Source organism: Bradyrhizobium sp. (genome assembly GCF_030654605.1).
GTDB lineage: Bacteria > Pseudomonadota > Alphaproteobacteria > Rhizobiales > Xanthobacteraceae > Bradyrhizobium.
The window spans coordinates 1-46,722 of the sequence record NZ_JAURXB010000200.1 but is presented as its reverse complement, the minus strand read 5'-3'; the positions used below and the strand labels follow the sequence as shown (position 1 = coordinate 46,722).

Annotated in this window: 45 protein-coding genes and 1 pseudogene; 24 read left to right on the top strand and 22 right to left on the bottom strand. The window is 64.1% G+C overall.

Annotation, left to right across the window (positions count from 1 at the left end; translation table 11 throughout):
* Nucleotides 1-440, top strand: a 440-nt coding sequence (locus Q7U29_RS18520) for a nitroreductase family protein (RefSeq protein ID WP_304743812.1), incomplete at its 5' end; no start/stop codon positions are given.
* A 67-nt stretch (nt 441-507) separates the two neighbouring features.
* On the opposite strand, the gene Q7U29_RS18515 is transcribed toward Q7U29_RS18520, so the two are convergent.
* Nucleotides 508-729, bottom strand: coding sequence for a hypothetical protein (locus tag Q7U29_RS18515; protein ID WP_304743811.1), 222 nt, complete (start codon nt 727-729; stop codon nt 508-510).
* A gap of 154 nt (nt 730-883) precedes the next feature.
* Between Q7U29_RS18515 and Q7U29_RS18510 the strand changes: the two genes are divergently transcribed.
* Together Q7U29_RS18510 and Q7U29_RS18505 are read left to right on the top strand one after the other, a co-directional pair.
* The gene (locus Q7U29_RS18510; protein WP_304743810.1) at nt 884-1,075 is read left to right on the top strand and encodes a hypothetical protein; all 192 of its coding nucleotides are present in this window, start codon (nt 884-886) and stop codon (nt 1,073-1,075) included.
* A gap of 185 nt (nt 1,076-1,260) precedes the next feature.
* A complete protein-coding gene (locus tag Q7U29_RS18505; RefSeq protein WP_304743809.1) occupies nt 1,261-2,244 on the top strand; it encodes a tripartite tricarboxylate transporter substrate binding protein in 984 nt (327 codons plus the stop codon).
* Nucleotides 2,245-2,444: 200 nt separating this feature from the next.
* On the opposite strand, the gene Q7U29_RS18500 is transcribed toward Q7U29_RS18505, so the two are convergent.
* Nucleotides 2,445-3,347: an NAD(P)-dependent oxidoreductase gene (locus tag Q7U29_RS18500; protein ID WP_370691776.1), complete on the bottom strand. Its 903-nt coding sequence runs from the start codon at nt 3,345-3,347 to the stop codon at nt 2,445-2,447.
* Between the two features lie 180 nt (nt 3,348-3,527).
* Nucleotides 3,528-4,025, bottom strand: a complete 498-nt coding sequence (locus tag Q7U29_RS18495; RefSeq protein ID WP_304743807.1) for an MmcB family DNA repair protein — start codon at nt 4,023-4,025, stop codon at nt 3,528-3,530.
* A gap of 158 nt (nt 4,026-4,183) precedes the next feature.
* On the opposite strand from Q7U29_RS18495, the gene Q7U29_RS18490 reads away from it, so the two are divergent.
* From Q7U29_RS18490 to Q7U29_RS18480, 3 genes are all read left to right on the top strand, one after another.
* Entirely contained in the window at nt 4,184-5,305 is a 1,122-nt protein-coding gene (locus Q7U29_RS18490; protein ID WP_304743806.1) for a vWA domain-containing protein, read from the top strand.
* 226 nt (nt 5,306-5,531) lie between these two features.
* A complete protein-coding gene (gene lpxD, locus Q7U29_RS18485) occupies nt 5,532-6,629 on the top strand; it encodes a UDP-3-O-(3-hydroxymyristoyl)glucosamine N-acyltransferase (protein WP_304743805.1) in 1,098 nt (365 codons plus the stop codon).
* 205 nt (nt 6,630-6,834) lie between these two features.
* Nucleotides 6,835-7,521, top strand: a complete 687-nt coding sequence (locus Q7U29_RS18480) for an MBL fold metallo-hydrolase (RefSeq protein WP_304743804.1) — start codon at nt 6,835-6,837, stop codon at nt 7,519-7,521.
* Between the two features lie 12 nt (nt 7,522-7,533).
* Here Q7U29_RS18480 and Q7U29_RS18475 read toward each other — a convergent pair whose 3' ends face one another.
* From Q7U29_RS18475 to Q7U29_RS18455, 5 genes are all read right to left on the bottom strand, one after another.
* Nucleotides 7,534-8,808, bottom strand: a complete 1,275-nt coding sequence (locus tag Q7U29_RS18475) for a caspase family protein (RefSeq protein WP_304743803.1) — start codon at nt 8,806-8,808, stop codon at nt 7,534-7,536.
* 120 nt (nt 8,809-8,928) lie between these two features.
* Nucleotides 8,929-11,418: a PAS domain-containing protein gene (locus Q7U29_RS18470; protein WP_304743802.1), complete on the bottom strand. Its 2,490-nt coding sequence runs from the start codon at nt 11,416-11,418 to the stop codon at nt 8,929-8,931.
* A gap of 166 nt (nt 11,419-11,584) precedes the next feature.
* Nucleotides 11,585-12,805 (bottom strand): PHB depolymerase family esterase, encoded by a 1,221-nt coding sequence (locus Q7U29_RS18465; RefSeq protein ID WP_304743801.1) that lies wholly within the window; start codon nt 12,803-12,805, stop codon nt 11,585-11,587.
* An 82-nt stretch (nt 12,806-12,887) separates the two neighbouring features.
* Nucleotides 12,888-13,145 (bottom strand): hypothetical protein, encoded by a 258-nt coding sequence (locus Q7U29_RS18460; RefSeq protein ID WP_304743800.1) that lies wholly within the window; start codon nt 13,143-13,145, stop codon nt 12,888-12,890.
* 167 nt (nt 13,146-13,312) lie between these two features.
* Nucleotides 13,313-14,014 carry a VOC family protein gene (locus tag Q7U29_RS18455; RefSeq protein WP_304743799.1) on the bottom strand — a complete coding sequence of 234 codons (702 nt, stop codon included), beginning with the start codon at nt 14,012-14,014 and terminating at the stop codon, nt 13,313-13,315.
* Nucleotides 14,015-14,185: 171 nt separating this feature from the next.
* Between Q7U29_RS18455 and Q7U29_RS18450 the strand changes: the two genes are divergently transcribed.
* Together Q7U29_RS18450 and Q7U29_RS18445 are read left to right on the top strand one after the other, a co-directional pair.
* A complete protein-coding gene (locus Q7U29_RS18450; RefSeq protein WP_304743798.1) occupies nt 14,186-15,427 on the top strand; it encodes an LLM class flavin-dependent oxidoreductase in 1,242 nt (413 codons plus the stop codon).
* A gap of 202 nt (nt 15,428-15,629) precedes the next feature.
* On the top strand, nt 15,630-17,006 hold the full coding sequence (locus tag Q7U29_RS18445) for a cytochrome P450 (protein WP_304743797.1): 1,377 nt from the start codon (nt 15,630-15,632) through the stop codon (nt 17,004-17,006).
* Nucleotides 17,007-17,022: 16 nt separating this feature from the next.
* Here Q7U29_RS18445 and Q7U29_RS18440 read toward each other — a convergent pair whose 3' ends face one another.
* From Q7U29_RS18440 to Q7U29_RS18430, 3 genes are all read right to left on the bottom strand, one after another.
* Nucleotides 17,023-18,087, bottom strand: coding sequence for an adenylate/guanylate cyclase domain-containing protein (locus Q7U29_RS18440; protein ID WP_304743796.1), 1,065 nt, complete (start codon nt 18,085-18,087; stop codon nt 17,023-17,025).
* Between the two features lie 26 nt (nt 18,088-18,113).
* Complete coding sequence (locus Q7U29_RS18435; RefSeq protein WP_304743795.1) at nt 18,114-18,617, bottom strand: cupin domain-containing protein; 504 nt, start codon at nt 18,615-18,617, stop codon at nt 18,114-18,116.
* A 113-nt stretch (nt 18,618-18,730) separates the two neighbouring features.
* A complete protein-coding gene (locus Q7U29_RS18430) occupies nt 18,731-19,576 on the bottom strand; it encodes an SDR family NAD(P)-dependent oxidoreductase (protein ID WP_304743794.1) in 846 nt (281 codons plus the stop codon).
* 188 nt (nt 19,577-19,764) lie between these two features.
* Between Q7U29_RS18430 and Q7U29_RS18425 the strand changes: the two genes are divergently transcribed.
* The 10 genes from Q7U29_RS18425 to Q7U29_RS18380 all read left to right on the top strand — a co-directional run bounded on the left by Q7U29_RS18425 (nt 19,765) and on the right by Q7U29_RS18380 (nt 34,307).
* Nucleotides 19,765-20,727, top strand: a complete 963-nt coding sequence (locus tag Q7U29_RS18425) for a sensor histidine kinase (RefSeq protein WP_304743793.1) — start codon at nt 19,765-19,767, stop codon at nt 20,725-20,727.
* A 286-nt stretch (nt 20,728-21,013) separates the two neighbouring features.
* Nucleotides 21,014-22,696 (top strand): putative bifunctional diguanylate cyclase/phosphodiesterase, encoded by a 1,683-nt coding sequence (locus Q7U29_RS18420; RefSeq protein WP_370691777.1) that lies wholly within the window; start codon nt 21,014-21,016, stop codon nt 22,694-22,696.
* A 175-nt stretch (nt 22,697-22,871) separates the two neighbouring features.
* Nucleotides 22,872-24,920 (top strand): acyl CoA:acetate/3-ketoacid CoA transferase, encoded by a 2,049-nt coding sequence (locus Q7U29_RS18415; protein ID WP_304743791.1) that lies wholly within the window; start codon nt 22,872-22,874, stop codon nt 24,918-24,920.
* 114 nt (nt 24,921-25,034) lie between these two features.
* The gene (locus tag Q7U29_RS18410) at nt 25,035-26,213 is read left to right on the top strand and encodes a substrate-binding domain-containing protein (protein WP_304743790.1); all 1,179 of its coding nucleotides are present in this window, start codon (nt 25,035-25,037) and stop codon (nt 26,211-26,213) included.
* A 158-nt stretch (nt 26,214-26,371) separates the two neighbouring features.
* Nucleotides 26,372-27,136, top strand: coding sequence for an ABC transporter ATP-binding protein (locus Q7U29_RS18405; protein WP_304743789.1), 765 nt, complete (start codon nt 26,372-26,374; stop codon nt 27,134-27,136).
* Nucleotides 27,133-27,855, top strand: coding sequence for an ABC transporter ATP-binding protein (locus Q7U29_RS18400; RefSeq protein WP_304743788.1), 723 nt, complete (start codon nt 27,133-27,135; stop codon nt 27,853-27,855). Before Q7U29_RS18405 ends, Q7U29_RS18400 begins: the two co-directional genes overlap by 4 nt.
* Complete coding sequence (locus Q7U29_RS18395) at nt 27,852-28,862, top strand: branched-chain amino acid ABC transporter permease (RefSeq protein ID WP_304743787.1); 1,011 nt, start codon at nt 27,852-27,854, stop codon at nt 28,860-28,862. The genes Q7U29_RS18400 and Q7U29_RS18395 overlap by 4 nt, the downstream gene beginning before the upstream one ends.
* On the top strand, nt 28,859-29,929 hold the full coding sequence (locus Q7U29_RS18390) for a branched-chain amino acid ABC transporter permease (protein WP_304743786.1): 1,071 nt from the start codon (nt 28,859-28,861) through the stop codon (nt 29,927-29,929). The genes Q7U29_RS18395 and Q7U29_RS18390 overlap by 4 nt, the downstream gene beginning before the upstream one ends.
* A gap of 188 nt (nt 29,930-30,117) precedes the next feature.
* Nucleotides 30,118-33,174: an EAL domain-containing protein gene (locus Q7U29_RS18385; protein ID WP_304743815.1), complete on the top strand. Its 3,057-nt coding sequence runs from the start codon at nt 30,118-30,120 to the stop codon at nt 33,172-33,174.
* A gap of 95 nt (nt 33,175-33,269) precedes the next feature.
* A complete protein-coding gene (locus Q7U29_RS18380; RefSeq protein WP_304743785.1) occupies nt 33,270-34,307 on the top strand; it encodes a diguanylate cyclase in 1,038 nt (345 codons plus the stop codon).
* A gap of 55 nt (nt 34,308-34,362) precedes the next feature.
* Here Q7U29_RS18380 and Q7U29_RS18375 read toward each other — a convergent pair whose 3' ends face one another.
* The 3 genes from Q7U29_RS18375 to Q7U29_RS18365 form a co-directional block, all read right to left on the bottom strand.
* Nucleotides 34,363-34,926, bottom strand: a complete 564-nt coding sequence (locus tag Q7U29_RS18375) for a cytochrome b/b6 domain-containing protein (RefSeq protein WP_304743784.1) — start codon at nt 34,924-34,926, stop codon at nt 34,363-34,365.
* 10 nt (nt 34,927-34,936) lie between these two features.
* The gene (locus tag Q7U29_RS18370; protein ID WP_304743783.1) at nt 34,937-35,209 is read right to left on the bottom strand and encodes a PepSY domain-containing protein; all 273 of its coding nucleotides are present in this window, start codon (nt 35,207-35,209) and stop codon (nt 34,937-34,939) included.
* A gap of 140 nt (nt 35,210-35,349) precedes the next feature.
* Nucleotides 35,350-35,622: a hypothetical protein gene (locus tag Q7U29_RS18365; RefSeq protein ID WP_304743782.1), complete on the bottom strand. Its 273-nt coding sequence runs from the start codon at nt 35,620-35,622 to the stop codon at nt 35,350-35,352.
* A gap of 171 nt (nt 35,623-35,793) precedes the next feature.
* Here Q7U29_RS18365 and Q7U29_RS18360 point away from each other — a divergent pair, with 171 nt between their 5' ends.
* From Q7U29_RS18360 to Q7U29_RS18350, 3 genes are read left to right on the top strand one after another with little or no spacing between them, the layout of a single operon-like run.
* Entirely contained in the window at nt 35,794-36,084 is a 291-nt protein-coding gene (locus Q7U29_RS18360) for a PepSY domain-containing protein (protein WP_370691775.1), read from the top strand.
* The gene (locus Q7U29_RS18355; RefSeq protein ID WP_304743781.1) at nt 36,084-36,749 is read left to right on the top strand and encodes a response regulator transcription factor; all 666 of its coding nucleotides are present in this window, start codon (nt 36,084-36,086) and stop codon (nt 36,747-36,749) included. The genes Q7U29_RS18360 and Q7U29_RS18355 overlap by 1 nt, the downstream gene beginning before the upstream one ends.
* Entirely contained in the window at nt 36,746-38,110 is a 1,365-nt protein-coding gene (locus tag Q7U29_RS18350; protein ID WP_304743780.1) for a HAMP domain-containing sensor histidine kinase, read from the top strand. Before Q7U29_RS18355 ends, Q7U29_RS18350 begins: the two co-directional genes overlap by 4 nt.
* Nucleotides 38,111-38,148: 38 nt before the next feature.
* On the opposite strand, the gene Q7U29_RS18345 is transcribed toward Q7U29_RS18350, so the two are convergent.
* Nucleotides 38,149-38,679 (bottom strand): hypothetical protein, encoded by a 531-nt coding sequence (locus Q7U29_RS18345; protein ID WP_304743779.1) that lies wholly within the window; start codon nt 38,677-38,679, stop codon nt 38,149-38,151.
* Between Q7U29_RS18345 and Q7U29_RS18340 the strand changes: the two genes are divergently transcribed.
* Both Q7U29_RS18340 and Q7U29_RS18335 read left to right on the top strand, forming a co-directional pair.
* A complete protein-coding gene (locus Q7U29_RS18340; RefSeq protein WP_304743778.1) occupies nt 38,678-39,163 on the top strand; it encodes a RidA family protein in 486 nt (161 codons plus the stop codon). The two genes, Q7U29_RS18345 and Q7U29_RS18340, sit on opposite strands and share 2 nt — an antisense overlap.
* A 77-nt stretch (nt 39,164-39,240) precedes the next feature.
* Entirely contained in the window at nt 39,241-39,645 is a 405-nt protein-coding gene (locus Q7U29_RS18335) for a YccF domain-containing protein (protein ID WP_304743777.1), read from the top strand.
* Here the strand turns inward: Q7U29_RS18335 and Q7U29_RS18330 are convergent.
* From Q7U29_RS18330 to Q7U29_RS18305, 6 genes are all read right to left on the bottom strand, one after another.
* Nucleotides 39,642-39,929: a hypothetical protein gene (locus Q7U29_RS18330; RefSeq protein ID WP_304743776.1), complete on the bottom strand. Its 288-nt coding sequence runs from the start codon at nt 39,927-39,929 to the stop codon at nt 39,642-39,644. The genes Q7U29_RS18335 and Q7U29_RS18330 overlap by 4 nt on opposite strands.
* Nucleotides 39,930-40,064: 135 nt before the next feature.
* Complete coding sequence (locus Q7U29_RS18325) at nt 40,065-41,144, bottom strand: LLM class flavin-dependent oxidoreductase (protein WP_304743775.1); 1,080 nt, start codon at nt 41,142-41,144, stop codon at nt 40,065-40,067.
* A gap of 124 nt (nt 41,145-41,268) precedes the next feature.
* On the bottom strand, nt 41,269-42,357 hold the full coding sequence (locus tag Q7U29_RS18320; protein ID WP_304743774.1) for a YeeE/YedE family protein: 1,089 nt from the start codon (nt 42,355-42,357) through the stop codon (nt 41,269-41,271).
* A gap of 140 nt (nt 42,358-42,497) precedes the next feature.
* Complete coding sequence (locus tag Q7U29_RS18315; RefSeq protein ID WP_304743813.1) at nt 42,498-43,808, bottom strand: TRAP transporter large permease; 1,311 nt, start codon at nt 43,806-43,808, stop codon at nt 42,498-42,500.
* Between the two features lie 26 nt (nt 43,809-43,834).
* Nucleotides 43,835-44,383 carry a TRAP transporter small permease gene (locus Q7U29_RS18310; protein WP_304743773.1) on the bottom strand — a complete coding sequence of 183 codons (549 nt, stop codon included), beginning with the start codon at nt 44,381-44,383 and terminating at the stop codon, nt 43,835-43,837.
* 76 nt (nt 44,384-44,459) lie between these two features.
* Nucleotides 44,460-45,467, bottom strand: coding sequence for a TRAP transporter substrate-binding protein (locus tag Q7U29_RS18305; RefSeq protein WP_304743772.1), 1,008 nt, complete (start codon nt 45,465-45,467; stop codon nt 44,460-44,462).
* Between the two features lie 149 nt (nt 45,468-45,616).
* On the opposite strand from Q7U29_RS18305, the gene Q7U29_RS18300 reads away from it, so the two are divergent.
* Nucleotides 45,617-46,363 carry a GntR family transcriptional regulator gene (locus tag Q7U29_RS18300; RefSeq protein WP_304743771.1) on the top strand — a complete coding sequence of 249 codons (747 nt, stop codon included), beginning with the start codon at nt 45,617-45,619 and terminating at the stop codon, nt 46,361-46,363.
* Nucleotides 46,364-46,440: 77 nt separating this feature from the next.
* Here Q7U29_RS18300 and Q7U29_RS18295 read toward each other — a convergent pair.
* Nucleotides 46,441-46,722, bottom strand: a pseudogene (locus Q7U29_RS18295) (alpha/beta hydrolase); the annotation flags it as partial.

The window sequence follows — 46,722 nt, the reverse complement described above, 5'->3', positions numbered from 1 at the left end:
AGGCCTTTGCCGGTCCGCACCGCGACCGGCAAGTCGGCGTCGCCAAGCAACTGTTCTCCGCGATGGGAATCGCGCGCGAGGATGCGGAGCGGCGTCAAGATTGGGTGCTGCGCGGGTTTAGGCAATTCGATGCGCCGGTCTGCGTGATCGTGACGTATGACCGCGTGCTGGATGGCAGCGACGATACGCCGTTCGATTGCGGCGCCGTGGCGACCGCGCTGGTGAATGCCGCCTGGTCGCGCGGGCTGGGCGCCGTGATCAACAGCCAGGGCATCATGCAATCGCCCGTGGTGCGCGAGCACGCCGGCATCGCCGACGACCAGATCATCATGAAAAGCATCGCGCTGGGCTGGCCGGATGACAATTTCCCGGCCAATGCGGTGGTGTCGGAGCGGCGATCGGTCGAGGAAGCCACGGTGTTCGTCGGTTTCGGGAATTAGGTGCACCCATGTTCGCACGGCGATGGGTTTCGCGAAAAGCCTGACCCATCCTGTACGAACTGCGCCGCTAACGTCGGTACTTCTTCATGATGCTTGCGATATCTTGAGGGGATTCGATCCACTCTTCGCTAAAACCACATGCGGTGCAAAGATGGCGCGTCACCTTGACGGCGCTGAACACTGTCGCCCCGACGATGATGTTATTTCCAGCCCCGAAGCCTCGAACGTCACCTGGGATTCGAACGATGTCAGTGGACTGACACTTCGGACAGGTTTTGGATTTCTGCATGTTGATCCTCACGCGCGCGGGGCGCGCCACTGTATCAAGGTGCCGCCTTCAAGAAGCATAGAAGCAGCTCCCGGCCATAGTGTGTGACGTCAATCACGTCCGCAAGATCATGGGCGGTCCAGGGTAGGCGGCGGTTTAACCGAAGGAGATTGACATGAAAAAGGTCGCAATACTGTTCTCCGCTGTAATTGTCCTGCTCGCGATCGTTCCGGCGGCCAATGCCGCTGCCGCGAATCCAAGCAAGTCGATGTTGGAGAAAAGGGCAGCGTGCTTCCCTCCGATTGGAACACGTGCAGGCGCGAAGGCACGTATCGTCCTTCCAATGAGGTCCAATAGCCGTTCGTAACGCCTCTGGAATACTGGATCACCCGCCTTCGCGGGTGATGACGGCTTGGGGTGCCTGCCGCCGGGCGGAATTTGCGCAGCGTAACCCGGCGATGCACGACGGTTATGAACGGCGGATTACGCTTCGCTAATCCGCCCTGCGGCGCTAATCTCTCACCCTGAACAAAAAAATATCAGGGCAGGAAAATGAAAAAACTGACACGGCGAACGTTCGTGACGGGTTCGGCGGCGGTGCTGTGCGCCCCCTCCGTGAAGACCGCGGCGCAACCGGCGTGGCCCGCGCGCCCGATTCGGATCATCGTGCCGTATCCGGCGGGCGGCCAGACCGACGGCATCGCGCGGGCATTCGGCGACTATCTGCAACGGCAAATTGGAAAGACGGTCATCGTCGAGAACAAGGCCGGCGCAGGCGGCGTGATCGGCGTGACGGAGGCCAAACGCGCGGATCCCGACGGCACCACCATCCTGTGCACGATTTCCTCGTCGCTGATCCAGAACCGTCTGACGGTGAAGGACCTGCCCTACGATCCCGAGAAGGATTTTGTCTATCTGACGATGGTCAGCGGCGCCGGCGGCCCGGTGGTGGCGGCGAAGAAGACCGGCGCCACCAATCTCCGGGAGTTCATCGAATATGGCAAAAAAGTCGGCAGCCTGAACTGGGGATCGTACGGCGTGGGTTCGACGCCGCACGTCCTGATCGCGACCATCGCGAAGCAGTACGGCATTCAATTCCAGGTCATCCAGTACCGCGGCGAGGCGCCGATGTGGAATGACATCGCGGGGCAGACGCTGGATGGCGCCGCGGGAAGCTATGCCGCGGCGGCCCCCATCATTCAGGCGGGAACCGGAAACCTGATCGGCGTGGTCGGCAGCCGCCTGCCGCCCTATCCGGATACGCCGACCATGACCGAACAGGGCGCCGTCGGCGACTTCTACGACCTGCGCGCCTTCACGGTTTTCGCGGTACCGACCGGCACGCCAGGGAATATCGTCGATCGGCTCGCGCAGCTGTTGATCCAGGCCGGCTCCGACGCAAGAGTCCAGCAGATGCTGAACAACTTCATCCTGAGTTCTCCGGCCGATCTCGCGACGACGGCGCGTATTTTCAAGCGCGACAGTGACGTGATGCTGCGCATCCTGCGCGATCTCGGCGTCAAGCCCGCGGAGTAGCTGCCGACGGGCGACCGTCGGGTGGATTGATCGAGCCGCACCCCAATCCCTCATGGTGAGGAGCGCGTCGGGCGGCGCCCTTGCGCTGCCTGGTGCGCGTCTCGAACCATCTGGCACATGGCCTGCCGCCATCCTTCGAGACGCCGCGCGCGAAGCGCGCGCGGCTCCTCAGGATGAGGTCTGAATTATGCTCCGACAGGCTACTTCTTCTTCAGCCTCGGCTTCTCGATCCCCGCGAGGTCGCACAGGGCATCGACCATCGCCGAAAAATCCTTAGCCCCGAAACCGCGGGCGCGGGCGGTGGAGAAGGCTTCGCGGGCGGCGGCGGCCATCGGCATCGGGACTTTCGCCGCATTGGCCGCATCGATGATCAGCGTCAGGTCCTTGTGGGCGAGGTCGATCGTGAAGCCCGGTTCGATGTCGCCTGCCAGCACCTTGACCGGCCATGCGATCTTGAGCTGGCCGTTGACCGCGGTGGTGCCGTAGAGCACGTCCAGGGTGCGTTCGAGGTCGAGGCCAAAACGCTGCGACAGCGCCAGCGCCTCGGCATTCATCTGGCAGGACGACACCGCCAGGAAATTGTTGACCAGTTTTGTCCTGGTGCCGCTGCCGACCTCGCCGCAATGATAGATCGTGCTGCCCATCGCCTCGAGCAGCGGTTTGACGCGCTCGAAATCCCTGACCGAACCGCCCACCATGAACAGCGATTCGCCGCGGTCGGCATGGCTGGCGAGCCGGCCGACCGGCGCGTCCACGAACGCAATGCCCTTTGCCGCGGCGGCTTTGGCGAGCCGGTCGGTGGTATCGGGGTCGATCGTGCTCATGTCGAGGATCAGCGCGCCGGGCTTCGCGCTGGCAATGATGCCGTCGGCGCGGGAGACGACGTCGTCGACCACGGCGGAATTCGGCAGCATGGTGACGATGATGTCGGATTTCTGCGCCACTTCCGCGACGGTGGCGGCGCTGCCGGCCTGCAGCAATTCGAGTTCGGCAACCGCCTCCGGGTTGATGTCGTTGACCGTGAGGCGAAAACCCCTGCGGCAGAGATTGGACGCCATCGGCCGTCCCATCCGTCCCAATCCAATGAACCCGACCTTTTCCATGCGTTTCTCCCATTTTATTGTTGAGGGCGGGCCTTCGACCTGCCCCGGCATCGATGTCAGGCGAGGTAAAGGTTTTTTGCGGTGGTGTAAAATTTGGCGGCGTGGAGTTGACCGTGCGCGATCTTCTCCCCTCCTCCCACGCGCTCTTGCGCGTGGTGGGGAGGGGAGAAGGAGAAGAATCTAGAACTCGCCATGCCCCTGCGGATCGACCAGCCGGTTGATGCGCTGGGCGGCGGCGAGCGCGAAGCGCACGGTCATCAGCTTGCGGGTGGGTGCTGCCAGCCGGTGCTCCGGGGCCTCGCACTGCAGATGCGCGCCATAGGCGTCGGCCACGATCAGGCCGGTTCGTTCGGGGAAAATCTCGCAGGGCAGATCCCGGGTGAAGGCAAAGAACAGCCGGTCGCAATGGGCGCGATAATCCTGCCATTTCTGGTCGGCGCGCAGATCCTCCACCGAGGATTTGATCTCGACGATCCAGATCTCGCCGCGCTCGTTCAGCGCCACCAGATCGGCGCGCCGTCCCGACGGCAGCGGCAGTTCGCTGATGCAGGCAAATCCCAGCGAGCGCAGCAGCCGCGCGGTGCCGCGCGCGATCGCCAGCGCCGTCTCCGACTGGCGACGGTCGGGCGGCGGCACGAGGCTGACCTCCAGGCCGACTTTGCGGGCGGGCGATTCCATGGATGCAGTCTAGCTGATCTTGCGCCGGCCGCCCATTAAACCGGTGCGCCAATAAGCCGTAATTTCGCGATCACGCGGCCTTGATTTGGACCTCACCGGACCGTGAAGCCGGGGAACTCTCGGTTCCAGGGGACGGAACACCGGAGGAGACCAACAAGATGAAGTCAGTCATCACCAGGAGCGCATTCGCGCTCGCGCTTGCCAGCCTGCCGTTGTCGGCAGGCTTTTCGGCAGCCGTCGCAAAACCCACCGTCGAGGTCGCGTTCGTGCTGGACACCACGGGCTCGATGGGCGGCCTGCTCGAGGGCGCCAAGCGCAAGATCTGGTCGATTGCGACCGCCATCGTGGATAGCAATCCCGACGCCGATATCCGCATGGGGCTGGTCGCCTATCGCGACGTCGGCGACGATTACGTCACCAGGACGTTCGACCTCACCACCGACATCCAGGACCTCTACGCCAATCTGCTGGAGATGAAGGCGCGCGGCGGCGGCGACTGGGCCGAGAGCGTCAACGAAGCGCTCGACGTCGCCGTCAACAAACTGCGCTGGACGCTGTCCGGCGATACCAGGCGGATCGTGTTCCTGGTCGGCGACGCGCCGCCGCATATGGACTACGCGCAGGACACCAAATATCCGACCACGCTGGCAGTAGCAAAGCAGAAGGACATCCTCGTCAACGCGGTGCTGGCCGGCAACGCCCGCGACACCGAGCGGGTGTGGCGCGATATCGCGCAGAACGGCAACGGCCGCTTCATCCCGATCCCGCAGGATGGCGGCCAGGTCGTCATCATCGAGACGCCCTATGACGAAGACATCATCATCCTGCAGCGCGAAATCAACGGCACCGTGATCCCCTACGGTTCGCGGGCGCTACAGAAGCGTACCGAGGACAAGACGAGGCAATTATCGCAGGTGGCGGCCGCGGCGCCGGCGCAGGCGTCCGAGATGGCTGTTTATCTCAACAAGCGCGCCAAGAGATCGTCGGAGGCCGTCACCGGCGACGGCGACCTGGTGAGCGACGTCAAGGCCGGCCGCACCAGCTTCTCCACCATCAAGGAGGATGACTTGCCGGAGAATCTCCGCGCGATGAAGCCGGAGCGGCGCATGGATGAAGTCGACAGGCAGATGAACCAGCGCAAGGCGTTGAACGAAAAACTCGGCGCGCTGGTGGCCAAGCGCGACAAGTTCGTCGCCGAAGCGCAAGCCAAGGCGCCGCCGAAGGCGTCGTCGTTCGATCGCGTGGTCGAGGATACGCTGAAGGCGCAGATCAAGCGGTAATCTGCATCATCACAAACGGTGTCGTCCCGGCCTCCGAGCCGGGACCCATACGCCGCGGCGGTGGTCGCACGCAAGCCGCCTGATAGAGTGCTTGAACGATAGACCACGCGGTATGGGTCCCTGCGTTCGTTCGCAGGGACGACGAGAGAGCCCTTCCCACCCCCGGATTGGGCTTGGGAATGGCGCCCTGCCGGGTTATGTAGTGCCGCCTGAGGGGGCGGGGATTGTGACCGAGTTCAGTTTTTTTGCGCGCGGCGCGGATTTCAGCGTCGCCGAGATTGCCGCATTGACCGGGGCCGAGCCGTGCGAGGGAGCCGACCTCGCCCGCCGCGTCAGCGGCATTGCGCCGGTGGATCAGGCTACGGCGACCGATCTCACCTTCGTTTCCGAAACCAAATTCGTCGCTTCGCTGCGATCGACCGGGGCCGGGGTCATCCTGACCAGCGAGCGCTTCGTGCGCCATGCCCCCGAGGGAACCGCGGTATTGCGCGTGCGAAAACCGTATGACGCCTTTGTCGCGGTCGCCCGCCAGATCTACAGCGGCGCGCTGCGTCCGGCTTCGATGTTCGGCACCGTGGGCGTCTCGCCGGGCGCGATGGTGCACCCGACGGCGCAGCTGGGAGCGGGCGTCACGGTCGATCCGTTCGCGGTGATCGGACCGTCCGCCACCATCGGCGCCGGCACGCTGATCGGCCCGCACGCCGTGATCGGCCCGGGGGTGCGGATCGGCAACGATTGCGCGATCGGGGCCAACTGCACGGTGACCCACAGCCACCTCGGCGACCGCGTCATCATCCACCCCGGATGCGATATCGGCCAGGACGGTTTTGGCTATCTGCTGGGCGCGGAGGGACATACCAAGGTGCCGCAGGTCGGCAGCGTGGTGATTCATGATGACGTCGAGATCGGCTCGGGCACGCGGATCGATCGCGGCGGCATTCGGGACACCGTGATCGGCGAGGGAACCAAGATCGATAATCTCTGCCAGATCGGCCACAACTGCATCGTCGGCCGCCACTGCATCATCGTCGCCCAGTCCGGCCTCAGCGGCAGCGTGACGCTGGAGGATCTCGTCGTGCTCGGACCGCGCACCGGCATCATCCCGCATATCACCGTCGGCAAGGGCGCGATCACGGCAGCGAGATCGACCATTTACGAGAACGTGCCCGCGGGACAGTTCTGGGGCGGCTTCCCGGCCAAGCCGAAAAAACAATGGTTGCGCGAAGTGGTGGCGCTGGAGCGACTCGCGGCGCAGGCCCGCAAGAAGTCGGACGAAGAGACCTCCGACGAAAAGACCTCCGACGACGATCCGTCCGAGAGTTAGCGCTAACTTCTTCTCCCCTCCCCCCACGCGCCCTTGCGCGTGGGGGGGTCGAGGGTGGGGGGCGTCTCAGCAAATTCGCTTTCAGTCGTACGCGCGGAGAGACCCCCCACCCCCGACCCCTCCCCACCGCTACGCGGGAGGAGGGGAGAAGAAAAGTGTCGAATCTTTTTCTTGGCGAGCCGCCAAAAATCGGCATTGTGCGGCCATGACCCAGCAAACAGAAGCCAACCAGCAAACCGACGCGACGGCGAAGGCCGGCGCCCTCATCATTCCCGTCACGCTGTTCGAACAGAACTGCATGCTGCTGTGGTGCGAAGCCACCAGGAAGGCCGTGGTGATCGACCCCGGCGGCGACGTCGACAAGATTCTGGCCGCGATCAAGCAGGCCAACGTGTCGGTGGAAAAGATCTGGCTGACCCATGGCCATATCGACCATGTCGGCGGCGCCGCCGATCTGCGCGACGCGCTCGAGGTCGAGATCATCGGTCCCCATATCGACGACAAGTTCCTGACCGACAATGTGGTGATGAGCGGCTTGCGCTTCGGCATGGCCGGCGTGCGCGATTTCGTACCCGACCGCTGGCTCGAGGAAGGCGATCAGGTCTCGGTCGGCAAGCTCGTCTTCGATGTCCTGCATTGCCCCGGCCATTCGCCGGGCAGCGTCGTCTTCTTCAACAAGGAGATGCGTTTCGCCCATGTCGGCGACGTCTTGTTCAGCGGCTCGGTCGGGCGCACCGATCTGCCCGGCGGCGATCACGGCACACTGATCAGATCGATCACCGAAAAACTGCTGCCGCTCGGCGACGATGTCGGCTTCATCTGCGGCCACGGTCCCGGCTCCAGCATCGGCCAGGAGCGGATGACCAATCCGTTCCTCACCGGCGAGATGTAAGCGACGGCGAACCTAGCAATTCGCCGCGATGCCCTTGATAAATGTCCGGCCTTTCTGGAACACCGTATTGACCTTGGCGTCGCCGGCACATGCGCTGCCGCTCGGCCGCACAAAACTGTACTTGACGCCGACATGATCGGCGTCGATCCGCTCGACGCTCAGGATCCTGAGCGGCTCGCGCAGGCTTGAATAGAACTTGGTGATGTTGGCCTCGACATAAGGCCCGGCGCCGCGCTTTTCCGGCACCACCCACGCCACTGCCGAACGGCCGTTGGCTTCCGAAAGCGCGGTGTAAAAGGCCGTTACGGCGCCGACCGGGTCGTAGGCGCCGGCCGCCGGCGGCAGCGCTGCAGGTGCGGCCGTAACCGGCGGAGTCATCCGCGCCGCCGGCGCCAGCGCGCTCTGTGGCTCATCTTTCGTCCTCAGCCGCTCTTCAAGGCTTTTCAGGCGCTGCTCCAGCGCGGACACCTCGTCCGACTTTGCCGTCGCCGGTGAAGCGGCCGACGACCGGCCTTTCAGATAGAACTCGCCGATCAGCGACAGCGACAGCTCGGGAAGCTGTGTCCGCCGGGTGGCATCGTAAACGTCGGCGCTGATCCGGCGAAACACTGTGCCGATTTCTTCCGGCGTCTCGATGTTCCTGAGGAACGCCGCCGTATACGGGCTGTTCCGGCCGAAGCCGTCTTCGGCGGTACGGCCGGCCTGCGTGGCGTAGGCGACGATCATGCCCTTCGGACTGTCCATCTTGGCAAGACCGTTGCCGAGGGTGGCGCCCCTGGTGCGCCCGACCGAACGCTTCAACGCTTCGGCGAACGGATTGTCGCGGCAGGCATCGAGCACCAGGATGCGGAGATTCTTCGCCTGCTGCAGGTCGGCGACCACGTCATCGACCCGCGCCATCAGCCGTAGATCGGCCTCATCGGTCAGTCTGGCGTCGACCGGCATCAGGTAATTGACGCCGGCAAACTGCAAGGCGTGGCCGCTATAGTAGAACACAGCAACATCTGCATCCCGCGCGGCGCGGTTAAAGGCGACGGCGACCTTGTCCATGCTGGCGCGATCGAGATCGACGCCGATAATAGTCTCAAATCCGGTGCGGGTCAGTGCCGCGGCGACATCCTGCGCGTCGTTGCGCGGGTTCGGCAGAGGGGTAGCGTTCCGGTAGGCGCCGTTGCCGATCACGAGCGCGACGCGTTTTTCTGCCAACGCCGGAGCGGCGTGCAGCGCCAGGCAAGGCAGCAGGATAACCGCCGCCAGGGCAAACCGGATCGGCCACGAAATCCGCATGACTCAAAGCCCCTCACGCAACCACCCGCCGCGATCATCGGTCACTTTGTCCGGGGCATCAATAGGCGAGCGTCACGCGACGAGACCACGGGTCACACCGACCCGGCCATGGACCAATCGCTAGCCAGAAACCATGCCGCGGATCCGCCGCGACAGATTGTCGAGGTCGAACGGCTTGGTGATCATTTCCATGCCGGGCTGCAGAAAACCGTCCGCGATCGCGACGCTCTCGGCGTAGCCGGTGATGAACAGAACTTTCAGATCGGGGCGGCTTTCGCGGGCCTGGTCGGCGAGCTGGCGGCCGTTCATGCCGGGCAGGCCGACATCGGTGACCAGCAGATCGATCCGCGCGCCGCTGCGCAGGATTTTCAGGCCCGACGGTCCATCGACCGCCTCCAGCGTGCGGTAGCCCTGCTCGCCCAGCATCTCCAGAATGACGCCGCGCACCACCGTGTCGTCCTCGACCACCAGCACGGTTTCGCCTGTCGCGGCATGTTCGGCCGCCCGGACCGCCGAGGCATGCCCGGTATCGAAGCCGCCGTGGTGCCGTGGCAAATAGAGTTTCACCGACGTGCCCTGCCCGACCCTGCTGTCGATCGTCACATGGCCGTTCGACTGCCGCGCGAATCCATAGATCATCGACAGCCCGAGGCCGGTGCCTTGTCCGATCGGCTTGGTGGTGAAGAACGGATCGAAGGCGCGCGCCGCCACCTCCGCGCTCATGCCGACGCCGGTATCGGTGACACTGATGCAGATATATTCGCCTGATGACAGCGCCGGCGCATTCGCGCTCGTGCTGTCGAGCCGCGCATTGGCGGTGGCGATGACGAGCCTGCCGCCGTCAGGCATGGCGTCGCGCGCGTTGATGGCGAGATTGAGCAGCGCGCTTTCCAGCTGGTTGGGGTCGCACAGCGTGCCCCACAGATCCTCCGCCGCCGATATCTCGAGATCGATGGTCTCGCCGATGGTCCGGCGCAGCAGATCCTCCAGCGACACCACCAGCGCATTGGCATCGACGCTCTTGGGAATCAGCGGCTGCCGCCGCGCGAACGCCAGCAGGCGGTGGGTGAGCGCCGCGGCGCGGTTCGCCGATGTCATCGCCGCGTTGATGTAGCGCGTGACGTTGTCGGTCCGCCCCTGATTGAGACGGGTCTGCATCAGGTCCAGCGATCCGACGATACCGGTCAACAGGTTGTTGAAGTCGTGGGCGATGCCGCCGGTCAGCTGCCCCACCGCTTCCATCTTCTGCGACTGCAGCAACGCTTCCTCGGCGGCCTTCAGCCGTTCGGCCGCGGCCTTGTCCGCGGTGACGTCGCGGGCCACGGCGTAATTGTGGTCCTTGTCGGACACTCCGGTCCACGACAGCCAGCGATACGAGCCATCCTTGTGGCGGAAACGGCTCTCGAACCTGACGGTGGTTTCACGCTCGCCGAGCTTCTTGAACTTCGCCCGCGTCGTGCCGCCGTCGTCGGGATGTTCCAGCCATTCCGACGTCCGGTTGAGCAATTCGGCCTCGCTCCAGCCCAGCGTCCGGGTCCAGGCCGGATTGACCGTTCGCCAGACGCCGTCGCGATCGGAAACCAGCAACAGATCCTGCGACACGTTCCAGATCCGGTCGCGCTCCCGGGTCTTTTCCTCGACGCGCTGCGCCAGCGTCGCATTCAGTTCGGCGAGCTGGTCGGCAAGCTTGCGAAACCGCTCCTCGCTTTGCCGAAGGGCCTGGTCCGCCACCACCTGCTCGGTGACATCGCTGTGCGCGCCGACCAGGCGAATGGCCTTTCCGTTCCCGTCGCGCTCGATGGTGGATTTGACCGAAATCCACCTGACCTCGCCGTCGCTCGGCCGGATGATCCGGTATTGCACGCTGTACTCGCGCGCGTCGCCCGCGATGGCATCGCGGAATTTTGTTTCAGCGGCTTCGCGGTCCTCGGGATGGACGCGCTGCACCCAATCCTCGTGGGTCTCGTTGGCGGCATCCGGCGGCAGCCCGTGAATCAGCAGATATTCCGGCGAGCGGCGGTTGCGGAAGCCGGTGCGAAGGTCGACCTCGAGGCCGCCGATCCGGCCGATCTGCTGCACCCGGGCCAGTTCGGCCTCGCGCTCCCGCAAGGCCTCGGCGGCGACAACATCCCTGGTGACGTCCTGGCAGACCACCAGCACGCCGCCAATGCCGTCATCCTCGTCGATCGGGCTGTAGCTGTAGGTCCAGTAGACCTGCTCGAGCTTGCCGTAGCGCGTGACGGGCACCAGCTGTTTTTCATGCCAGGTGGCGCCACCGCCGCTCATCACTCGTTCGATCTGCGGGCCGATAATGGGCCAGATTTCGGCCCAGCAGTCCCGGCCGCGCTGACCGAGCGCACTCGGATGGCGCTCGGGTCCCATGGTCTGGCGATAGGCGTCGTTGTAAAACTGGATCAGTTCGGGACCCCACCAGATGAACATCGGGTGGTTGGTATTGAGCACAATCCGCACCGCAGTGCGCAAGCTTTGCGGCCAGCTTCCGGGCTCGCCGAGCGGACTCGCCAACCAGTCATAGGCGCGCGTCAACGCGCCCATTTCCCCGCCGCCAGCGAGAAAATCCGCAGAACCCGGTTTACTGACCTTCAACATTCAAAACGATCGGTGGCTGGTTCAGCCCAAACGAGCAGCCGGAACGTAACCGCCGGTCACAGCCCCAAACGCACAAGACAGCCGTTGGTTCCAAATAAATCCGGTATCGATGGAACAAAGTAGCCCGAGCCCGCAGGGCGGATGCCGGGGCGGCCCGGCACGGCCGCTATTTCATCAGGCCGGCGGCCGTGAGCGCGCGGGTGATGACGGCGCTGACATCGATGCCGGCGCGCTTTTGAGGCGCGGCCGGAGTCGGCTCGGGACGGCGACTGAGCGTGGTCATCGGCCAGAGCACCCGTGTCAGATCCGGTGCGCCCTCGGCGGTCGCAGTTGTCTTCACGGCTGGCTTTTCCGTTTCCTTCGCAGTTTCCTTCGCAGTTTCCCTGGCAGCCAGATGAATCCATTCGGTGAGGCCGAAGAAATTCGCGATGTGATAGGAGGATGAAATGCCGGCTTCGATCAGGAACGCGCCCTGCGCGCCGTAGCGCTCGTCATTGTCACCGATCCCGAGCGGCGTGCCATGCGCCATGTTGGTGATGGTGTAGGACTCGACGATGGTTTCGCCATCCGCGTTCCACCAGACCTGGCGGGGGTAACCGTCGACATCGGCCTCGGACATCGGCGCCGACGGCAGCCCATGCACGTCGAGCCACTGCTTGACGATCTCGTCGGCATTGGCGGGATTGACGGTGCGGTCGGCGCTGCCATGCCAGACCGACAGCTTCGGCCAGGGGCCCTTGTGATTTGACGCGTTGCGCACGAGATCGCCGAGTTCGCCGGCCGGACGGGATGGCGACTGGAACATGCCGCTGAGCGCTTCGCGCATGTTGGTGGCGACGCCGAACGGCAGTCCGGCGATGATGGCGCCGCCGGCGAATAATTCGGGATAGGTTGCCAGCATCACCGAGGTCATGGCGCCGCCGGCGGAGAGCCCGGTGACGAAGACGCGTCGCGCATCGATGCCGACATCGAGCTCCATCCGCGCGATCATCTGCCGGATCGAGCAGGCCTCGCCGCTGTCGCGCGCGGTATCCTCCGGATTGAACCAGTTGAAACAGCCATTGCCATTGTTCGATGACTGCTGCTGCGGCATCAGCAGCGCGAAGCCGTAATGCTTCGCCAGCATCGACCAGCCGGCGCCGAGATCGTAGCCGGCCGCGGTCTGTCCGCAGCCGTGCAGGACGACGACCAGCGCCGGCACCGCCTGGCGGTGATCCGGCACGAATGAAAACATCCGGAGTGCGCCCGGATTGGACCCAAAGTCGGCGGTTTCCACCAGCGGACTGTCCACGGGTGACCGCAGATTCCGCCCGATATCCCCCAAGCCATTGAAACCGTTCAGCTTAGGCAGACGTCGCAGGAATTCGATATTATCGGCGAGGGACAACGGCGGCTCCTTTATGCGAGGCTTATTAACCCCATCAGGACCAGATAGTTGCTGCACTGCAAAATAAAAAGGTCGTGCGCTGTCAATCCCCGCTTTTAACAGGACGTTGCTTAACGGCGCGCCGCATCGACGGCTGGAATGTGGCGGGCGTGCTGCCCCTCACCGCGAGGCCGCAGTTCGATGCCGTAGCGGGCGTATTTTGCGCGATCGTGCCACCCGCCAGCAGCGCCTCGATCGCCGCGTCGACACGGAGTCGAAGTCTGTCGTCGGGACGCAACAGTCCGGCCCAGATGTTCCAGCTAAAACCCGGATCGTTGTCGAACGCCGGAAGGCCGCCCAACCGGACCCGAATTGAGTGCAGAGAGGCCGGCCGGAGCTGCAACAGGGGGAAAGATTTGAGATGAAGGTCCCGGCTCGACCGCCACAGAAGGACCGGGACCTTCGCGTTCTGTTCTGGAATGCGTGAAGACGATTAGATCATGTTCATTAAGTTTGTATGCATCGGACCTACGCGCTTGCCGGCTCCAGCGATCCCGTGAGCGAGGCGCGCTGCGACAGTTCGATCCAGTTGCCATCGGGGTCGCGCACCATCGAGATCCGCGCCGTGGTCCCCAGCGTCACCGGCGCGCGCGCCTCGCGGCCGCCATGGGCCAGCACATGAGCGTGCTCGCGGTCGACCTCGAACACCTGGAACGTGATGTAGCGCCACCCCTTGCCCTCGAACGCCGCATCATGCGGCGCGCCGGGGTCGGGCTCCACGATCAGCACGGTATCGCCGGCGAGATAGGTCTCCCCGGGGCCATTGGCGTTGCCCTGCGGCAGTCCGAGCGCCTCCATATAGAAACGTCGATGCGCCTCGACGTCGCGGACGCCGAGGCGGATTCCGATACGCTCGATCCCGAGCATGCCCCTCGGCACCAGCGAGACGCGGTTGCCGTCGGGATCGACGAGCGGCAGCGGCGCCGCGATGCCGTCGCGCGCGATCAGCAATTCGCGGTAGCCCGCCGGCGGGGCGTCGGGGAGCGGATCGTAGACCTGGTTGATCTTCAGGATCGAGCCGCAGAGATCGTGACGGTGCTGCTTGTAACCGCGGCGGATCGGCTGGGTGTAGTCGAACGGCAGGCCGATCCGGTTCTGCCAGAATGCCAGCGCGGCCGGCGCATCATTGGTCGCAAAACCGATATCGATGCGGGGTTTTGCCAGTTTCATGGGCGAAGGCCGTTCACGGCTGTACGTTTCGAAAGGAATTCGGACGCTACGTCACCCTGCCCTGCACGACAACCATGCAGCATTGGCGGCCGTGCGCGATTGCCTTGCGGCGCGGCGCCCCGTAGTTTGAGCCCAAGCATCCAAGAACAACAAAGTCCGGAGAGAAACCCCATGGCGCGCCTCAAATTCGGAGCCTTCCTCGCCCCGCATCACCCGATCGGCGAGCATCCGATGCTGCAATTCCGCAGGGATCTCGACCTGGTCGAACAGCTCGACGCGCTCGGCTATGACGAATTCTGGTGCGGCGAGCATCATTCCTCGGGCTGGGAAACCATCGCCTCGCCGGAGATGTTCCTGGCCGCCGCCGGCGAGCGCACCAAGCGCATCATGCTCGGCACCGGCGTGGTCTCGTTGCCCTATCACCATCCCTACAACGTCGCCCAGCGCATGGTGCAGCTCGACCACATGACGGGCGGCCGCGCCATTTTCGGTTCCGGACCGGGCGCGCTCGCCTCCGACGCGCACACGCTCGGCATCGATCCGATGACGCAGCGCGACCGCCAGGACGAGGCGATCGCGATCATCCGCCGGCTGTTCAACGGCGAGCGCGTCACCGCCAAAAGCGACTGGTTCACCATGAACGACGCCGCGCTGCAGATCCTGCCGCTGCAGGAAGAGATGCCGTTCGTGGTGGCCTCGCAGATCTCGCCGTCCGGCATGACGCTGGCCGGCAAATACGGCATCGGCATCATTTCGCTGGGATCGATGTCGACGCAGGGCCTGATGGCGTTGCCGACGCAATGGGGTTTTGCCGAGGACGCCGCGAAAAAAGCCGGCACCACCGTGAGCCGCGCCAACTGGCGCGTGCTGCTGTCCTGGCACATCGCCGAAACCCGCGAGCAGGCGCAGCGCGAGGCGGGACCGGGCCTGATGCGCTGGCACAACGAATATAATGTCCGCACCCTGCAGCGTCCGGGCCTGCAGCCGTTCACGTCGCCCGAGGACGCCGTGGAGAAGACCGCCGGCGGCGAGGGCGCGGCCTCCACGATCGGCACCCCCGACGATCTGGTCAAAACCATCAAGAGCCTGATGGAGGTCTCCGGCGGCGTCGGCACCATCGTCGGCTTCGTGCACGACTGGGCCAATCCGGAAAATACCCGTCGCAGCTGGGACATGGTGGCGCGCTACGTGGTGCCGGAGATCAACGGCTATATCGCCTCCCTGCGCAAATCGCAGCAATTCGTGATCGACAACCGCGCGGTGTTCGAGCGCGCCGGCCAGGCCGTGATGGCCAAGATCATGGAGAACGACAAGGCCGCCGCGGCGCTGCAGCACACCGGTCCCGGCCGCGTCGCGATCCCGACCATCAACGCGCCGGATCTGCAGAAGGAAGCCGCCAAGCAGAAGGCCTGACCAAGGCGAACTTTGTTTGCGTCGTTCCGGGATGGTCCGAGGGACCAGACCCGGAATGACGAGGAATCGATTGCTTGATCGCGCCGCGCCATGAGCCTTTGCGCTGGCAAGGAGAAAGGGCTATTTTCCTGACTCGACCATGCCGATGACCGCCCGCCCTTGTTTGCTGGATTATTGACTGCGATCAACCGGAGCAACTGCCATGTCGATGCAAAGTGTGGCCTCACCCGCGCAGGTCATTACCCCGGCGAAGGCGCGCTCGCTGCGGCATATTCCGGGCAACGAGGGTTGGCCGATCGTCGGCCGCACGCTCAACATCCTTGCGGACCCCAAGGGTGAAGTCGAGCGGATGTCCGCGAAATACGGGCCGGTCTACCGCAGCCGCGTGCTCGGCGAAACCAGCATCACGCTGCTTGGCCCTGAAGCCAATGAACTCGTGCTGTTCGACCAGCAAAAGCTGTTCTCCTCGACCCATGGCTGGGAGATCGTGCTCGGCCGGCTGTTTCCGCGCGGGCTGATGCTGCTCGATTTCGACGAGCATCGCCTGCACCGGCGCGCGCTCTCGGTCGCCTTCAAGTCCGGACCGATGAAATCCTATCTGGCGGCGCTCGATGCCGGGATTGCGGCGCGGGTTGCACTATGGAAGGCCAACCCCGGCCAGATGCAATTCTATCCTGCGATGAAGCAGCTCACGCTCGACCTCGCCGCCACGTCCTTTCTCGGCGCCGGCATCGGTCCCGAGGTAGAGGAGATCACGCGCGCCTTCGTCGACATGGTGGCGGCGGCGGTCACGCCGATCCGCCAGCCCTTGCCGTTTACCCAGATGGCCCGCGGCGTCAAAGGGCGCGAGCGCATCGTCGCCTATTTCTCCGAGCAGATCCCGATCCGCCGCGACCGGGAGGGCGAGGACCTGTTCTCGCAGCTGTGCCGCGCCACCCACGAGGACGGCGCGCTGCTGTCGACCCGGGATATCGTCGATCACATGAGTTTCCTGATGATGGCGGCACACGACACGCTGACGTCGTCGCTGACATCGTTCATCGGCGAACTCGCGGCAAATCCGGAGTGGCAGCAGCGGCTGCGCGAGGAAGTCCGGGGCCTGGGCATCGATGCCAACGATCCCTCGAGCCTCGACAATCTGGAAAAAATGCCGCTGACCGAGATGGCGTTCAAGGAAGCGATGCGCAAGAAGCCGCCGGTGCCCTCGATCCCGCGCCGCGCGGTGCGCGATTTCACCTTCAGGGGTTTTGCGATTCCGGCCGGCACCCTGGTCGGCGTCAATCCGCTGTACACCCATCACATGCCGGAGATCTGGCCCGATCCGGAAGCGTTCAATCCGTTGCGTTTCACCGACGAGGCGCAACGCTACCGGCATCGCTTCGCCTGGGTGCCCTTCGGCGGCGGCGCACATATGTGTCTCGGGCTGCACTTCGCCCATATGCAGGCGAAGACCTTCACGCGGCATTTCCTGCAGAACCTGGAAGTCTCGCTGGAGCCCGGCTACAAGCCGGCCTGGCAGATATGGCCGATCCCGAAGCCGCGCGACGGATTGCGGGTGACACTTAAGGCGATCAATTAACCGATCCAGGCCAGGATCAGACCGGCGCCGGTGTGCCGATGCCAACCACGTCGATACCATCGTTGCGTCCGCGAATCGGCAGGCGCCCGAGGTCGCGAACCGCGAACGGCGGCGGGGAGTTGAACCGCTCCATCGCGGCTCGGGACACGAGGAAGCCGCCATCGACATTGCGGCTGAGTTCCTCCAGCCGCGCCGCGGTATTCATGACGTCGCCGTTGAAGACGATGGCGCGCTTGACGTCACCGATCTCTCCGATAATCACCGGCCCGAAATGCAAGGCACCGCGAATCCGCGGCACCGCGCCGAATTCGCGTTGCAGCTGATCCGATGCGCGCGCCAGTTCATCGCGCATCGCCATGAAACAGCGAAGCGGACGACACTCAATCGCTCCTCCGTCTTCCCGCCAGGTCACGATCACTTCATCGCCGACATAGTCGAGGACCTCGCCGCGATAGTCGACGACGGCAAGGGTCAGAAGGCGAAACGTCCGGTCGAGCAGGCGATGGATACCAACGCCGCCGAGCCGCTCGGCCAGCCCCGTCGATCCCGCAATGTCGACGAAAAGCACGAAGCGGTTTTCCTCGATCGGGGCGTGGTATCGACCGGAGACGAAATTCAGCAACGCGCGCGGCCCGATAATGTTGGCGATGCCGATGATGAGATTGGCCAGGATCACGAACACAACGGCGAAGGCGATATTGACCCAGAATCCCTTGTGGGCCGGATCGACGGGAACGCCGGCGATGACGCTGCCCAGTTGAAAGTACAGGGTGGGGACGATAATGGCCGCGAAGATCGCACTTCGCACCATCAGGCCGGCGGTAAACGAAAGACCGCCGAGCCATGGCCGCATCGGGCCTTGCAGGACGAACAGGGAGATGCCCGCGATCGGGATCGTGAGGAGTACTCCGTACGCGACTCCCACCGCTATTCCTGCGAGGGAAGTATAGCCCCGCGCGAAGGCAAACGCGACGGACGCGACTACGCTGACAACGACAAGGATGGCAAACAAGCGCAGTCTTCGTTCAAGCCTTGCGTCCATACCGCCCGCACCCCGCGTTGCCTGGACGAGACCATACACGACCCGGTCAGTCGCCTGCGGTAATTCTACTCAAGGAACGTCGTCAGCTGCGCGCCTTCGTCCGCCACGAACACCGCGATCAGTTCGGCGGGCTCGGTGTTGCTGGCATTGGCCGAGACCAGATGGGTCGCCCCCGGCGGCTCGAAGAACGACTGGCCGACCTTGAAGGTCTCGACCGGACCGCCGCCGAGCTGCGAGCGGATCTCGCCCCTGGTAACGTAGGCGGTGACCGAGCCTCCATGGCGATGCGCGCGGGTAAATCCGCCGGGGCCGTAGAACACCCGCACGATCGTGACGCGCTTGCCCGGCACGTTCGGCAGCGCATACGAGCCGATCGGCTCGACGGTGTCGAGCGAGGAGCCGGTGGGGGCGCTGCTGGCACACAGCGGCGCGATCACCGCCGAGATGGCGTCCATCGTCGACGGCAAGGCCTTGCCGATCACGAAGGCGCAGGCGAGGCCGGCCATGACCGCCAGATGCAGCGGGCGGATTGGGGTTTGACCCAGCGATGTATTGAATGTTGCGGACATTGATGGCTCCTGTCTCGTTCGTCATTGCGAGCGTAGCGAAGCAATCCATGTGGCAGAGCAAGGAAAGAATGGATTGCTTCGCTACGCTCGCAATGACGTTGATGGTACCGTGGCTACCCTCCCGTCGCCTTCTCGAACTTCTCGCGCAACCCGACGTAACCTTGCTGTTGCACCGTCCAGTTCTTGCCGCCGGTGATCGCGCCGTCGATCACCAGGTCATGGCCGTTGATGAAGCTGGACTCGTCGCTGGCGAGAAACGCCGCGGCGTGGGCGATATCCTCAGGCAAGCCGGCGCGCGGAATCGGCTGCGCCGATTTGTAGACACCGTGCATCAGTTCGGGCGTCTTCTCCGCCGCCTCCACCGACAGGCCCAGCGCCTTGCCGAAGATGCCGGTGGCGATCACGCCCGGCGAAATCGAGTTGACGCGGATGCCAGCTTCGCCGAGCTCCATCGCCACGCATTTGGTGAGGTGGATGACGGCGGCCTTGGCCGCGCCATAGACCAGCGAGGTGGAATAGCCGGCAAGCCGTCCGGCGATGCTGCCATTGTTGATGATGCTGCCGGAGCCCTGCTTTCGCATATGGGGGGCGGCGTATTTCATGCCGAGCATCACGCTGCGCACCAGTGTCACCATCGCGGCGTCGAAGCGGGCGGCGTCGAGGCCCTCGATGCCGCCGGTCTGCGCCGGGCCGCCGGCATTGTTGAACAGACAGTCGATGCGGCCGAACTTCTCGACCGACAGCTCGATCAGCGCGCGGATCTGCTCGTCGACCATGACGTCGGTCTGGCGAAAGATGCAGGCGTCGCCGAGTTTTTTCGCCAGCGCCTCGCCCTCCGGTACACGGCGCCCGGCGATGACGACCTTGGCACCTTCCGCGACGAATATCTCGGCGGTTCGCAGTCCGATGCCGCTTGTCGCGCCTGTGATCACCGCGACCTTGCCGTCCAGCCGTCCCATGTCGTTCTCCCATCTGATCGCTCTTGCCCTGGATTTATCTCCGGCCCGCCGGAACTACGCAAGCCATGCTTTGTTGCGTGGCAGCGTCCTCGAGGAGGGGTACGGCTGACGCCGTTTCTGGCCGCGATGGCGGGAATTTGCTCTATGCTCGGCCTTATTTTGGATTCGCTGATCGGCTGATGTCAGTCATGGGGAAATTGATCGACGAATTTCGACTGGCCTGGCGGGGAATATCCCCGCCATCGCCGCTTCTCGGCATCGGATTTGCGGCCGGCTGCCTCGCGCTGTCGACCGCGGCGCGGTGGGGCCTTGCCCAGGTCCGGCCGGATGTATTCTTCACCCCGTATTTTCCGGCCGTGGTGTTTGCCACCGCCTTCGGCGGCTTCCGGCTCGGACTCGGGACGGCGCTGGCCGGTGGCGTGCTCGGAATGGCGCTCAATTTCGGCGAAACAACCGCCGATTTCGCCAGGCTGGCGCTGCTGGCGGCTTATCTGATCGCCTGTGGCCTCACGATATGGGGCGTCGAGCACTACCGGTCGATCGCCTCGCAGCAGCGGGAGATTTCGAAGCGGCTGATCCGGGAAGAGGAGTATCGCAAACTCATTGTCGGCGAACTGCAGCACCGGTTGAAGAACAAACTATCGACGATTCACGCCGTTCTGCACCAGGTGCTGCACGATCGGCCGGAGATCTGGGCCGGCGTCGATCAGCGGCTGCGGGCGCTGGCGAGGACCGACGACCTGATCGCAAGGGTCGAGGGCCGGGGGTGCGACATCAAGGACCTGCTGGTCTCCGAGCTCGGACCTTACGGACATGTGCGGTTCAACCTGAACGGTGATCCGCTGTTCCTTCCCGACAAGCTCGCGGTCAGCCTGGCCCTGATATTCCACGAGCTCGCCACCAATGCCGGCAAGTATGGCGCGTTTTCCTCCCCGCGCGGCCTCTTGCAGGTGTCGTGGCTGGTGACCGGCGACCGTCTCAACATCACCTGGGACGAAACCGAAGGTCCTCCGATCGGAAGCGTCGGGGCGGCCGGCTTTGGCACCAAGCTGTTGAAATCGGCGCTCACCTCGTTCGACGGCAAGACCGAAATTGCCTTCCTGAAGACCGGGGTTCACTGCACCATGCAGTGTCGCATCCCCGCCAGTTGAAGTGCCTCCTTTTGGTGCATCGAGCGCGCGAATTCGCCGACCGACGGGCATTGCGAAATCGCGTTAGAGTTCTGTTAATGACGATCGGGCGGAGCCGGTTCAAATCGTACACTCGCACAACTGGAGCCGACTTTTTGAGTTCCACTTAACCAAAACTACAAGAGCTTCCGCCAAAGTCGGCGGCATGCAAAGCCGGATCCAATACGAGCAGCGGATCGCCGCGAGCGAAGGCGACAGCGAGAATGCTCTCGCCAACGAATTGAGAATTCTGAGGGATGTCTTCAGGATGCTCCCGACCGGCGTAACGGTTCAGGACGAGCAGGGCCGCTTCCTGCTGGTGAACGACGCCGCCGCGGCTCAGCTCGGGATGGCCGGGAGCGAATTGGAGGCGCCTGCCTCCAGGGAGCTGGACCATCGCCGCAAGACCGGCATGGAGCTGCTGCGCACCGGCAGCCACGCGGTTGCAGAGGAATGCGTCAACAGCGACCAGGCCAGACAGGTCTTTCTCACCACCCACCGGCCGGTTCGCATCGCGGACCGCAACCTGTTGCTGTCGAGCTCGGCCGACATCAGCGAACAAAAGGCGCTCGAGGATCACCTGTTCCGGTCGGCCTATTACGACGAGCTGACCGGCCTGCCCAACCGGGGCGTGATCGAACACCGCGTCAACAGCCTTCTGAAGCGCGACGAGCCGCACGGCAGCTTCGCGCTGGCATTTCTCGACGTCGATAATTTCAAGCATATCAACGACTATTACGGTCATCCGATCGGGGATGCGCTGCTGATCGAAGTCGCCAAGCGGCTTGGAATGGACTTGCGCGAATCCGACATGCTGTCGCGGATCAGCGGCGATGAATTCCTGCTGCTGCTCAATCCGATCCAGAGTGAGCAGGAGGTGGCGGAATACATCCGCTTTACGCTGGAACGGCTGAGGGCTCCCTACTTCATCGACGGATCGGAGATCTTCGCTTCGACCTCGATCGGGATCAGCCTTTATCCCGAGCACGGCCGCAGCTACGACCTGCTGCGCCAGAACGCCGATATCGCGATGTATCGCGTCAAGAACGACGGCAAGGGCTCCGCGGCCTTCTTCGACTCCAGCATGGAGCGCGAGGCACTGGCGCGAATGAAGGTCGAGCAGTCGCTGCGGCTCGCCATTCTGGAGAAGCGCTTTTGCTGCGCCTTCCAGACCAAGGTCGATATCCGAACCCAGGACATCAAGGGCATCGAGGCACTGGTGCGGCTGCGCGACGATGAAGGTGTCATTCAGGCCCCCGGCACTTTCGTCAATCTTGCCGTCGAGCTTGGACTGATCGACGAGCTCACGCATCTGGTGCTGACCGAAATCGTCAAGTCGATCGACCTGATCAACGAGACGTTCGGTCCCGACGCCTCCATCAGCATCAACGTCGCGGCCAAGCAGGCCTGCAACCCGGAATTCATGCGGACGTTTGCGCTGGCGCTGGAGGCCACCGGCTATCCCGAGCGCTTCATGATCGAGGTTACGGAGGATGCCTTCGTCACCAAAACCCATTTCCAGGACGAGATCCTGCCGATCTTCCGGAAACTGGGGGTACGGATATCGATCGACGATTTCGGCACCTGCTATTCGTCCCTGTCGGCGCTGGCCGACATCACCGCCGACGAAATCAAGATCGACCGCTCATTCATTACCGACATTCACAGGCGCCCGCGCAGCCAGGGCATCCTGCGGGCGATCGAATCGCTGAGCGAGGCGCTCGGCATGACCGTGATCGCCGAGGGCATCGAAACCTTCGAGGAACTCGCCTACCTGCAGGCCGCCACCAAGATCCGCTATGCGCAGGGATACTACTTCTCGCGGCCGATCTTTCTCGAAGAACTGCTTCCGGCCATACCCATCGCCAGCGAAGCGCGTTCCAGCCTGGCGAGCCGTCCGCCGCAGGAAAGCCGTCCGGCCCTTGCGCGCGGCGAGCGCTATCGCCGCTGACCGCACGCGCGCTGTCCCTCCCTTCCGGCCCGCCATCCGCCGGTCTTTTGATTTGAAGCAAACCGGCTTCCGGTCCAGACTCCTATGATCGATGCGCCAGGGCGCAGAACGTCGAGCAACCGCCAGCAATCGGGAATCCGACACGCGGTTTGAAAGCCATCCCGGGAGGAACGCCGTGAGCCAGCATCCAGCCTTGCCCTATCTGCGCAACGCGGAGAAGGGCAAGATCGTCACGGCGGCGGAAGCCGTGCGCCTCATTCGCGATGGCGATACCGTCGCCACCGGCGGCTTCGTCGGCATCGGGTTTGCCGAGGAAATCGCGCTGGCGCTGGAGCAGCTCTATCTCGCCAGCGAGGGCGACGCGCCCTATGCGCAGGGCAAACCGCACAATCTGACGCTGGTCTATGCCGCCGGACAAGGCGACGGCAAGGATCGCGGCCTCAATCACTTCGCGCATGCGGGGCTGGTCAAGCGCGTGATCGGCGGCCACTGGGGCCTCGCGCCGAAACTGCAGGCGCTCGCGATATCCAATCAGATCGAGGCCTACAATCTGCCGCAGGGCGTCATAACCCACATGTTTCGCGACATCGCGGCGCGCCGGCCCGGACATATCTCGCGCGTCGGCATGGGGACCTTCGTCGATCCGCGCAACGGCGGCGGCAAGCTCAACGCCCGCACCACCGAGGACATGGTCGAGCTGGTCACGCTGGGCGGCCAGGAATGCCTGTTCTACAAGATCTTTCCGATCAACGTCGGCATCATCCGCGCCACCACCGGTGATCCCGACGGCAATCTCACCATGGAGAAGGAAGCGCTGACGCTGGAGGCGCTGGCGATCGCGATGGCGGCGCATAATTCCGGCGGCATCGTGATCGCGCAGGTCGAGCGGGTGGCCGAAAGCGGCAGCCTCAATCCGCGCCAGGTCAAGATCCCCGGCATCCTGGTCGACTGCGTCGTGGTCGCCAGGCCGGAAAATCATTGGCAGACCTTCGGCACGCAATACAACCCCGCTTTCAGCAGCGAGATCAGGGTGCGCGCGGGCTCGCTGCCGCCGATGCCGATGAGCGAGCGCAAGATCATCGCGCGCCGCGCGGCGTTCGAGCTGAAGCCCAACAGCGTCGTCAATCTCGGCATCGGCATGCCCGATGGCATCGCCGCAGTCGCCAACGAGGAGGGCATCATCGACCTCATCACGCTGACGGCGGAGCCGGGGACAATCGGCGGCATTCCCGCCAGCGGCATCGATTTCGGCGCCGCGATCAACACCCAGGCGGTGATCGACCAGCCCTATCAGTTCGATTTCTACGACGGCGGCGGTCTCGACGCGGCGTTTCTCGGCCTCGCGCAGGTCGACCGATCAGGCAATCTCAACGTCAGCAAGTTCGGCCCCAAACTGGCCGGCGCCGGCGGCTTCATCAACATCAGCCAGAACGCCAAGAAGGTGATCTTCGTCGGCACCTTCGGCGCCGGAAACCTGCGCATCGCGCTCGCCGACGGCAAGCTCGCCATCCTGGAGGAAGCCAGGGCGCGCAAATTCGTCGAAGCCGTGGAGCATGTGACGTTCAGCGGCGCCTACGCGACCGCGCGCGGGCAGAGCGTCCTCTACGTCACCGAGCGCTGCGTCTTCACCCTCCGGCCTGACGGACTCGAGCTCATTGAAATCGCCCCCGGCATCGAGATCGAGCGGGATATCCTCGCGCTGATGGATTTCAGGCCGCTGATACCGCGCGACCCGATCGCCATGGACGCCCGGATCTTCCGGCAGGGCCCGATGGATCTGCGCGAGGACATGCTCACCATTCCGCTCGATCAGCGCTTCACCCTCGACGAGCGGCAGAACCTGTTCTTCGTCAATCTGGAGCGTTATGCATTGCGCAGCCGCGCCGATATCGACGCCATCGCCAGATCCGTCGAAGCGCGGCTCGGCGGGCTGGGCCGCCGGGTCTACGCGATCGTCAACTACGACAATTTCTCGATCGTGCCGGAGCTGCTTGATGAGTATTCGGCCATGGTGCGGGGTCTCGCCGACCGCTTCTATTCGGGCGTCTCGCGCTACACCACCTCGGGCTTTCTGCGCATCAAGCTCGGCGAAGCCCTGGAACGACGCGGCGTCGCCGCGCATATTTTCGAAAGCGCGGAAGAAGCGCAATCGGACTGGCGAAACGTCGCGGGGATCGGCGGCACATCCGGTGAGCAACGCCCAGTTCGTGGGCAGGCCGGCTAGACATCGGAACACGCTTTCGCCGAAGTCGTCCGCGGCCGAAACATCGAATTGCAATGTTCGTCCGACTGTGCAAATCGCTATGCTGACATCCATTCTGCAACAGGAGGGACCGCCGTGCGTTACCCACTCATTCTTGCAACTGTCACACTCGGCCTGATCGGGAGCGCCCCCGCGCAGGATCTGAAGATCGGCTTGATCTACGGCAAGACCGGACCGCTGGAAGCCTACGCGAAACAGACCGAAACCGGCCTGCGCATGGGACTTGAGTATGCCACCAAGGGCAGCATGACGCTCGACGGGCGCAAGATCGTGATCATCACCAAGGATGACCAGAGCAAGCCGGATCTGTCCAAGTCAGCGCTGGCGGAAGCCTACCAGGACGACAAGGTCGATATCGCGATCGGCACGACCTCGTCCGCCGCGGCCCTTGCCGACCTGCCGGTTGCCGAGGAGAACAAGAAGATCCTGATCGTCGAACCCGCGGTCGCGGACCAGATTACCGGGGAAAAGTGGAACCGGTACATCTTCCGCACCGGCCGCAACTCCTCGCAGGATGCAATCTCGAACGCGATCGCCATTGGCAAGCCGGGCGTCACCATCGCGACGCTGGCCCAGGACTATGCCTTCGGCCGGGACGGCGTCGCCGCTTTCAAGGAAGCGCTGGCCAAGACCGGCGCGACGCTGGCAGCCGAAGAGTACGCGCCGACCACCACGACGGACTTCACCGCGGCCGGCCAGCGTCTGTTCGACGCGCTGAAGGACAAGCCCGGCCGCAAGATCATCTGGGTGATCTGGGCCGGCGCCGGCAATCCCCTGAGCAAACTGCAGGATATGGACCCGAAGCGTTACGGCATCGAATTATCGACTGGCGGTAACATCCTGCCGGCGCTGGCGGCCTACAAGAGCCTGCCCGGCATGGAGGGAGCGACCTATTACTACTACGATATTCCAAAGAATCCGGTGAACGACTGGCTGGTCAAGGAGCACCAGAAGCGCTTCAACGCGCCGCCGGATTTCTTCACGGCGGGCGGGTTCGCCGCGGCGATGGCCGTGGTCACCGCGGTCACCAAGGCGAAATCCACCGATACCGAAAAACTGATCAGCGCCATGGAAGGCATGGAGTTCGATACGCCCAAGGGCAAGATGATCTTCCGCAAGGAAGATCATCAGGCGCTGCAGAGCATGTATCACTTCAAGGTCAAGGTTGATCCGAACCTGGCGTGGGCGGTGAACGAGCCGGTCCGCGAGATCAAGATCGAGGACATGAACGTGCCGATCCGCAACAAGCGGTAATTCTGCTCCCTCTCCCGCTTGCGGGGGAGGGCCGGGGTGGGGGTCTCTCGACGCACTCGGATTCGCGGATAGTCCCCCTTACCCGGATTGCTTCGCAATCCGACCTCTCCCCGCAAGCGGGGAGAGGTGAAGAGAAGAGCTTCACCAAGAGTTCTCCGATGACCTTGCTCGAAACCCGCGACCTCACCATTCGCTTCGGCGGACACGTTGCGGTCGACAGCGTCAGCTGCACCTTTCGGCCGGGTGAATTGACCGCGATCGTCGGCCCCAACGGGGCCGGCAAGACCACTTACTTCAACCTGATCTCCGGACAGCTGCGTCCCTCGGGCGGCAGCATCCTGTTCGACGGCGCCGATATCACTCAGTTGTCCGCGCCACTGCGCACCCGAGCCGGCCTCGGCCGCGCGTTCCAGCTCACCAATCTGTTTCCCAATTTGAGCGTGGCGGAGAATGTCCGCCTCGCCGTGCAGTCGGCCAGCGGCGTGCATTACGACATGCTGCGGCCCTGGATCACGCGGACGGACCTGATCGCCCGCACCGACGCCATTCTCGATCAGGTGGCCCTTGGCAGCCGGCGCAGCGTGGCGGCGACCGCGCTATCCCACGGCGATCAGCGCAAGCTCGAAGTCGCGCTGATGATGGCGCTCGAGCCGAAAGTCTTCATGTTCGACGAACCAACCGCCGGCATGAGCATCGACGAGGTGCCCGTCGTGCTCAACCTGATCGCGCAGCTCAAGCAGGATGCCAGCAAGATCATCCTGCTGGTCGAACACAAGATGGACGTGGTGCGCTCGCTGGCAGACCGCATCATCGTGCTGCACAATGGCCAGCTGGTGGCCGACGGCAAGCCGGCCGAGGTGATCGCCTCGCCGATCGTGCAGGAGGCCTATCTCGGCATCGCGCCCGGAAAGAGCGCGGCATGACCGACCTCCTCACCCTCGCCGGCGTGCACACCCATGTCGGGCGTTATCACATCTTGCACGGCGTCGATTTCAGCGTGCCCGAGGGCCAGACCACCATGCTGCTCGGCCGCAACGGAGCCGGCAAGACCTCGACGCTGCGCACCATCATGGGCCTGTGGCAGGCCTCCGCCGGCCAGATCTCGCTCGACGGGCAGCGCATCGAAGCCAGCGCGACGCCCGATATTGCGCGGCTCGGCGTCGGTTACGTCCCGGAGAGCATGGCGGTGTTCTCCGACCTGACGGTGAAGGAAAACCTGATCCTCGCGGCGCGCGACGGACCGCTCGACGATGCCAGGCTGGAGTGGATCTTCGGGTTTTTTCCGGCACTGCGGCGGTTCTGGCTGTCGCGCGCGGGCGCGTTGTCCGGCGGGCAGAAGCAGATGTTGTCGATCGCGCGCGCGATCGTCGAACCGCGCAAGCTCTTGCTGATCGACGAGCCGACCAAGGGCCTGGCGCCGGCGATCGTGGTGGCGCTGATCGAATGTTTTGCGGAAATCAAGCGCCGGGGCGCCACCATCCTGCTGGTCGAACAGAATTTCCATGCCGCGCAGGCGATCGGCGATACCGTGCTGGTGATGGACAATGGCCGGATCGTCCACCGCGGCGAGATGGCGGCGCTGGCGGGCGATTTCGCGCTGCAGGAAAAATTACTCGGGCTCAGTCTGGAGACGCATCAGTGACCGACCTTGCCGCGACCGACGCGTTGCCCAGGCCGAAGCGGGATCTGCTGCCGGTGCTGTTGCCGGCGATTCTCGCACTGGCGATGCTGCCGCTGATCGGATCGGGCAGTTCATGGATGACGCTGACGGTGGCGAGCCTCGCCATGGGCATGATGATTTTCATCATGGCCTCCGGTCTGACGCTGGTGTTCGGCCTGATGGACGTGCTCAATTTCGGTCACGGCGCCTTCATCGCGGTCGGCGCCTATGTCGCAACCCTGGTGCTGCTGCCGCTGGCGCCTTACGTGCAGGCCGACTCGCTGCTGACCAATCTGGCGGTGCTGGCGCCGGCTGCACTTGCCGCGATGGCGGTCTCCGGCGCGCTCGGACTTGTGGTCGAGCGCGTGCTGATCCTCCCGGTCTATGGCCAGCACCTCAAGCAGATCCTGATGACGACGGGCGGGTTGATCGTCGCCGAACAGGCGCTGTACGCGCTGTGGGGACCGCAGATCATCCCGCTGCCGCTGCCGACGTCGCTGCGCGGCTCGTTCATCATCGGTGACGTCGCGATTGCGAAATACCGCCTGCTGGCAATGCTGGTCGGACTGGTGGTGTTCTGCGGCATTCAACTGGTGCTGAACCGCACCAAGATTGGTCTTCTGATCCGCGCCGGCGTGGAAAACCGCGAGATGGTGGAAGCGCTCGGCTATCGCATCAGGCGGCTGTTTCTCGGGGTGTTCATGGTCGGCTCCGGCCTCGCCGGGCTTGGCGGCGTGATGTGGGCGCTGTACCGCGAACAGGTGCACGCCTCGATGGGCGACGACCTCACGGTGCTGGTGTTCATCGTGGTGATCATCGGCGGCCTCGGCTCGATCGGCGGCTGTTTCATTGGCGCGCTGCTCGTCGCCATGGTCGCGAATTATGGCGGCTTTCTCGTGCCGAAACTGGCCCTTGTCTCCAACATCCTGCTGATGGTCGCGATCCTGATGTGGCGACCACGCGGACTCTATGCGGTGACGAGTCGATGATGATTCTCTCGGGCGATCCGCCGCGCAGCCGCGTTCTCTCCATTCTGCTCGTCGTCATCATTGCGGCGCTGGCGGTGACGCCCTTGCTGTTTCCCGGCGCCAAGGCGATGAACGTCGCCACCAAGATCTGCATCTTTGCCGCCCTGGTGGCGTCCTATGATCTCTTGCTCGGCTACACCGGAACCGTATCGTTCGCGCACACCATGTTTTACGGGATCGGCAGCTATTCGATCGCGATCGCGCTTTATTCCATGGGCCCGAACTGGGCGGCGGTGGCTGTCGGCGTCGCTGCCGGCCTGCCGCTGGCGATGCTGCTGGCGCTCGCGATCGGCCTGTTCTCGTTGCGGGTCGAGGCGATCTTCTTTGCCATGATCACGCTGGCGGTCGCTTCCGCCTTCCTGGTGCTGGCATCGCAACTGTCATGGCTGACCGGCGGCGAGGACGGCCGCAGTTTTCAGCTGCCGGAATTGTTGCGGCCGGGCACCATCCTCATCCCCCAGGATTGGTTCGGCTTCGCCGTCAATGGCCGCGTGCTGACCTACTATCTCATCTTCATCGCCTGCGCCGCGATGATTCTGGCGCTGCTGCGTGTGGTGAACTCGCCGTTCGGCCGGGTGCTGCAGGCGATCCGCGAAAACCGTTTTCGCGCGGAGGCTTTGGGTTTCCGGACCGTGTTTCATCTGACCTACGCCAACTGCCTTGCCGCCCTGGTCGCCGCCAGCGCCGGCATGCTCAATGCGTTATGGCTGCGTTATGCCGGGCCGGATACCTCGCTGAGTTTTGCCATCATGCTGGACATTCTGCTGATGGTCGTGATCGGCGGCATGGGTACGATCTACGGTGCGATCGTCGGAGCCGTGATCTTCATCCTGGCCCAGAACTACCTGCAGGCGCTGATGGGGGCCGCTTCCAACGCCGCCGCCGACGCAGGACTGCCGCTGCTGCCGGGACTGCTGCATCCGGATCGCTGGCTGCTGTGGCTTGGTCTGCTGTTCATCGCCAGCGTTTACTTTTTCCCGACGGGCGTGGTGGGAAGGTTACGGAATCCTTCTCGCAAACCGGCATGACGGCCGCAGCCACCCGTATTTCTACGGCCGGCGCGCGCCGTTAAGCCTTAAGTAACCGGATTTCCTAACCGGTATGCCATTTCTGCATTGTATTCATGTTCCCCGGGAGACGGGGAATGCGAAGACTGCTTGTCAATTTCCGTGGCGCGCTTGGATTGTTTCGAAAAGCCGCCACCGGCTCGCAGCACATGGCCATGCCGATTCTCCGAGGGCCGATCCTCTCGCTGATCCTCTGCGGCGGCCTCATCGTCGCGGCGATCAGCGTCGGCACCATGATGATGGCCGGCGAATTCCGCGAGCGGGCTCTGAGCAACCACGAGCGTGAACTCGAAAACACCGTGCTGTTGCTCACCCGTCACTTCGACCAGCAGTTCGAAGACACCGAGATCATTGCCAACGACGTGATCGCCAGGATGCAGTTTTCGGACATCGACTCGCCGGAGACGTTCCGGATCTGGATGTCGAGCCACGACTCCCACCTGGTGCTGAAATCCAAGGTCAGCGTCCTGTCCTACATCGGCGATGTCGGCATCTTCGATGCAGATGGCAAGCTGATCAACTCGTCCGGAACCTGGCCGCTGCCGTCCATCAGCATCGCGGGGCGGGCCTTCTTCAGGAATTTCAAGTCGGATGCAAATCTGAAAACAGCGGTCGTCGAGGCTTCCCGCAACCTGATAACCGGCAACTCCACCACCGTCATCGCCCATCGGGTGAACGGCGCGAACGGGGTCTTTCTTGGCGTGATGGCGCGACGAATCGAACCGGTCCATTTCGAGAAATACTTTGCGTCCGTCGCGCTCGGACGCGGCTCCGCCATTTCCATGTTTCATCGCGATGGAACGATGCTGGCCCGCTACCCTCATATTGACTCGATGGTCGGGCAGAAATTCACGAATGCGCCGCTGCTGGACAAGGTCCTGACCGCGGGCGGCCGCCAGACGCTGCGGGTGCAAAGTACGGTCGATAATATGCACCGGCTAGGCTCGGCGGCTGGCCTGGATCGTTTCCCGATCATCGTAGTCGCAACCACCACCGTCGAGGCCGCGCTGGCCGACTGGCAGGCGCAAACCAGGTTCATGGTTGCCGCCGCCGTGCTGTCCGCGCTGGTGATCGCTTTCGTGCTGTTCCTTATCATCCGGCAGGTGACCCGCCAGAACCAGGAATCGCGGCAGCGGTTGAGCCTGCAAAAACAGCAGCTCGACACCGCCCTGAACAATATGACGCAGGGCCTCGTGCTGTATGACGCATCGGCGCGCATCATCCTCTGCAACCAGCGCTACATCGACATGTACGGACTGTCGACCGACATCGTCAAACCGGGTTGCCACTTTCGCGACCTGATCCAGCATCGTCAGAACACCGGATCCTATGACGGCGACGTCGACGAGTTCTGTTCAGCCATCATGCGCAACGTGGCGCAGGGCAAGCTCACCCACATGAACATGGAAAGCGCGGGGCGGTCGTATCTGATCGTCAACAAGCCGCTGGCGCAGGGCGGATGGGTCGCCACGATCGAAGACACCACCGAGCGCCAGAACCTGCAGCAGGAGCGCGACCGCAATTATGCGTTCCTGCGCCAGATCATCGATCACATACCATCGCAGATCACCGTGAAGGATGCGCGCGATCGCCGTTACGTTCTGGCCAATCGCGTGGCCGAAGCGCAATTCGGCCGGTCGCGCGATGCCATCGTCGGCAAGACGGCGTTCGATCTATTCCCGAAGGCGGCCGCCGATGTCCTGTCGGCAGACGATGACAGGATGCTGCAATCCGCCGATGGCCTGTTTCGAGACGAGCATGCGGACCCGTGGCAAATCCAGGCGTCGAGCAAGCGCTTCATCACTTCAAGGCGCATCGGCATTTCGGATCAGGCCGGCGAAATCCGGTATATCATCAACATCGTTGACGATGTCACCGATCGCCGGCGCGCCGACGAGAAGATCGCGCACCTCGCGCATTACGACGCGCTGACCGACCTGCCGAACCGGGTGCTGTTCCGCGAGCAGATCGAACGCGAATTGCAGCGAACCCGCTCGGGCGAGCAGTTCGCCCTGCTCTATATCGATATCGACGAGTTCAAGGGCATCAACGACTCGCTTGGACACCATGTCGGCGATGAACTGCTGAAGGCGGTGGCTGACCGCATCCGGGGCTGCCTCCGCGAGGCCGACCTGATCGCGCGGCTCGGCGGCGACGAATTTGCGGTGATCCAGACCGGCGTCAGGAACGTCGGCGATGTCGTGGAATTCGTCACCCGGATTCACGAGTTGATCCGGCAGCCCTATCAATGCCTTGGTCACCAGCTCTCGACCGACGCCAGCATCGGCATCGCATTGGCGCCACAGGACGGCACCGATCTGGATCAACTGATCAAGAACGCCGACCTCGCAATGTATGGCGCCAAGGCCGGGGGACGCCGAACCCATCGCTTCTTTGAACCCGCCATGGATGCCTGCGCCAAGGCACGGCTCGCCATGGAGCAGGACCTGCGCCAGGCACTGGTCGATGGCGGCTTCGAAATCCACTACCAGCCGCTGGTCGACCTGCGCCGCGACGAGGTGACCGGTTGCGAGGCCCTGCTGCGCTGGCGCCATCCCGAACGCGGTATGATCTCGCCCGCCGAATTCGTCCCCGTGGCGGAGGATACCGGCCTGATCATCGAACTCGGCGAATGGGTGTTGAAAACCGCCTGCGCCGAGGCGGCTACCTGGCCGGATCATATCCGTGTCGCGGTCAACGTCTCGCCCGTTCAACTGAAGTGCCCGACGCTGGCGCTGAAGATCGCGAGCGCGCTGGCCACGTCCGGCCTGCGGGCGAGCCGGCTGGAAATCGAAATCACCGAGGCGGTGCTGATCCGCGACGACGAGACCGCGCTCACCATCCTGCATCAGCTGCGCGACATCGGCGTGCGCATCGCGCTGGACGATTTCGGCACCGGCTATTCCTCGCTGAGCTATCTGAAGCGCTTCCCGTTCGACAAGATCAAGATCGACCGCTGCTTCATCAGCGACATCACGGAAATCGACGGCTCGTCGGCGATCGTGCAGGCGGTGGTGAACATCGCAGCCTCCCGCAACATGACGACGACAGCCGAGGGCGTCGAGACGCTGGAACAGAAGCAACGGCTCCGCGCGCTCGGCTGCACCGAAATGCAAGGCTATTTATTCAGCGCCGCGAAGCCCGGCCCGGAAGTGAGGCCGTTGTTCGGCCCGCGCCCGGTGACGGTGACCGCCGTGGCGCGATGACCAGATTATTGATCGGTTGCCCGGGGATGGTTCGGGCCGCTGCATAAGAGCCGCCGCAATCGATTCAACAATGCGGCATGAGGGAAGGATACGAGATGGCTCCCGCAAGAGGCGTGGAGGTCGCACATGCCTATGCTGTGCAACTGATGCAGCATCTGGTCGTCCCGACCTTCGTCATCGATCCGCAGCGGCGGGTCGTGATCTGGAACCGGGCCTGCGAGCGGCTCACCGGCGTCGCCGCCTCCGAAGTCCTGGGGACGTCGCTGCACTGGCGTGCCTTTTATGAGAAGCGCCGCTATTGCCTGGCCGATCTGGTGGCACTCGGGCGGCAGGACAAGGTGGGCGACCTCTACCCCGAACATACCGCGCCGGAAGACAACCGCCTCGGCTCCAGCGCCGAGAACTGGTGCGTGATGCCGAGGCTGGGCAACCATTTATATCTGGCGATCGACGCCGGCCCGATCCATGACGAGGCCGGCAATCTGATCGCGGTGGTCGAAACCTTGCGCGACATGACCGACCAGAAGCGGGCGGAAATGGCCCTGAAGACGCTGGCGGCCAGGGACGGACTGACCGGCCTCGCCAATCGGCGCGCCTTCGATGAAGCACTGCAGATGGAATGGTCGCGCGCCCGGGGCAGCGGGAAGCCGCTGGCCCTGCTGTTTGTCGATGTGGACCACTTCAAGCTGTTCAATGATCAGCATGGCCATCAGAGCGGCGATGAGTGCCTGCGTGCGGTGGCAGGCGTCATACGGGAGAACGCCCTTCGGCCACTCGATCTGGCCGCGCGCTATGGCGGCGAAGAGTTTGCCATCATCATGCCCGGGACCGGACTGGAGGGTGCCTGCAGGGTTGCCGAGCGGCTCCGCTCGGCCGTCATCGATCTGCGAATCAAGCATGGCGCCGACGGCGCCGGTCCGTGGGTCACGCTCAGCGTCGGCGTGGCGACGCTGGTCGCCGGCAGCGATGTTGGGCCCGACGGGTTTCTCGGGCAGGCCGATCAGGCCCTTTATGCCGCCAAGCACCTGGGCCGAAACCGCGTGATCTCCGCCGACACCATGCTGGCCGATTTCGCCAGGCTGAGCCGCGGGAAGGACGGCCCGCCAAAACCGGTTCGCGTCGTCAAGCGGTAGCGCCGGCGCGGAGACGAGGGGCGGGCGCTGTCGCGGCGCCACCTCGCCTCTTCGCTCACAATGACCGCTTGCGCCCGGTCCACATCGCCTTCACCAGATTCTCCTCGTGCAGCAGGCTCGAGGCCACGACGCCCAGCACATGCAGCCCGGCAAGGACCAGCGTGCCGTGGGCGAGCGCCTCGTGCAGTTTCTCAACCCATTTGGCACCCCAATACGCATCCGTCGTCATCATGTAGCCGGTGACGGCCGTGCCGATCAGCGCGGCCATCAAAGCGACGATCATCACGCCACCGGCGGGATTGTGGCCGAGATAGCGTGGCGCCTTGAAGCTCGCGACGTCCCGCAGATAGGTCAGCACCTGCCGCGGTCGCCGCACAAAACTGGAAAACCTCGCGTGGCGAGGGCCGATCGCGCCCCAGACGAGACGAAGCGCCAGCAGAATCGCGATACCGTAGCCGGCCGCGATATGCACGCCTTCATTCTCGTCGCCGCTGACGAAGGCGGTGACGAACAGCGCCAACAGCGTCCAGTGGAAGACCCGCACGAACGGGTCCCACACCTTGACCGTTGCCGGTGGCGTGGCGCCGCCGGCTTCGATCGCCTGATCCGTGAATGCCATGGTCGGACCGTTACAGCTGGCCGACGATGGCGGCGGTGGTCGGATCGACGAACAGTTCAACGCGGCTGCCGTTCTTGTCGATGGTATAGAGCTCACCGCAAGCGGCCTTCAACTTCGCTTTCTGAACCCTGTAGCCTAGCGACTCGACCTTGGCCTGGATGGCATCGAGGGAGAGCCACTGGCTTTGCGGCGCGGAGGTACAGGGGCGCCCGAGGCTGCCGGCGCTGGCGAAGGTTGCCGTGGCGAGCAGGATGGCGGTGGTGAACATTGCAGTCTTGATCATGGGAAGTCTCCGTAATAGCCGCCTGCCCTCGCGGAGCATGGCGCTGCTGTGAAATTCAGGGGATCGATCCCGCTGGGACGCCTTTTGATCCATGTCATCGACCGGCCGGCGTCCCATCGGTAATGGTGGCTTGATGATGGTCAGTTGTGGCGACGGCCGTGTTCCCACCGCTCATCGTGGCGCTCGTGAGCTTCGTCGTGACGTTCGCGCTGGCCGCGACGGGCCTCGCGGTGTTCCCTGCGGGATTCGAAGCGGCGCTCATGCGAGTATTCTTCGCCACGCATAGCGGGTGCCGCTGGCTGGCTCACCTCGATGGAGTTCTTCTGCTCCGTCGCGGTGTCATCACTGGCCTGCGCCAACGCGCCGGTCCCGAACAGGGCGATAAGGGTGCCGAACATGATGGTCTTGCGCATGGGGTATCTCCTGGCTTGCGTCCCGGCCGCCTATCCGGCCAGCGACGGGACGCACTATCGGCCGGCACCGCTGACAGCCGGCTGTTGACCGATGTCAGCGAATTGTCAGCCGGTTCGTGCTCATTGAGGCCGAAAGGAAACGGGTCGGTCATGCGGTTGAATGCGAAAGCAATGGCAATTGCGCTGCTGTCGGCGCTGATGGTGTTCGCAGCGGCGCGGGCCGACGACGATCGCGACCATGACGTGGCGCGGCGCGCCGTCGAGCGCGGGGAGATCAAGTCGCTCGCCGAGATATTGCAGGCGGTACGCGACAAGCTGCCCGGCGAGGTCACAAGCGTGAAGCTCGAACGCGAGCGCGGACGGCTGGTCTACGAATTCCGGGTCGTCGGCGCCCGAGGACGCCTTCTCGAAGTTTATGTCGATGCGGCTTCAGGCGAGATCGGCCGCACCCGGGAGAAATGATGCGCGTTCTGCTGGTCGAAGATGATCGAAAGATTGCCGCCGATGTCGGCCGCGCGCTGCTGGCTGCGGGTTACGTGGTCGACCGGGAAAGCCAGGGAGAGGAAGCATGGTTCCGCGGCGATACCGAAGACTATGCCGCAATCATTCTGGACCTGGGATTACCCGGCATGGACGGCCTGGCCATTCTCAAGCGTTGGCGGGCTGCCGGGCGCACCACGCCGGTCTTGATCCTGACGGCGCGCGGAAGCTGGAGCGAGCGCGTCGACGGCATCGATGCCGGCGCCGACGACTATCTGCCGAAGCCGTTTCAGATGGAGGAACTGCTGGCGCGGCTGCGCTCCGTCGTGCGCCGCTCGGCCGGCCGCGCTTCCTCGGTGGTGACGATCGGCGATCTCGCCATCGACGAGCGGCAAATGAAAGTCAGCGTGCGCGGCGTCCCGATCAACCTGTCGGCGCTGGAATATCGTGTCGTCGCCTATTTGATCCATCAACGCGGTCGCGTCGTGTCGCAGCTCGAGCTCAGCGAAAACATCCATGGCACCGACGACGCCAATGATTCCAACGCCATCGAGGTTCTGGTCGGCCGGCTGCGCCGCAAGCTCGGCGTCGATCTGATCGAGACCCGGCGCGGTTTCGGCTATCTGATACCAGAGTCGGTCGGATGAACCGGAACTCGCTGCGGCTGCGCCTGGTCGCCGGCGGTATCGCCGCGATCATCCTCGCCCTGGCGCTGGCCGGAATGGGTCTGACGCTGCTGTTCGAACGCCATGTCGGCCGCACCGTTTCCCAGGATCTCGACGTCCATCTGAAGAAACTGCTGGCCGGCCTCGAAGTCGACGCCGACGGGCACATCGTCGTCACCGGTGGTCCCGCCGATCCCCGATTTTCCGAACCGCTATCGGGGCTGTATTGGCAGGTCGCCGACGACCGCGGCCAGACGCTGCGGTCGCGCTCGCTGTGGGATTCATCGTTGCTGCTGCCGATCGACGAACCGGCCGCCGACGAAGTGCATCGCCACGAAGCGGTAGGCCCGGCCAACGGGCGGATGCTGATCGCCGAGCGCCGGGTCCGGCTCGATATCAAGGGACGCGAAACTCCCGTCACGGTCGCGGTCGCGATCAATGCCGCGCATGTAACGGCGGCGACGACCGCGTTCGCGACCGACCTCGTGACGGCACTCGGCCTGCTCGGGATCGCACTGGCGGCGGCGACCGCCGTGCAGGTCGGGCTGGGGCTGCGGCCACTCGACCTGCTGCGGCGCGGCGTTGCCGATATTCGTGCCGGCCGCGAACTGCGGCTTGCCGCAGGTGTGCCCGACGAAGTGCGACCGCTGGTCGATGAAGTCAATGCGCTGCTGGCGGCCCGCGCCGAGGAAGTCGAGCGCTCCCGCCACCGCGCCGCCGATCTCGCGCATGGCCTCAGGACGCCGCTGGCCGCGCTTGCGGCCGATGCCGGCCGCCTGCGCGAGGCGGGGCAATCGGCCGTGGCCGACGGAATTGATGAGGTGATCGGGACCATGCGTCGCCATGTCGACCGCGAGCTCGCGCGGGCCCGGCTGCAGGGCGCCATGCGGTCCCAACCGGGCGCATCGACAGCACTTGCGCCGCTGGTTCGCTCGCTGATCGCGACTTTGGTGCGGACACCGGAAGGTGCCCGGATCGCTTACGAAATCGCGATGACGGAACAAGTGACGGTGCCGTTCGATCGCTCCGATCTCGCCGAGGCGCTGGGCAACCTGCTCGAGAACGCCACGCGCCACGCCCGCAACCAGGTCCGGATCGCGGCCGGGGCTGACGGCCTTGGCGTTGCCGTTGAGGACGACGGCAGCGGCATTGCCGAAGCAATCCGTCCAACGGTCCTCGCGCGCGGCGGGCGGCTCGACCAGCGAGGCGGCGCCGGGCTCGGGCTTGCGATCGTGCAAGACGTCGTCGAGGCCTATGGCTGGACCCTGAGGCTCGATACCTCGGATCTCGGCGGACTGCGTGCCACGATCCAGCCGAATGCCTCGACAGGCCAGGCCGGCTAGCGCGCCTTCATTGGAAGGGACTGGCGGACGTCAGCTATTCAAGCCAGCGCTTGCAGGAACCTGCTGAAAGGCAGCCGGCTGATGGTTTCCTTGCAGCGACGCCATTCCCTCAAGGGCGCTTCGGCCGACCCCTGGCGCGATACCGCGAGATATTCACTGCGCAAGATGATGTTCACGACTTCGCCCGAACCGCTTTCGCCTGCCGGAACGACGTAATCAAAAGCGTGGCGGCTGTAGTTGCCGTCGATTTGCCTGCCGCCCGGCGTGGTGACCTTCTCGGCGTGGATCGACATCCGCATGCCGTCGGTGCTGCACCAGTCGCCGTCGATGGCGTCAGCGCGGCCGACGCCGGTCTGCAGCAGCACACCCACTGCGGAAAGCAGGATCAACAAACGCGCGGACATCGGCGCCTCCCTCGCAAAGGGGATCTGTGCCGGCATTTTGCCACAGACAGGATACGCCTGCATCAGGGCATTTTGCGTTAGGATGAGACAAGCGACACCCGGCTCTGCACTGCCCGCTTGGGCGGACCGGTTCTTCCACTCTTCCACGAAAACGAGTCCATCCATGGCCAATATCGAATCCCGACTCACCGCGCTCGGCCTGGTCCTGCCGCCGGCCTTTAGCCCGCCGCCCGGCATGGTCCTGCCTTTCGTCCATGTTCGCAGGATCGGAAACCGCGCGGTGATCGCCGGGCATGGACCGCAGAGCCCGGAAGGAACACTGGCAAAACCGCTCGGCAAGGTAGGAGCCGAGGTGAGCCTCGAGCAGGGCTATCTCGCCGCGAGGCTCACGGCACTGTCGATGCTGGGCTCGCTCAAGCGCGCGCTCGGCGAGCTCGACCGCATTTCGCACTGGGTGCGGATTTTCGGCATGGTCAACTCGGCGCCCGGCTTCGTCCAGCAACCCGCCGTCATCAACGGCTTCTCCGACCTCATTCTCGAACTGTGGGGGCCTGAGGCCGGCGCCCACGCCCGCAGCGCGGTGGGCATGGCCGAGTTGCCGTTCGGGATACCGGTCGAAATCGAGGGCGAGGTCCAGATCGCGGATTAGCCGCAAATTCATATGATTGTCGGGCAGATCGTCATAGGATCGGCAATCGCCCGTCCCTCCAGCTTCGAAGCAACCGCATGCAACCCGTTTCCATCCTTCTGAACATCTTCTGGATTCTGCTCGGCGGCGCGTGGATGGCGGCCGGCTGGATCATCGCCGCCGTCGTCATGGCCATCACCATCATCGGCCTGCCCTGGGCCAGGGCCGCTTTCAATATCGCGGTCTATACCCTGCTGCCGTTCGGCTCCCGCGCGGTGCGCCGCGACGAGGTCACCGGCCAGTCCGATATCGGTACCGGGCCGCTCGGCATGATCGGCAATCTGATCTGGCTGGTGCTGGCGGGCTGGTGGCTGGCGCTCGGACACCTCGTCACCGCGGTCATTCTGGCCGTGACGATCATCGGGATTCCGTTCGCGTGGGCGCATGTCAAGCTCGCCGGCATCGCGCTCTGGCCGATCGGCAAGGTGATCGTGCCGGCCTAGACTCTGGCTTCGGGCGCCTCGATCATCGACAGCTCGCGGGCCCAGTATGGCCTCACCAGAACCTTCAGACCGGCCTCGAACGGAAGAACACCGACCGGGCGCGAATCCTGGGTAATCCTGATTGCCCAGTTTCGGGGAACAACCCGATGCTCCTGGAAAAGCCGCTGAATGATGCCGGCGGCAAACAGCGTGGCATCGATATCGTCGCCCAATGCCGCCCCGTCATGGCCATGGCCATCGATGGGGATGATCGGATCGCAGACCTGAAATCTGTAAAACGGCATGAGATATCGTTACCCCAAACGTTGCGCTGCTGCTTTGACGTCGATCAAACCTTTCCGGTTCACCCGGCGGGGCCATGCCCGGAAGAAATAATCCGGGATTATTGGCGGGCGGTCAGGCCCTGCGCCCCGTTCGTTCTACGCCGCCAGCCGGCCGCGGTTGTTCTCGGCCAGAATGGGGCGGATCAGCCGGCCGAACCGTTCGGCTTCCTCGTCATGCAGATAGCCCGACAGGCAGAATGAATGGCAGCCGGCATCGATGAACTGCTGCAGCGTAGCGGCACATTGGACGGGATTGCCGACCACCGCGATGCCGGCGCCGGGCCTCACCTTGGTGATGCCGGTCCACAGATGCGGCATCAGGAGATCGCCATGCTCGCGGGCCAGTTCCTGCACGCGCCGGTTGGCTTCCGACTTGTTGTAGAGCGTCTTCATCTCCTGCTTCTGCCGCTCGGTCGCATGGCGCACCAGCGCGTCGGCGGCTTCCCACGCATCCGCTTCGTCTTCGCGGCAGATCACCTGCAGCCGCATGCCGAAGCCGATGGCTTTTTCCCGGCCATGCGCCCGCGCCAACTCCCTGATCTCCGCGATATTGGCGGCGATGCGCTCCGGCAGGTCGCCCCAGAACAGATGCACGTCGGAATGCTTGGCCGACATCTCCCAGGCCGGCCGCGAGCCGCCGCCGAGATAGAATTTTGGAAATGGCTGCTGCAGCGGGCGCGGGCGGATATGCGCACCGGACAGAGTGTGGAATTTGCCCTCGAAATGCACCGGGCCGCGGGTGGTCCACAATGCCTTCAGGATGGAAACTTCCTCCTCCATCAGCGCGTAGCGCTCCTCCTTGGCGTAGCGCACGCCCTCGCCCTCGACTTCGCTTTCGTTCTGGCCGGCAATCAGGTTGATGCAGATGCGCCCGCCGGACATCTGGTCGAAGGTCGAGATCATCTTGGCCAGCAGCACCGGATTGATGTAGCCGGGCCGGGCCGCGATCAGCGGTTTTATCCTGGACGACCGCGCCGCCATGAACGCGCCGGTGATCCAGGCCTCCCAGCACACCGAGCCGACCGGGATCAGCAGATACTCAAAGCCCGCGGCCTCGGCGGCCTGCACCACGCGGTCGCACAATTCGGGCGACCCCGGCACCTGGGCCTCCGGCACGCCATAGGCCGTGGTGTCGCCGTGCGTGGGCAGGTACCAGCCGAATTCGAGCGGACGCATGCAGTTTTCTCCCTGAAGGCGGCTTCGCCGCGCAGTTTTCTCAGGGGCAGTTTACAGCCTGGGTCCGGCGGGACAATCGGGTATCGCCCTGACGGCTCTGGGCCAATCGGCCGGTCCAAAAGCCTCAGGAGACGCTGACCGTCTCGCGGGATTCGGTCGAACGGACACGCCGTTCATCCACCAGATAGTTCGTCAGCAGTGCGCCGGCCCACATGGCGGTGAGCGCGACCCAGGATGTCAGGGCAAAGATCGCCCCGCCTGTGACTCCCGCGCCGACGGCACAGCCGCCGGCCAGCATGCCGCCAAAACCCATCAGCGCCGCGCCGAACAAATATCGGCCCATGCTCGGCCCGTCCTGAAAGCCCTGGATCTTCCATTCACCCGCCAACAGCGCCGCAAACAACGAACCGGCGAACACGCCGGGAACGAGGCCGACATCGAATCCCAACTGCAGGGATGGAGAATTGATCAGCCCCATCAGCGTATCGGCCGACGGCCCGATGAAACTGATGCTCTTGACCTGAACGAGATTGAACGAGGATTGTGAAACATGGAAGGTAAACAGCCAGCCGGCGGCGACCGCAAGGCCGACGCCGACGGCGCTGGCGCCGGCAACAAGGCCGACGCGGGCACGCCGCGCCAGCCACAGCGCGCCGCCGAGCCCGAGCATGCCGAGCAACATGCCCGTCACTGCGCCGGCGTCCACGAATGCAAGCAGATTGCGCGACGGGCCACCCTGCACGGTCCAGAGTTCAGACAGCGCCTCCCGGACCGGCGCCAGAACCCCTCGCAGCGAGGCCTGGCCGACGACGGTGAGGACGAGCCCGGAAATCAGGGCCCGAAGATTCCCGGTCGCCGACAGAACCAGGAGCCGGCTGGCACAACCGCGCGCCAGGATCATTCCGGCGCCGAACATCAAGCCGCCGATCAGGCTGCCGGAAAGGCTGCCTCGCGCGGCGAGCTGGCGGGCGCCGCTGACGTCGAGCCAGCCGAAGGCGATGAGCGCGTTGGTGACGGCAACAGCGGCAGAAAACACCAGCAGCCAGATGGCGAATTTCGAGCCGGGCCGCGCATGGGAGAACTCGATCACGGCGGATCGCAGGCAGAACTTGCTCGACTGCGCGCAGGCGCCGAACAGCATTCCGATCAGCAACCCACCTGCGGCAAGAACCACCGGATCGCCAGCCAGATCGATCAGCCATTGCAGATACACGCCGTTCCAGCCTTTCGTCGACCGGTGACCATTCCGCGATGGGACAGGATGCCGGCAAAACAGCCGCCGGGCATTGATATGGCGCAACGAAGCGCCTGGTTCAGCCCTTGCAGGACCGTTGCCGGCTCACCCTGCCGGTTTCAGGGGCAGATATAGCCGGCGCCGCTCGGATTCTTGAAGCAGCCCACCGATTCCGGCAGCAGGTGCTTGGGCAGCCACAGCACCACTTCGGGGAAGAAGATGCAGGACGCGATGGCGGCGAGGAACACGACGTAGATCGGCAGCGACGCCACCATGGCCTTGCCGAAGCGCACGCCGACGAATTTCGACGCCATCAGCAGCGCCAGCCCGTAAGGCGGCGTGATCAGCCCGAACGCCAACGTGACGATGATGACGACGCCCATATGCACCGGATTGATATCGGTGCTCTGGGTGAGGTCGGTGATGATCGGCATGAAGATGATGATGGCGGGTATCGCGTCGATGAAGTCGCCGACGATGACGAACAGCACGACCAGCAACAGCATGATCATGAAGGGATCGCCGCCGGCGGCCGTCGATATCCAGCCGGACACCACCGCCGGCCCGCGCAGATAGGCCAGCATCCAGCCGAACACCGAGGCGGCGCCGATGGTGATCAGCGGAATGGAATAAAGCAGCCCGGTCAGCGCCATGTCGCGCGGCAAGTATCTGATATGGCCGGGATTGAGCAGCGGGATCGCCACGAACAGGATGTAGGCCACGGCGATGATGCCGGCCTCGGTCGGGGTGAACTGGCCGGTGAGGATGCCGCCCATGATGATCAGCGGGATCATCAGCGGTATCGCCGCTTCCTTTGTGGCGGTTGCGAACCTGCCGAATGTCGCCCGCTTGTGCCTGAGACCGACTGGCCCGAAGAAATGGCTGTAGATCATCAGCCCGATGCCGACGAACACGCCCGGCACGACGCCGCCGAGGAACAGCCCGCCGATCGAGACGTTACCGGTCGCGCCGTACACCACGGCCATGATACTGGGCGGAATGAGGTTGGCCATCGTGGAGGCGGAAGCGATCAGCGCCGCGGTGAAGGCGAGGTCATAGCCTTCCCGCTTCATCTCCGGCGCCAGCGTGCGCGACAGGATGGCGACGTCGGCGGCGGAGGATCCCGATATTCCGGCGAAGAACATGCTGAAGATCGTCACCACCTGGGCCAGGCCGCCACGAAAATGCCCGACCATGGTTTGCGACAGCGTGATCATGCGGCTGGTGACGTTGGCCGAAGTCATGAGATCGCCCACCAGCAGGAAGAACGGCACCGCCAGCAACGCTTCGGTGTCCATGCCGTTGAAGAGCTGCGCCATCATCGAGGCGAGGCTGACCGGGGTGAGCGCCGTCACCACCAGCACGGACGCGATCAGGGCAAATGCCACCGGCACGCCCATATAGCCGAGGAACAGGAACAGAAATCCCATCAGGAAGATGAGCCCGCCATTGGCCGTCACAGCGTCTTCCTCTTCTCGTCGGCGTGCGTCGTACCGGCGAAGCCGTGTTTCCAGCCGTTGACCATCTGCTCGACGATGAAAATGGCGACCAGCACACCGCAGATCGGAATGGCCGCATACAGGCTCGACAGCGGCGTCATCGACGGCATGCGCAGGCTCTTGAAGCCGTCGAGAAAGTTCAGGTAGCCGAAATAGATCATGCAGAACGCGACGCCGAGCACGACCAACCGGTTGAACATCTCGAAGAACAGCCGCTTGTTGCCGGTCAGCGATTCCGCCAGTACCGCGAGATAGAGGTGGTCGTTGCGCCGCGTGGCTGCGCCGACGCCGATGAAAATGCCGTAGATGAAGAAGGTCATGGTCGCCTCCTGGAGCCAGAGCCAGGGATGACCGATGGTGCGGGTGACGACATCGCACATCACCAGAACTGAAAACCCGGTGATGGCGACGCCGCACAGAATCATCAGGACCTGTTCGAGCCAGTCGAGCGCACGCCACTTCAGGTAGCGCTGCTCCTCCAGGACGAGGCTGTTGAATCCGCGCATGATCTCTTCTCAAATCCGGATTTCGGGGACGGCGAAGCAGGGAGCGACCTCGCTCCCTGCTTCGTCAACGCGCTGCCTATTTGACGTTGCGTACCAGACCGAGGACCTTGACGGCGTTGGGACCGAGGTCGGACGCCAGCTTGTCCTGGATCGGCTTGCTGATCTGCGCGAAGCCTGACTTGTCGACGGTCTTGACGACCTTGACGCCGATCTTCTCCAGCTTGGCCTGCGCTTCGTGCTCGAGCTTGAAGGCCGCGGCCGGCTCGTTGCGGCTGACCTCGTCGGCGGCTGCCTGCACCCATTTCTTCTGCTCGTCGGTGAGGCTGCTCCACACCTTGTCGCTGACGAACAGCGCGGCATTGTTGGCTTCGTGTTCGGTGAGCGAGAGAACCGGCGCCGGTTCGTAATGCTTGTTGACGAGGTAGTTGTTGATGCCGTTTTCGGCCATGTCGACCACGCCGGTCTGCAGCGAAGTGTAAACCTCGCCGAACGGCATGTGCACCACCTGGGCGCCATAGGCCGGGAACAGCGTGTCCTCGGTGACGGTTGCCTGCACGCGAACCTTGACGCCCTTGATGTCCGCGACCTTCTCGACCGCCTTCTTGCCGTACATGTGCCGCAGGCCCTGCGATCCCAGCCCGAGCATGTGCGCGCCCTTCATCTTGGCCGCGTACAGCTCCTTCATCGCCGCGATCACGGCGGGATCGGCCAGCACCTTGATGGCGTGGGCTTCGTCGCGGAAGATGAAGTGAAGCGAGAATACGCCGGACTCCGGCTGCGCGGTCGAGGCGTTGGCGGTCGACAGCATCACGAAGTCGATGTCGCCGGTCTGCACCTTCTGCAGGGTCTGCGCCTCGGTGCCGAGCTGGGCGCCGGGATACTGATTGATCGAGAGCGTGCCCTTGCTGAGTTCGCCCAGTTTCTTGTTGAACATTTCGGCGCCGATGCCGTAGCCGCTGTTCTTCGGCTGGTCGTAGGCGAACGAGAACTCGCGCTTCTGCGCGTACGCGGCCGTCGAGGCCATCGCCAGCGCGGCGCCGAGCAGAATGCCGCGCGCAAGCGGCAGATACCGTGAAACGGACATTGACTTCCTCCCCTGCTGTCGCCGCTTTTTCGCGGACTGATGGTTCGCCGGAACACGGGCCCGGCGGCGGCAGTATCAACCGCCCTTCCGTTGTACACAAGATAGTTTTTTAGATTGTATACTGTTCGCACTGATGGCAGATTGCAGCCATGGCGACCGCTCGTATTTCCAGCAAACCGGCGTCCCGCAGGGATGCGTCGAACTCGCCCGCGGTGACCGAGCCCCAATCGCGCCAGCCGTCGATCGCCGACCTGATCGTCCGCAAACTCGAGGAAGACATCGTGCTCGGCCGGCGGCACCCGCGCGAGCGGCTGGTCGAGCAGGACCTGTGCACGGATTTCGATACCCACCGGGGCGACGTCCGGCTCGCGCTGTTCGAGCTGGAGAAGATGGGCATCGTCGAACGGATCCCGAACCGCGGCGCGATCGTGCGCGACCTGAAGCCGCGGGAGGTCGAGGAGATCTACGACGTGCGCGAGGAACTCGAGGTCATGGCGGTGCGCATCCTGCCGTTTCCGGTGCCGGACGCGGACCTCGCCAGGCTGGCGGCGATCCAGCACGAGCACGGCAAGGCGGTCGATAGCGGCGACCTGCTGGCGGTGTTCCACAGCAATGTCCAGTTCCATCGCGCGTTGTTCGGCCTGTGCGGCAACACCAGCCTGATCGAAACCATCGAATATCTGGCGCAGAAAGTCTCCGGCATCAGGTCCTATGCGCATGCCAAGCCGGAGGCGCTGAACGACTCCCGCCGCGATCATATCGCCATGATCAAGGCGCTGCGAAATTCGCGACGCGACGACCTGATCGAGCTGACGCGCCGCCACCTCAAGCCCGCGGTACGGGCCTATATCGATGCCTACCGGCGACGCTTCGGTGACGGCGGCTCAGGAGCCTGAGCGCACCGCGCCGGTCTCGCGCGGCCGCGCCGATTTCACGTCGTCAATCCCTTGAGCCGCAGCATGGCAACCGGGCGTTATCGCGTCGTTGCCGTATTGGCGGTGGCGAGGATGGCGGCGATCGCCGCATTGCCTTCCGCCTCCAGTGCCTCGATGGCCTCGCGGGCCCAGAGATAGGACGCATCGTAAATCTCGGTATGTCGCTCGAACTCGGTGACGCCGATGTCGGGCGAGAACGGCGGCCGCATCACATGATCGTGCGGCGCGGTCGGCAGCGTATCGTAGCGCTGATGCGCCACCAGGCTACGCCACAGCACGTTGACCGCGCTCGGCGCCGCCGGCAGCAGCTTCTTGCGGAA

Coding starts and splice junctions, on each gene's coding strand:
- Q7U29_RS18425 (WP_304743793.1), top strand. CDS start 19,765: ATGGGGAAATTGATCGACGAATTTCGACTGGCCTGGCGGGGAATATCC.
- Q7U29_RS18385 (WP_304743815.1), top strand. CDS start 30,118: ATGGCCATGCCGATTCTCCGAGGGCCGATCCTCTCGCTGATCCTCTGC.
- Q7U29_RS18350 (WP_304743780.1), top strand. CDS start 36,746: ATGAACCGGAACTCGCTGCGGCTGCGCCTGGTCGCCGGCGGTATCGCC.
- Q7U29_RS18330 (WP_304743776.1), bottom strand. CDS start 39,929: ATGCCGTTTTACAGATTTCAGGTCTGCGATCCGATCATCCCCATCGAT.
- Q7U29_RS18345 (WP_304743779.1), bottom strand. CDS start 38,679: ATGGATGGACTCGTTTTCGTGGAAGAGTGGAAGAACCGGTCCGCCCAA.
- Q7U29_RS18515 (WP_304743811.1), bottom strand. CDS start 729: ATGCAGAAATCCAAAACCTGTCCGAAGTGTCAGTCCACTGACATCGTT.
- Q7U29_RS18390 (WP_304743786.1), top strand. CDS start 28,859: ATGATGATTCTCTCGGGCGATCCGCCGCGCAGCCGCGTTCTCTCCATT.
- Q7U29_RS18315 (WP_304743813.1), bottom strand. CDS start 43,808: ATGGGATTTCTGTTCCTGTTCCTCGGCTATATGGGCGTGCCGGTGGCA.
- Q7U29_RS18450 (WP_304743798.1), top strand. CDS start 14,186: ATGGCGCGCCTCAAATTCGGAGCCTTCCTCGCCCCGCATCACCCGATC.
- Q7U29_RS18310 (WP_304743773.1), bottom strand. CDS start 44,383: ATGCGCGGATTCAACAGCCTCGTCCTGGAGGAGCAGCGCTACCTGAAG.
- Q7U29_RS18300 (WP_304743771.1), top strand. CDS start 45,617: ATGGCGACCGCTCGTATTTCCAGCAAACCGGCGTCCCGCAGGGATGCG.
- Q7U29_RS18430 (WP_304743794.1), bottom strand. CDS start 19,576: ATGGGACGGCTGGACGGCAAGGTCGCGGTGATCACAGGCGCGACAAGC.
- Q7U29_RS18370 (WP_304743783.1), bottom strand. CDS start 35,209: ATGATCAAGACTGCAATGTTCACCACCGCCATCCTGCTCGCCACGGCA.
- Q7U29_RS18340 (WP_304743778.1), top strand. CDS start 38,678: ATGGCCAATATCGAATCCCGACTCACCGCGCTCGGCCTGGTCCTGCCG.
- Q7U29_RS18360 (WP_370691775.1), top strand. CDS start 35,794: ATGGCAATTGCGCTGCTGTCGGCGCTGATGGTGTTCGCAGCGGCGCGG.
- Q7U29_RS18445 (WP_304743797.1), top strand. CDS start 15,630: ATGTCGATGCAAAGTGTGGCCTCACCCGCGCAGGTCATTACCCCGGCG.
- Q7U29_RS18325 (WP_304743775.1), bottom strand. CDS start 41,144: ATGCGTCCGCTCGAATTCGGCTGGTACCTGCCCACGCACGGCGACACC.
- Q7U29_RS18475 (WP_304743803.1), bottom strand. CDS start 8,808: ATGCGGATTTCGTGGCCGATCCGGTTTGCCCTGGCGGCGGTTATCCTG.
- Q7U29_RS18505 (WP_304743809.1), top strand. CDS start 1,261: ATGAAAAAACTGACACGGCGAACGTTCGTGACGGGTTCGGCGGCGGTG.
- Q7U29_RS18305 (WP_304743772.1), bottom strand. CDS start 45,467: ATGTCCGTTTCACGGTATCTGCCGCTTGCGCGCGGCATTCTGCTCGGC.
- Q7U29_RS18510 (WP_304743810.1), top strand. CDS start 884: ATGAAAAAGGTCGCAATACTGTTCTCCGCTGTAATTGTCCTGCTCGCG.
- Q7U29_RS18435 (WP_304743795.1), bottom strand. CDS start 18,617: ATGTCCGCAACATTCAATACATCGCTGGGTCAAACCCCAATCCGCCCG.
- Q7U29_RS18490 (WP_304743806.1), top strand. CDS start 4,184: ATGAAGTCAGTCATCACCAGGAGCGCATTCGCGCTCGCGCTTGCCAGC.
- Q7U29_RS18495 (WP_304743807.1), bottom strand. CDS start 4,025: ATGGAATCGCCCGCCCGCAAAGTCGGCCTGGAGGTCAGCCTCGTGCCG.
- Q7U29_RS18365 (WP_304743782.1), bottom strand. CDS start 35,622: ATGCGCAAGACCATCATGTTCGGCACCCTTATCGCCCTGTTCGGGACC.
- Q7U29_RS18380 (WP_304743785.1), top strand. CDS start 33,270: ATGGCTCCCGCAAGAGGCGTGGAGGTCGCACATGCCTATGCTGTGCAA.
- Q7U29_RS18420 (WP_370691777.1), top strand. CDS start 21,014: ATGCTCCCGACCGGCGTAACGGTTCAGGACGAGCAGGGCCGCTTCCTG.
- Q7U29_RS18470 (WP_304743802.1), bottom strand. CDS start 11,418: ATGTTGAAGGTCAGTAAACCGGGTTCTGCGGATTTTCTCGCTGGCGGC.
- Q7U29_RS18455 (WP_304743799.1), bottom strand. CDS start 14,014: ATGAAACTGGCAAAACCCCGCATCGATATCGGTTTTGCGACCAATGAT.
- Q7U29_RS18335 (WP_304743777.1), top strand. CDS start 39,241: ATGCAACCCGTTTCCATCCTTCTGAACATCTTCTGGATTCTGCTCGGC.
- Q7U29_RS18480 (WP_304743804.1), top strand. CDS start 6,835: ATGACCCAGCAAACAGAAGCCAACCAGCAAACCGACGCGACGGCGAAG.
- Q7U29_RS18405 (WP_304743789.1), top strand. CDS start 26,372: ATGACCTTGCTCGAAACCCGCGACCTCACCATTCGCTTCGGCGGACAC.
- Q7U29_RS18400 (WP_304743788.1), top strand. CDS start 27,133: ATGACCGACCTCCTCACCCTCGCCGGCGTGCACACCCATGTCGGGCGT.
- Q7U29_RS18355 (WP_304743781.1), top strand. CDS start 36,084: ATGCGCGTTCTGCTGGTCGAAGATGATCGAAAGATTGCCGCCGATGTC.
- Q7U29_RS18375 (WP_304743784.1), bottom strand. CDS start 34,926: ATGGCATTCACGGATCAGGCGATCGAAGCCGGCGGCGCCACGCCACCG.
- Q7U29_RS18500 (WP_370691776.1), bottom strand. CDS start 3,347: ATGGAAAAGGTCGGGTTCATTGGATTGGGACGGATGGGACGGCCGATG.